47 protein-coding genes, 2 tRNA genes and 1 pseudogene (1 of these 50 only partly in view) are annotated in these 57671 nt (G+C 57.4%); 18 read left to right on the forward strand and 32 right to left on the reverse strand.

Annotated elements, in window-relative coordinates:
- The 15 genes from FJW00_RS20680 to FJW00_RS20750 all read right to left on the reverse strand — a co-directional run.
- Positions 1–102, reverse strand: partial view of a GNAT family N-acetyltransferase gene (locus FJW00_RS20680; protein WP_140925542.1) — the 5' portion only. Its footprint begins 741 nt before the window's first position; only the first 102 of its 843 coding nucleotides appear in the window; the start codon lies at positions 100–102; its stop codon lies beyond the left edge, outside the window.
- A gap of 10 nt (positions 103–112) precedes the next feature.
- Positions 113–1444, reverse strand: a complete 1332-nt coding sequence (locus tag FJW00_RS20685) for an NAD(P)/FAD-dependent oxidoreductase (protein WP_046102142.1) — start codon at positions 1442–1444, stop codon at positions 113–115.
- A 56-nt stretch (positions 1445–1500) separates the two neighbouring features.
- Positions 1501–3165: an ABC transporter ATP-binding protein gene (locus FJW00_RS20690; protein WP_009089411.1), complete on the reverse strand. Its 1665-nt coding sequence runs from the start codon at positions 3163–3165 to the stop codon at positions 1501–1503.
- The gene (locus FJW00_RS20695; protein WP_058958297.1) at positions 3162–4013 is read right to left on the reverse strand and encodes an ABC transporter permease; all 852 of its coding nucleotides are present in this window, start codon (positions 4011–4013) and stop codon (positions 3162–3164) included. The genes FJW00_RS20690 and FJW00_RS20695 overlap by 4 nt, the downstream gene beginning before the upstream one ends.
- Positions 4010–4966, reverse strand: coding sequence for an ABC transporter permease (locus tag FJW00_RS20700; RefSeq protein WP_046102143.1), 957 nt, complete (start codon positions 4964–4966; stop codon positions 4010–4012). The genes FJW00_RS20695 and FJW00_RS20700 overlap by 4 nt, the downstream gene beginning before the upstream one ends.
- A gap of 27 nt (positions 4967–4993) precedes the next feature.
- Positions 4994–6601: an ABC transporter substrate-binding protein gene (locus tag FJW00_RS20705; RefSeq protein WP_140925543.1), complete on the reverse strand. Its 1608-nt coding sequence runs from the start codon at positions 6599–6601 to the stop codon at positions 4994–4996.
- A gap of 81 nt (positions 6602–6682) precedes the next feature.
- Entirely contained in the window at positions 6683–7960 is a 1278-nt protein-coding gene (locus FJW00_RS20710; protein WP_140925544.1) for an NAD(P)/FAD-dependent oxidoreductase, read from the reverse strand.
- A 9-nt stretch (positions 7961–7969) separates the two neighbouring features.
- Positions 7970–8638: a haloacid dehalogenase type II gene (locus FJW00_RS20715; protein ID WP_046102145.1), complete on the reverse strand. Its 669-nt coding sequence runs from the start codon at positions 8636–8638 to the stop codon at positions 7970–7972.
- 28 nt (positions 8639–8666) lie between these two features.
- Complete coding sequence (locus tag FJW00_RS20720; RefSeq protein WP_140925545.1) at positions 8667–10136, reverse strand: aldehyde dehydrogenase family protein; 1470 nt, start codon at positions 10134–10136, stop codon at positions 8667–8669.
- A gap of 446 nt (positions 10137–10582) precedes the next feature.
- Positions 10583–12040, reverse strand: coding sequence for an NAD-dependent succinate-semialdehyde dehydrogenase (locus FJW00_RS20725; protein ID WP_140028943.1), 1458 nt, complete (start codon positions 12038–12040; stop codon positions 10583–10585).
- Between the two features lie 160 nt (positions 12041–12200).
- Positions 12201–13160 carry an HTH-type transcriptional regulator Cbl gene (gene cbl, locus FJW00_RS20730; protein WP_009089396.1) on the reverse strand — a complete coding sequence of 320 codons (960 nt, stop codon included), beginning with the start codon at positions 13158–13160 and terminating at the stop codon, positions 12201–12203.
- A 908-nt stretch (positions 13161–14068) separates the two neighbouring features.
- Positions 14069–14986: a nitrogen assimilation transcriptional regulator NAC gene (nac, locus tag FJW00_RS20735; protein WP_009089395.1), complete on the reverse strand. Its 918-nt coding sequence runs from the start codon at positions 14984–14986 to the stop codon at positions 14069–14071.
- Between the two features lie 452 nt (positions 14987–15438).
- Positions 15439–16464: an ABC transporter permease gene (locus FJW00_RS20740; protein WP_181161923.1), complete on the reverse strand. Its 1026-nt coding sequence runs from the start codon at positions 16462–16464 to the stop codon at positions 15439–15441.
- Positions 16465–16487: 23 nt separating this feature from the next.
- Positions 16488–17972, reverse strand: coding sequence for a sugar ABC transporter ATP-binding protein (locus FJW00_RS20745; RefSeq protein WP_046102148.1), 1485 nt, complete (start codon positions 17970–17972; stop codon positions 16488–16490).
- A 32-nt stretch (positions 17973–18004) separates the two neighbouring features.
- Positions 18005–18928, reverse strand: a complete 924-nt coding sequence (locus FJW00_RS20750; protein ID WP_009089392.1) for a sugar ABC transporter substrate-binding protein — start codon at positions 18926–18928, stop codon at positions 18005–18007.
- Between the two features lie 505 nt (positions 18929–19433).
- Here FJW00_RS20750 and FJW00_RS20755 point away from each other — a divergent pair.
- A tRNA-Asn gene (locus tag FJW00_RS20755) sits at positions 19434–19509 on the forward strand.
- An 88-nt stretch (positions 19510–19597) separates the two neighbouring features.
- Here FJW00_RS20755 and proR read toward each other — a convergent pair.
- From proR to FJW00_RS20780, 4 genes are all read right to left on the reverse strand, one after another.
- On the reverse strand, positions 19598–19900 hold the full coding sequence (gene proR / locus FJW00_RS20760; RefSeq protein ID WP_009089390.1) for a transcriptional regulator ProR: 303 nt from the start codon (positions 19898–19900) through the stop codon (positions 19598–19600).
- A 4-nt stretch (positions 19901–19904) separates the two neighbouring features.
- Positions 19905–20258 carry a type II toxin-antitoxin system RelE/ParE family toxin gene (locus FJW00_RS20765; RefSeq protein WP_140925546.1) on the reverse strand — a complete coding sequence of 118 codons (354 nt, stop codon included), beginning with the start codon at positions 20256–20258 and terminating at the stop codon, positions 19905–19907.
- Positions 20259–20882: 624 nt separating this feature from the next.
- Positions 20883–22184, reverse strand: coding sequence for an LLM class flavin-dependent oxidoreductase (locus tag FJW00_RS20775; protein ID WP_140925547.1), 1302 nt, complete (start codon positions 22182–22184; stop codon positions 20883–20885).
- A 47-nt stretch (positions 22185–22231) separates the two neighbouring features.
- Positions 22232–23302 (reverse strand): iron-containing alcohol dehydrogenase family protein, encoded by a 1071-nt coding sequence (locus tag FJW00_RS20780; RefSeq protein WP_140925548.1) that lies wholly within the window; start codon positions 23300–23302, stop codon positions 22232–22234.
- Positions 23303–23557: 255 nt separating this feature from the next.
- Between FJW00_RS20780 and FJW00_RS20785 the strand changes: the two genes are divergently transcribed.
- Genes FJW00_RS20785 through FJW00_RS20795 form a run of 3 tightly spaced genes read left to right on the forward strand, consistent with a single transcriptional unit; the run spans position 23558 to position 26555 of the window.
- Positions 23558–24088: a GNAT family N-acetyltransferase gene (locus FJW00_RS20785; RefSeq protein WP_009089386.1), complete on the forward strand. Its 531-nt coding sequence runs from the start codon at positions 23558–23560 to the stop codon at positions 24086–24088.
- Between the two features lie 11 nt (positions 24089–24099).
- Positions 24100–25254 carry an amidohydrolase gene (locus tag FJW00_RS20790; RefSeq protein ID WP_140925549.1) on the forward strand — a complete coding sequence of 385 codons (1155 nt, stop codon included), beginning with the start codon at positions 24100–24102 and terminating at the stop codon, positions 25252–25254.
- Entirely contained in the window at positions 25251–26555 is a 1305-nt protein-coding gene (locus tag FJW00_RS20795; protein WP_140925550.1) for an MmgE/PrpD family protein, read from the forward strand. Before FJW00_RS20790 ends, FJW00_RS20795 begins: the two co-directional genes overlap by 4 nt.
- Here FJW00_RS20795 and FJW00_RS20800 read toward each other — a convergent pair.
- The 4 genes from FJW00_RS20800 to FJW00_RS20815 are packed head-to-tail and all read right to left on the reverse strand — an operon-like array spanning position 26537 to position 31449.
- Complete coding sequence (locus FJW00_RS20800; RefSeq protein WP_140925551.1) at positions 26537–28846, reverse strand: molybdopterin-dependent oxidoreductase; 2310 nt, start codon at positions 28844–28846, stop codon at positions 26537–26539. The genes FJW00_RS20795 and FJW00_RS20800 overlap by 19 nt on opposite strands.
- A 32-nt stretch (positions 28847–28878) precedes the next feature.
- A complete protein-coding gene (locus FJW00_RS20805; RefSeq protein WP_140925552.1) occupies positions 28879–29640 on the reverse strand; it encodes an amino acid ABC transporter ATP-binding protein in 762 nt (253 codons plus the stop codon).
- Positions 29633–30556 (reverse strand): amino acid ABC transporter permease, encoded by a 924-nt coding sequence (locus FJW00_RS20810; RefSeq protein WP_140925553.1) that lies wholly within the window; start codon positions 30554–30556, stop codon positions 29633–29635. The genes FJW00_RS20805 and FJW00_RS20810 overlap by 8 nt, the downstream gene beginning before the upstream one ends.
- On the reverse strand, positions 30553–31449 hold the full coding sequence (locus FJW00_RS20815; RefSeq protein ID WP_140925554.1) for an ABC transporter substrate-binding protein: 897 nt from the start codon (positions 31447–31449) through the stop codon (positions 30553–30555). Before FJW00_RS20815 ends, FJW00_RS20810 begins: the two co-directional genes overlap by 4 nt.
- A 644-nt stretch (positions 31450–32093) precedes the next feature.
- Between FJW00_RS20815 and FJW00_RS20820 the strand changes: the two genes are divergently transcribed.
- On the forward strand, positions 32094–34016 hold the full coding sequence (locus tag FJW00_RS20820; RefSeq protein ID WP_140925555.1) for a methyl-accepting chemotaxis protein: 1923 nt from the start codon (positions 32094–32096) through the stop codon (positions 34014–34016).
- 210 nt (positions 34017–34226) lie between these two features.
- On the opposite strand, the gene FJW00_RS20825 is transcribed toward FJW00_RS20820, so the two are convergent.
- Positions 34227–34487 (reverse strand): hypothetical protein, encoded by a 261-nt coding sequence (locus FJW00_RS20825; RefSeq protein ID WP_009089378.1) that lies wholly within the window; start codon positions 34485–34487, stop codon positions 34227–34229.
- Positions 34488–34711: 224 nt separating this feature from the next.
- Here FJW00_RS20825 and FJW00_RS20830 point away from each other — a divergent pair, with 224 nt between their 5' ends.
- On the forward strand, positions 34712–35410 hold the full coding sequence (locus FJW00_RS20830) for an RluA family pseudouridine synthase (RefSeq protein ID WP_140925556.1): 699 nt from the start codon (positions 34712–34714) through the stop codon (positions 35408–35410).
- A 16-nt stretch (positions 35411–35426) separates the two neighbouring features.
- On the opposite strand, the gene FJW00_RS20835 is transcribed toward FJW00_RS20830, so the two are convergent.
- A complete protein-coding gene (locus tag FJW00_RS20835; protein WP_046102161.1) occupies positions 35427–35966 on the reverse strand; it encodes a DUF2058 domain-containing protein in 540 nt (179 codons plus the stop codon).
- Between the two features lie 139 nt (positions 35967–36105).
- On the opposite strand from FJW00_RS20835, the gene FJW00_RS20840 reads away from it, so the two are divergent.
- The 3 genes from FJW00_RS20840 to FJW00_RS20850 all read left to right on the forward strand — a co-directional run bounded on the left by FJW00_RS20840 (position 36106) and on the right by FJW00_RS20850 (position 39043).
- Positions 36106–36738, forward strand: coding sequence for a TetR/AcrR family transcriptional regulator (locus FJW00_RS20840; RefSeq protein ID WP_046102260.1), 633 nt, complete (start codon positions 36106–36108; stop codon positions 36736–36738).
- 83 nt (positions 36739–36821) lie between these two features.
- Positions 36822–38204, forward strand: coding sequence for a D-arabinono-1,4-lactone oxidase (locus FJW00_RS20845; protein ID WP_140925557.1), 1383 nt, complete (start codon positions 36822–36824; stop codon positions 38202–38204).
- Between the two features lie 8 nt (positions 38205–38212).
- A complete protein-coding gene (locus FJW00_RS20850; RefSeq protein WP_140925558.1) occupies positions 38213–39043 on the forward strand; it encodes a glycosyltransferase family 8 protein in 831 nt (276 codons plus the stop codon).
- A 68-nt stretch (positions 39044–39111) separates the two neighbouring features.
- Here the strand turns inward: FJW00_RS20850 and FJW00_RS20855 are convergent, their stop codons facing one another.
- Complete coding sequence (locus FJW00_RS20855) at positions 39112–40233, reverse strand: Gfo/Idh/MocA family protein (protein ID WP_046102163.1); 1122 nt, start codon at positions 40231–40233, stop codon at positions 39112–39114.
- 333 nt (positions 40234–40566) lie between these two features.
- On the opposite strand from FJW00_RS20855, the gene FJW00_RS20860 reads away from it, so the two are divergent.
- Positions 40567–40642, forward strand: a tRNA-Asn gene (locus tag FJW00_RS20860).
- A gap of 162 nt (positions 40643–40804) precedes the next feature.
- On the opposite strand, the pseudogene FJW00_RS20865 reads toward FJW00_RS20860, so the two are convergent.
- Positions 40805–41700, reverse strand: a pseudogene (locus FJW00_RS20865) (AraC family transcriptional regulator).
- Positions 41701–42383: 683 nt separating this feature from the next.
- Here FJW00_RS20865 and FJW00_RS20870 point away from each other — a divergent pair.
- The 5 genes from FJW00_RS20870 to FJW00_RS20890 are packed head-to-tail and all read left to right on the forward strand — an operon-like array spanning position 42384 to position 47890.
- Positions 42384–43991, forward strand: a complete 1608-nt coding sequence (locus FJW00_RS20870) for an ABC transporter substrate-binding protein (protein WP_258317058.1) — start codon at positions 42384–42386, stop codon at positions 43989–43991.
- A gap of 53 nt (positions 43992–44044) precedes the next feature.
- A complete protein-coding gene (locus FJW00_RS20875; protein WP_140925560.1) occupies positions 44045–45004 on the forward strand; it encodes an ABC transporter permease in 960 nt (319 codons plus the stop codon).
- Positions 45004–45951 carry an oligopeptide ABC transporter permease gene (gene opp4C, locus FJW00_RS20880; RefSeq protein ID WP_181405400.1) on the forward strand — a complete coding sequence of 316 codons (948 nt, stop codon included), beginning with the start codon at positions 45004–45006 and terminating at the stop codon, positions 45949–45951. Before FJW00_RS20875 ends, opp4C begins: the two co-directional genes overlap by 1 nt.
- Positions 45948–46928: an ABC transporter ATP-binding protein gene (locus tag FJW00_RS20885; protein WP_140925562.1), complete on the forward strand. Its 981-nt coding sequence runs from the start codon at positions 45948–45950 to the stop codon at positions 46926–46928. The genes opp4C and FJW00_RS20885 overlap by 4 nt, the downstream gene beginning before the upstream one ends.
- Positions 46925–47890, forward strand: coding sequence for an ABC transporter ATP-binding protein (locus FJW00_RS20890; protein WP_140925563.1), 966 nt, complete (start codon positions 46925–46927; stop codon positions 47888–47890). Before FJW00_RS20885 ends, FJW00_RS20890 begins: the two co-directional genes overlap by 4 nt.
- Before the next feature lie 18 nt (positions 47891–47908).
- On the opposite strand, the gene FJW00_RS20895 is transcribed toward FJW00_RS20890, so the two are convergent.
- From FJW00_RS20895 to FJW00_RS20910, 4 genes are all read right to left on the reverse strand, one after another.
- Positions 47909–49117 carry an MFS transporter gene (locus FJW00_RS20895; protein WP_140925564.1) on the reverse strand — a complete coding sequence of 403 codons (1209 nt, stop codon included), beginning with the start codon at positions 49115–49117 and terminating at the stop codon, positions 47909–47911.
- The gene (locus FJW00_RS20900) at positions 49114–49977 is read right to left on the reverse strand and encodes a hypothetical protein (protein ID WP_140925565.1); all 864 of its coding nucleotides are present in this window, start codon (positions 49975–49977) and stop codon (positions 49114–49116) included. Before FJW00_RS20900 ends, FJW00_RS20895 begins: the two co-directional genes overlap by 4 nt.
- Before the next feature lie 239 nt (positions 49978–50216).
- Positions 50217–52448 (reverse strand): catalase/peroxidase HPI, encoded by a 2232-nt coding sequence (gene katG, locus FJW00_RS20905; protein ID WP_111208604.1) that lies wholly within the window; start codon positions 52446–52448, stop codon positions 50217–50219.
- A gap of 413 nt (positions 52449–52861) precedes the next feature.
- The gene (locus FJW00_RS20910; RefSeq protein ID WP_046102167.1) at positions 52862–53884 is read right to left on the reverse strand and encodes an LLM class flavin-dependent oxidoreductase; all 1023 of its coding nucleotides are present in this window, start codon (positions 53882–53884) and stop codon (positions 52862–52864) included.
- 219 nt (positions 53885–54103) lie between these two features.
- On the opposite strand from FJW00_RS20910, the gene FJW00_RS20915 reads away from it, so the two are divergent.
- From FJW00_RS20915 to FJW00_RS20925, 3 genes are all read left to right on the forward strand, one after another.
- Entirely contained in the window at positions 54104–54877 is a 774-nt protein-coding gene (locus tag FJW00_RS20915) for a phosphate/phosphite/phosphonate ABC transporter substrate-binding protein (protein ID WP_140925566.1), read from the forward strand.
- A 153-nt stretch (positions 54878–55030) separates the two neighbouring features.
- Positions 55031–55945: a ketopantoate reductase family protein gene (locus tag FJW00_RS20920; protein ID WP_140925567.1), complete on the forward strand. Its 915-nt coding sequence runs from the start codon at positions 55031–55033 to the stop codon at positions 55943–55945.
- A 132-nt stretch (positions 55946–56077) separates the two neighbouring features.
- Positions 56078–57139 (forward strand): LacI family DNA-binding transcriptional regulator, encoded by a 1062-nt coding sequence (locus FJW00_RS20925; protein ID WP_140028958.1) that lies wholly within the window; start codon positions 56078–56080, stop codon positions 57137–57139.
- A gap of 96 nt (positions 57140–57235) precedes the next feature.
- Here FJW00_RS20925 and tmaR read toward each other — a convergent pair whose 3' ends face one another.
- Positions 57236–57562 (reverse strand): PTS system regulator TmaR, encoded by a 327-nt coding sequence (gene tmaR, locus FJW00_RS20930; protein WP_004571340.1) that lies wholly within the window; start codon positions 57560–57562, stop codon positions 57236–57238.
- Positions 57563–57671: the final 109 nt, after the last annotated feature.

Genomic DNA, 57671 nt, shown 5'->3' on the forward strand with positions numbered 1-57671 from the left:
CAGCTGCCAGTCTTCGCGTCGGTGGGGCCACTTCAGCGCCTGTGTCATGCGGTAGCACTGTTCAATATCATCTGGCGTCATTGCACGTAGTGTCAGGCTCATTGCGTTCTCCTTACATCATGCCTGGGGTGTCTAATCCGCTGCCGTCAACCAGACGGCTGTAGCGATAAGGGGCAGGGTCGACAATCGGGGTGGCCCCGGTTGCCAGATCGGCCGCCAGGCGTCCGGCACCCGGCCCGATGCCAAAACCGTGCGCGCTGTAGCCCGCCGAGAGCACCAGCCCCGGCAGTTTCGCCACGGTGGAGATCACCGGAATGGCGTCCGGCGTGCTGTCGATCATGCCGCCCCACGCCTGGGCCAGCCTGAGATTCGCCAGCGCCGGATATTCGCGGCGCATCGCGGCCAGCCCCTCTTCCACGATTCGGCTGTCTGCCGCCGGATCGAGAATGCGCACCCGCTCAAATGGCGACGGGCGATCAAAGGCCCAGCGCCCCATCGCTTCGGGGCCTTTGAAAAAGGGCGACAGGCCAAGGTTGAGGGTAAGATTCTTGCGGCGGCTTTTAAATGTCGGATAGAACTGGCGGGCATAACGCAGCCCCTGCGCACCCGGCTCCAGCCGTCCGCGCCCCGATACCGAGACGGTATAACTGCCGTCCATCTGCGGGCGGCAGGCGAAGCCCGGCGTATAGAGCGGCATCGCAATCGCCTGCTCTATCGGCTGCGTGCGGAAGGCCGTGCCGATGACATTGCCCAGCGGCAGATCGATGCCGTGACGACGGCAGAACATGGATGTCCAGGCCCCGGCGGCACAGATCACCCGGCTGGTTTTGATCAGCCCGCGTTCGGTCCAGACGCCGCTGACCTGACCCGCGGCGATATCCAGCCCGCGCACCGCACACTGCTGAAACAGCAGCGCACCTTTTTTCATCGCGCCCGCCACCAGGCCCGGCGCCGCCAGGCGGGGTTCCGCATGGCCATCCGTCGGCGCAGAGAGGCCGCCCCGCCAGGCGGTGGTACTGCCGGGCGTCATCGCTTTTGCCTGCTCAGCGGTAAGAATCGAGCTGTTGACGCCATACCCCTTAGCCATCTGGATCCACGCATCCCAGGCGGCGATGTCTGACTCTTCCCGCGTGGCGTAAACCAGCCCGCTGCGACGGAATCCCAGCTCTTCGCCGGTTTCCGCGTTCAGCTCCCCCCAGCGTTGCAGGGCATAGATGATCAGCGGCAGCTCCCGCTCATCGCGGTTCTGCTGACGACACCAGCCCCAGTTGCGGCTCGACTGCTCGGCCCCCACCAGGCCTTTTTCGATCAGCACAACCTTAACGCCCTGCTTCGCCAGTTCCCAGGTGGCGGCGGCCCCGGCAATACCGGCGCCAATCACCACCACATCGGCGGCGTCGGGAAAGTCCGTACTGTCCTGTACATAACGAATCGGTGCAGGCATAACAAAACGACCTCTGTTGTAAATGAAAAGGAGCACGCCATGACGCCAGCGGCCACCTACTCTGCTTTCAAAATCTCTTCATGCTCATCCAGCCAGCCCTGACGCAGCTCCGGCACAGCGCGTTTCAGCCGCTCAAAATAGAGCTCGCTGGTGGGCTTATCGTAGTCGCTGCGGGCCAGCTGGGTCACGATGCGCCCGCTTTTCATCACCACAATCTCGTCGCACACGGCGCGCACCGCGTGCATGTCGTGGCTGATGAAGATCACGGAGAGGCCCAGCTCCCGGCGCAGTTCACTGATGAGGTCGAGTACGGCGGCCGCCACCACGGTATCCAGCGCCGAGGTGACCTCATCACACAGAATCAGATCGGGCTCAGCCGCCAGCGCGCGCGCCAGATTAACGCGCTGCTTCTGGCCGCCCGACAGCGCCCAGGGACGCCGTCCCAGCACGCTGCGCGGCAGCTGCACCAGATCCAGCAGCTGATTGAGCCGCTGCTGACGGGCCGCACCGCTCAGACCATGAAACAGCGTCAGCGGACGCGACAGAATGCGCTCAACGCTGTGAGCCGGATTCAGGGCGGTATCCGCCATCTGGAACACATACTGAATGCGTCGCAGTTCGTTGTCAGGACGTTTCTGCATATCGCCCGCGATATAGTGACCGTTAAACAGGATGTGACCGTGACTCGGGGCGTTGAGCCCGGCGATGGCGTGCGCCAGCGTGGTTTTGCCCGAGCCGGACTCCCCGATAATGCCAATCGCCTGCCCTTTCCATAGCCTGAGGTTGACGTCTTCCAGGATGCGCACCTTCGGGTGGCCTTCCCTGTCGCGCGGGCCATAACCGGCGCAGAGATCGCGCACTTCCAGCAGCGGCTGAATATCGGCCGCCGCGGGACACCAGCTGCTGGGCCGCTCTTTCTGGCGCGCCGCATCCATCAGCAGGCGGGTGTACTCCGCCTGTGGCGCGCCAATCAGGTGTGCGGTGGTGCCATATTCCGCCATTTTGCCGCGCAGCAGCACCAGAATCCGATCGGCCATCTGCGCCACGACCGCCAGATCGTGACTGACGTAAATGGCGGTGACGCCGCGCTGCACCACCACCCGGCGAAAGGCTTTCAGCACCTCAACCTGGGTAGTCACATCCAGTGCGGTGGTGGGTTCATCCAGAATCACCACGTCCGGGTCGCCAATCAGCGCCATCGCCGTCATCAGACGCTGCAGCTGACCGCCTGACACCTGATGCGGATAGCGGTCACCGATGCTCTCCGGATTGGGCAGCGCCAGCTCACGGAACAGGCCAATCGCTTTTTCCCGCGCCGCTTTGCGGGTCAGGGTGCCGTGAATGACCACCGGCTCAATCACCTGATCGAGAATTTTCATGCCCGGATTAAACGACGCGGCGGCGCTCTGAGCGATATAAGCCACTTTATTACCGCGAAAGGCGCGCAGCTGGCCTGGCGTCAGGCTGCTGACGTCGGTGCCGGCGACGTGAATATTGCCCCCGGCAATCCGGCAGCCGCTGCGGGCGTAGCCCATCAGGGCCATCGCGATGGTGGTTTTACCCGAGCCGGACTCGCCAATCAGCGCCAGCACCTCGCCTTTCTGCACGGTAAAATGAATGTCGGAAACCAGGTCAATCTCTTCGCCGCGATCGGTCTGCGCGGTGACGCGCAGTTTATCGACCGAAATCACCGGCATGGCCGTATGGGGTGTCACGTTCATGCTCCCTCCTTCGCCAGCGTCAGCGGACGCATCGCCTGCAGGCTGTCGATAAACAGGTTGGCGCCAATGGTCAGGCTGGCAATGGCCAGCGCGGGCATCAGCACCGCCGGTGAGCCGTCAAACAGCCCCTGCATGTTTTCACGCACCAGCGTGCCCCAGTCGGCATAGGGTGGCTGCACGCCCAGGCCGAGAAAGCTCAGGCCGCTGAGCAGCAGCACGATGTAAACAAAGCGCAGGCCAAAGTCGGTCAGCATCGGGTGCACCATGTTAGGCAATATGTCGTGAATGGCGATATGCCAGCGACTTTCGCCCCGCAGCCGTGAGGCGCGGACGTAGTCCATGCTGCGCAGCGAGCTGGCCATGGCAAAGGCGATACGGAATGCGCCCGGCCAGTAGGTAAAGACCGCCGTCAGGATCAGCATCGGCAGCGACGAGCCAAAGACGGCGACGATCATCAGCGACAGCACTTTTCCCGGCAGCACCAGCAGTGCATCGTTGATACGGCCCAGTAACTCCTCCAGCCAGCGTCCCGTGACCGCCGCCAGCAGCGCCAGCAGCGTGCCGACCAGGCTGGCCAGCAGCGCCGCGCTCAGCGCCAGACCGATTGAGAACTTCGCGCCATAGAGAATGCGGCTCAGCATGTCGCGGCCAAGATAGTCGGTGCCCAGCAGGTTGTCCGCCGTCAGCCCGCCCATCAGCGGCCCGCCGCCAATATCATCGATGCTGTGCGGGGCCAGCGCGGTGCCGAACAGCGCCATCAGCAGCCAGAACAGGGAGATCAGCAGTCCCATCCGGCCAGACCAGGAGAGTGACTGTAAGAAACGCCAGGGCAGCAGAAGAGTATTCATGCGCTTCTCCATTTCGGGTTAAAGGCGATAGTCAGGATGTCGGCCAGCAGCAGCAGCACCAGATAGCAGGCGGCGAACAGCATGACGCAGAGCTGCACCACCGGCAGATCGCGGTTGCTGACGGCATCCACCAGCTGACTGGCCAGACCGGGATAGCTGAAGATGGTTTCGATGATGATCACCCCGCCAAACAGATAGGAGAGGCTGAGTGAAATCGCGTTGGCAATCGGGCCGACCGCGTTAGGCAGGGCGTGACGCAGCACGGCTCTGAGCGGTGACACCCCTTTCAGCCGCGCCATCTCCAGATAGGGGCTGTCGAGCTGATTGATGATCGCCGCCCGCGTCATCCGGGCCATCTGCGCCACCAGCACACAGCAGAGCGTCAGCACCGGCAGCGCATAGGCTTTGAGGTAACTCAGCAGGTCGCTGTCCGGGCTGCCGAACGACATCGCCGACACCCAGTGCAGCCTGACGGCAAAAATCAGCACCGCAACCGTCGCCACCAGAAACTCCGGGACGGCGACCGTCGCCATAGTGCCGATAACCAGCGCCCGATCGAGCCGTGACCCGCGATTCATCGCCGCGATGATGCCGATGAGCAGCGCCAGCGGCACGCAGATCAGCGTGGTAATACCCGCCAGTTCAAACGTCGCCGGAATGCGCTGGGCCACCAGCTGTGCGACCGGCAGATGGCTGGCAAACGAGGTGCCGAAATCGCCCTGCAGCATGCCTGTCAGCCAGTGGACGTAACGCATCAGCAAAGGCTGATCCAGCCCCAGCTGCTGCCGTAACGCCGCCACCGTCTCCGGCGTGGCGTTCTGCCCGAGGATCATCTGCGCCGCGTCACCTGGCAGCAGGCTGGTGATGAAAAACACCACCGCCGAGACGATAAGCAACGTCAGGATGCCGGCACCGGTTCGCCGGGCAATCAGGAACAGCATATATCGGTTCATCGGCGTTCTCCTTACTCAGGTTCCGGATCAGGCGGTCAGCCAGGCAAACTCATGGAAGCGATACCCCATCATCATGCCCGACGGCCAGGCTTCCACCCCTTTGACCTTTTTGCTGTAGCCATCGGTGGAGCTGATAAAGGTCGGGATGAGGGTGCCGCAGTGGTCATAGATCAGCGTCTGCATGTCGCCATACATCTGCTTGCGCTTCGCCTGATCGCGTTCCCCCCGTGCCGCCACCACCAGCTGGTCAAACTGCGGATTCTTCCAGCCCGATTCGTTGCTCGGCGCGGTAGAGAGATAAAACTGTGAGAAGAGCATGTCGAGCGTCGGACGCGGGTTTATCGAGCCATATCCCACGGGATCTTTAGTCCAGTGCGACGACCAGTAGCCGTCATACGGCACACGTCGCACTTTGATGTTGAGCCCGGCCCCGCGCGCAATCTGCTGGATCATCTGACCGCCTTCGGTTGCCCCTTCAATGTTGGGCGTGGTTACGATCTCCACCGTTGACCCGGCCATCCCGGCTTTTTTGATGTGGAATTTCGCCTTTTCCACATCCAGCGGGCGCGGTTTCAGGTCGGCATTGTAGAGCGGATGCCACGGTGGCACCGGGGTGTCATTACTGACGTCGCCGTAGCCCTGCAGGACCGTTTTCACCAGCATTTCGCGCGGCTGCAGATATTTCATCGCCAGCACAAAATCTTCGTTGCTTCCCGGCTTCACGTCGGTGCGAATAATCAGGTTGGTGTACATCCCCGATTTACTCTCCAGCACGCCGAAGTCGCTGCTGGCTTTGATGCGCTTGCAGTCGGCGGCGGTCATGGCCGCGACGATCTGCAGATCGCCCGACATCAGCGCATTAACGCGCGCGGCACCGTCGGTGACGCCTATCAGCTCCACTTCATCCAGGTGCGGCAGGCCCGGCTTGTAATAGTTGGGATTTTTCGTGCCGATGGCGCGCACGCCGGGCATAAAGGCTTTGCAGATGAACGGCCCGGTGCCGATCCCTTTGCTGAAATCTTTGGTGCCATCCTGCACGATTAAAAACGGCGGCGTGGCCAGCATGTAAGGGACATCGAAGTTGGCGCTGTTCAGCTCCAGCAGCACCTCATTGTCACTGACCGCGGTGAAGGTTTTGAACTGGTCGGCCAGCTTGAAAGCGATGGAGGCGATAGCCGGATCTTTGTGGCGGCTGAGTGAGTAGATGACATCTTTGGCGGTCAGCGGTTTGCCGTCATGGAAGGTCACGCCCTTGCGCAGCTTAATATGCCAGCTGACGCCATCGCCCGACTCCACCGATTCCGCCAGGGCCGGTTGCACCATCAGATTTTTATCCAGCTCGGTCAGGCCGCTGTAAAACATAAACTGGCGGGTATAGTCGGCGCTGTTGTTACTTTTGGCCGGGTCGAGCGTGTCGGTGGCCGACGCATTCGACATCGCCGCGCGCAGTTTACCGCCCTTCACGGGCTTATCGTCCGCCTGTGCTGCCCCGGAAAAACCGATCAGGCCGCTGCTCATCACCGCACCCGCGGAGAGGATTTTCATCAGGCTGCGGCGTGACAGTGTGCCTTCAGTGATCATGCGCGTCAGTGCCGGATTTACCGCATCAGCGTCGTTATTATCAAATTTACTCATCTCTGTACCCTCAATAGTCAGGCGAACCGGGGATCATTTTCTTACGGTGCTGGCAACCTGGCAGCCAGCCTCCGACGGGGGTTATGAAAGGCGATCCTTTGCTTTGTAATAGAGTCCTGCGAGCGGTAAAAACCATGGCTTACCGTGATAACCTGGCAGCGCGGGCCATGTCTCACGCTGCCAGGGATTGTCCGTCGCTTTTTCAGCCAGCAGGTCGGCCATGACCCGCCCCATCCAGACCGACATCTGGGTGCCGTGACCGCTGTAGCCCAGCGAGTAGAAAACGCCATCCTGTTCACCGGCGTGAGGCAGACGGTCGGCCGTCATATCGACCATGCCGCCCCAGCAGTAGTCCACCTGCGCCTGGCCGAGCTGGGGCAGCATCTGCGTCATCGCCCGGCGCAGGATCTCGCCACTGCGGGAGTCTGAGGTGGGATTGCTGACCGCAAACCGGGCGCGCCCGCCAAACACCAGCCGGCGATCGGCGGTGGTGCGGAAGTAGTTGCCGATATTCAGGGAGGTGACGTAGGTGCGGTCCTGCGGCAGCACCTGTTGCAGCAGCGCCGGGGCCAGCGCTTCCGTCACCACAATAAAGCTGCCGACCGGCACGATGCGGCGCTGAAACCAGGGAAAGGGACCGACGTTGGAGCAGCCGGTCGCCATCAGCACCTTATCTGCCAGCAGCGTGCCCTGCGCGGTGTGGACCCGGTGCTGATACCCCTTCAGCCGCTCTAATTTCGTCACGGCGTGATGGGGGAAAATTTTTGCGCCGCTGCGGGCGGCCGCTTCGGCCAGACCAACTCCAAACTTGCCCATGTGCATCTGACCGCCACGCTGCTGCAGCAGGCCACCGTGAAAGTCATCGCTGGCGATCTCGTCACGCACCGCCGTTTTGTCGAGCAGGGCGATCTCCGGGTCAACGGTGCGGCGCATCAGTTCATAAGCCTCCCGCAACCCGGCCATATGTGACGCTTTGCTGGCGAGCTTCAGCTTGCCGCACAGCCGGAAGTCGCAGTCGATCGCTTCGTCCTGGATCAGCTGCCGCACATAGCTCACGGCATCGTCAAACGCCCGGTAGAAGCGGCTGGCCTGCTCCAGGCCCTGACTGGCTACCAGCGCGGCGAAGTTCTGCGCCACACCGGTGTTGCAGTGGCCACCGTTGCGCGCCGACGCCTGGCTCATGACCTCGCCACTCTCCAGCAGCACAACGCTGATCCCGCTGCGCGCCAGGCTGAGCGCCGCCGAGACGCCGGTGAAGCCGCCGCCGATCACCACCACGTCAGCGTGGGCTGGCAGCGGTTCGCGGGCGGCACCGGTAAAGGCGGGAGCCGTGGCCTGCCAGAACGATTCCAGTTTCATGGGGGTTCCTCAGAGTCCGACGACGCCAGGCAGGCCGCCGATGTCGTTGATTTCGGTGTACCCGTAGTAGGGGTTTGCCGGCTCATGGCCGCGATTGACCCAGACTTTGTTTTTGATGCCGAGATCGTGTGCGGTCATCAGGTCATAGCGGAAACTGGAGGAGACGTGCAGGATCTCCTCCGGGCCGCAGCCGAGCTTATCCAGCATGTACTCGAAGCCCTTCATCTGCGGTTTGTAGGCACCCGCCTCTTCCGCCGTAATGGTCATGTGAATGGGCGCGCCCAGACGCGGGATATGATGCGGGATCAGATCTTTCATTGAGTTGGTAAGCAGCACGAGCGGAAACGCTTCGGCGACTTTCGCCAGACCGGCCGGCACGTCGGGATGCGGGCCCCAGCTCGCGCAGTCGGTGTAGATAAAGTCGCTGTCGGCTTTCTCCCAGCGAACACCCCATTTTTTACAGGTGCGCTGAATCGCATTGCTGACCACGTCGTAGTAGGGTTTCCATGCGCCCAGCACTTCATCCAGCCGGTAGGCTGAAAAGTCCCGGGTAAAGGCGTCCATGTCGGCCGGGTCGACGCGGTCGCTGAAACAGCGCTGCGCGGCGCCGGCCATATCGAAGCGAATCAGCGTGCCGTAACAGTCGAACGTGATAAATTTCGGTTTAAACAGAGCCATGTCACACCCTCATAGTCGTCAGTTGTGCTTAGAAATCGATAAGAACGCTCTTCTGGCGCTGGCAGGCCTGAAACGCCTGACGCCCTAAATCTTTACCAATGCCGGAGCCGAGAAAGCCGCCGGTGGGGATGATGAAGTCGCCGGAGCGGCCATAGCGGTTGATCCAGACGGTGCCGGCGTCAATGGCGCGCAAGGAGCGCAGCGCACGCGGCAGGCTCAGCGTGTGCACCCCGGCACAGAGGCCGTAGATCGCATGTGCCGCCATCGCCAGTCCCTGCTCTTCATCATCAAAGGTCTGCACCGTCAGCACCGGGCCAAAGATCTCCTGCTGCACCGCCGGGTTATCCTGGGTGACGTGGCTGAGCAGCGTAGGCTGCCAGAACCAGCCCTCGTCGGTGTCGGCAAAACGCGCACCGCCAACAATCACCTCGGCGCCCTGCGCTTTCGCCGCTTCAATGACCGAGCTGACTTTGTTGCCCTGGCGCGCATCAATCAGCGGCGCGTAGCGGCTGCTCTCCTGCCAGGTGACGCCCGGTTTCACTTCCCGGCAGAGCTGCGCCAGCCGCTCAACCAGCGGTTCGGCGATGTTGCGCTGCACAATCAGGCGGGTGCCCGCCACACAGGCCTGACCGCCGTTAGCGGTGAAGCCGCGCAGAATGCGCTGGGCCAGCACCTCAGTGTCGCCTGCATCATCAAAGACCAGCTGCGGACTTTTGCCTCCCAGCTCCAGCGTGACCGGTTTCATACCGAACTGTGCCGCGTCGCTCATGATGCGTGCACCGGTCTGCGTCGAGCCGGTAAACGACACTTTGCGCACCAGCGGGTGTTTCACCAGCGCACTGCCGGTGACCGCCCCACTGCCCTGCACGATGTTCAGCACCCCGGCCGGTAAGCCCGCCTGAATCGCCAGTTCGGCCATGCGCACGGTGGAGAACGGCGTCAGTTCAGACGGCTTCAGCACCACCGCATTGCCCGCCGCCAGCGCCGGACCGCATTTCCACGACGCCATCGACAACGGGAAATTCCACGGGGTAATCGCGCCAATCACGCCATAGGGTTCAGCGATCAGCATGCCGAGGCTGCTGTCGCGGGTGGGAAAGAGATCGCCGCTGTATTTGTCGGCGCATTCGGCATAGAAGCGAATCGCTTCGGCCGTGAAAGGGATTTCGTGCTGCACCACGTCGCTGATGGGTCGGGTCGACCCCAGCGCTTCCAGCTGGGCCAGCAGGGGATCCTGCTCTATCAGATCTGCCCAGCGACGCAGAACCCGGCCACGTTCCCGTGGCGCGCAGCCTGACCAGCCGCTGGTTTTCAGCGCCTGATGCGCCACGGTCACGGCGTGATCGACATCTTCTGGCGTGGCGTCCCGTAGCTGCGCATAGACCCGGCCGTCTGAGGGGCGTTTAACCTCAGACAGGGCACCCTGGCCTTGCACGTGCTGGCCGCCAATATAATGGCCAGCCGGAAGAGAAACGTTTTCAGGGTCGAAACTTAACATGGAATAATTCCTTATTTGTTACACCCATCAGTTGCTGGTTAATTTGTTTTTTCAGCCGCCGATTTCTGCGCGGGTAATAAGCTAATGCAGAAAGTATGCCAGCCGGGCAAAAAATAAAAATGCGTTTAAAACAGCGCAAAAAAATTTTCTGCCGTATTGCCGGATGATTTTTTGCGGAATTGCCGAACAATTAAACAGATGATTTACTTCACAAAAATCCTGCGCTCTGCTGGTGCAGCCTGCACGCAAATTGCACCAAAGCGGATATTCCGGGCAAGGCGGGTGATTAACTGAAGCCTGCCCCGCCGGTTTACTGACGCGCGTCACATCCCGAATCATTTCTTATGTTTTAAACCTGACACTTTGACGTCGAAAAAAATTATCCGGAATCGCCGCCAAAAAAAACGCCAGCCGGACAACCCGGCTGGCGTTTAATTACTCTTTATTCACAGACTGCCGATATGAAACGTTTTTTGTTCCAGATATTCGTCAATGCCGTAACGTGATCCTTCCCGGCCAATGCCGGAGAGTTTCACGCCGCCAAAGGGAGCCACTTCCAGTGAGATCGCACCGGTATTGAAGCCGACCATCCCGAACTCCAGCGCTTCCGCGACCCGCCACGCCCGCCGGATGTTTTCGGTAAAGAAGTAGGCCCCCAGACCATAGGGCGTGTTATTCGCCATGGCGATCGCCTCCTCTTCACTGTCAAAAATAAACAGCGGCGCGACCGGGCCAAAGGTCTCCTCATGTGCGATGCGCATCGAGGCGGTCACCTCACCCAGAACCGTAGGCTGAACAAAGGTGCCGTTGCCCTGGCTGATGCCGCCGGTCAGCAGGGTGGCGCCCTGGCTCAGCGCATCATCAATGTGACCATTCACTTTTTCCACCGCGCGGTCATTGATGAGCGGGCCGATGGTGCTGTCAGGCGCAAAACCATCGCCCACTTTCAGCGTGGCGACCGCCTCCAGCAGTCGTGCGGTAAAGCGTGCATAGATGCTGCGCTGCACCAGAATGCGGTTGGCGCAGACGCAGGTCTGTCCGGCGTTGCGAAATTTGCTGAGCATGACCCCGGCCACCGCAACCTCAATATCGGCATCCTCAAAGACAATCAGCGGTGCGTTTCCGCCCAGCTCCAGACTCAGGCGTTTGATGCTGTCGGCACTCTGCTGCATCAGTAACTGCCCGATCCGGGTAGAGCCGGTAAAGGAGATTTTGCGCACCGTGCGGCTCCCGGTCAGGGCCGCGCCAATCTCCGTGGGCAGGCCGGTTACTACCTGCAAAACCCCGGACGGGAAACCGGCGCGCTCTGCCAGCACGGCCAGCGCCAGCGCGGAGAGCGGCGTCAGTTCTGAAGGTTTGACGATGATCGGACAGCCAGCCGCCAGCGCAGGGGCCACCTTGCGGGTGATCATCGCAATCGGGAAATTCCACGGCGTAATCGCGGCGGCCACGCCGACCGGCTGTTTCAGCACCAGAATGCGGCGGTCCTCGCTGGGCGCGGGAATGGTATCGCCATAAATGCGGCGCGCCTCTTCGGCGAACCATTTCACGAAGCTGGCCCCGTACAGCACTTCCCCTCTGGCTTCTGCCAGCGGTTTACCCTGTTCGGCGGTCATGATGATTGCCAGGTCATCGGCATTCTCAATAATCAGCTGATGCCACTTCTCCAGCAGCGCGGCACGGCTGGCATTGGGCGTCCTGCCCCAGCTGATGCGTACCGTTTCCGCATAAGCAATGGCCTGCTCCGTTTCGGCGTATCCCAGCGCCGGGATCGTCGCCAGCGTTTCACCCGTGGCGGGATTGGTAACCGGCAGCGTGGCCCCCTGCTGCGCATCCTGCCAGCATCCGGCAAACAGCGCCTGCTGGCGCAGCAGATCGCTGTCGTTGAGTTGAAGTTGCGACATAACATCCCCCTGTAGTGAGCTGCTTCCACTTTATCGCGCCCGGTGAGTGCAGGATGTTGTTTCAGGGTGAGAGAGAGGCTGGCGAAGAGGTTTTAAGCAGGCTTTCGAAATTTTATGCCGTGGGGGAAACCCGGCGCATCCTGCCGGATGCGCGGAGTGATTAAATCTGGAAGTCGATAACCGGCTCGTCGTCGCTGCTGTACGAGAGCGCCTGACGCTTGATCTCCTCCAGTGACAGGTTAGCGTTGCAGAGTTCCAGGAACTGCCAGACATAGTTGCGTTGCAGCTGACCGCGCTTCAGGCCTAGCCAGACGGTACTGGCATCGAACAGATGGGTGGCATCAATGCGCACCAGCTCTTCACTCTCTTCGGTTTCACACGCCTGGTCGGCCAGAATCCCGACGCCTAATCCGAGCTTAACGTAAGTTTTCACCACGTCGGAGTCCTGAGCGCTGAGTACGATGTCCGGTTTCAGACCGGCGCTCTGGAAGGCGCGATCCACCCGGGAACGGCCGGTAATGCCCTGCCGGTAGGTAATAAGGGGATGGCGGCTGAGGGTGCTCAGCGAAACGGGCTGGTTCTGCACCAGCTCATGCCCTTTCGGCACCAGTAAGGCGTGGTGCCAGCTGAACCAGGGAAAGGCCGCCAGGCTGCTGTTGTTAACCAGCATCTCACTGGCGATGCCGACATCTGCCTCTCCCGCCAGCAGCATCGATACAATCTCCTGCGGGGAGCCCTGATTGAGTTCCAGCCGGACATTCGGATAGAGCTGGCGAAACGCTTTGATGATCTTCGGCAGGCTGTAGCGCGCCTGAGTATGGGTGGTGGCGATCGTGAGGATACCGCTGGTTTCATTGGTAAACACATCGGCCAGGCGGCGGACTTTACCCGCCTCATCCAGGATGCGTTCGGCAATGGTCAGCAGCGCCTTACCCGGCTCGGTCATCCCCAGCAGACGTTTACCGCGGCGGATAAAGATCTCCACGCCAAGTTCATCTTCCAGATCCCGGATGTGCCGACTCACACCCGACTGGGAGGTAAAGAGCGTGTTAGCGACTTCCGTTAAATTAAATTCACAGCGGGCCGCCTCGCGGATAATTTTAAGCTGCTGGAAATTCACGGTATTTACCTCCCTTTACATAATCTGATTCTGTGATGGTAAGAACTATTATTGATAACGGGAAATACTAAAAAATTTGGGTTTATGACTTTAGGGAATAAAGGGGTGGGGTTGTTCGTTGCGTGAATGCGGTGAGAAGATTGGCCTGGCAGGCCGGGCTTTAAGGGGGTTCGTTGCGCGAGCGGGCGCTGGGAGGGCTTGCAGCAAACGGGCTATGAGAGGGTTTCGTTCGCCGGGTAAACCGGGCAGTTTCAGTTTCGCCTCTGCAGGCGACCGACAAGGGGGCGCCAGTCGCCGCGCCCCCTTGACCCCGCGCTCCGGCCTGCCTCACCGCCGCTTCGCGGTCCCTTCGCTTCTTCCGGATTTCTCACGGACCGGCAGGACGCGCCATCCCTGGCGCGAACCCGCCTCTTCGCGACATCCCTGTCGCTCGTCCTGAAATCCCTCATCCGCTCAGCGGCTCAGACGGCCTCCCTCCCCGCTGTTAACTTTTCTATCTATCTGGCTCTCATATCGCGATGCGTTTAGGAGACTGCTTTAGCCTTCAGGCCAGCAGACAATGCTTCACATCAGAAAATAGAAGATTTCAAAGGCGGGGGAGAGGCATCCGGCGCGCTGAGGAGCAACCGGAGGCGAGGATGAGCCGACAGGACGTCAGCGAAAGGACGGCACGAGCCAGGGATGGCGAGTCCGGACGGTCCGTCGGCCGCAGGGCGTGACGAAGGTACCCCGCAACGCGGGGCGCGGAGGCTGCCGGACGCCGGGATTGTTAAGGGGCGGGCGTCCGCCCCTTGACGCGTCCGCCTGCACGGGCAGGCTGAAACTCCCTCACGCCTGGCAGGCGAAACCCTCTCAGAGCCGGCCCACCGCCAGGTGAAAACGCCCCGCGCCTGGCAGGCCCCCCAGTATTAACTCACTAACATCAGCTCCCGCTCCTCGTTCAGCGGCGTGTTCAGCAGCGACAGCAGGATGTTTTTCACCGCCTGTGCGGAAGGCGACAGCGGCAACCGCGCGGAGATGTTCAGCGACAGCGGCAGGCTGAGTGAGGGACTGTTGATGCGCGCCATCCAGGCATCCGTCGACCCCACCAGCGAACGGGCGGCGGATTCCGGTAATACGGTTACGCCCATGCCGCTGGAAATGGCGGCGGTCAGGGTAGAAATCGATTCAATCTCGCCGATAATGCGGGCGCTCAGGCGACGCAGGGAAAACGCCTCATCAACCCGCTTACGCACCGCACTGTAGTCGCGCGGCAGGAACAGGCTCATCTGCGCCACATCCGCCAGATCGACACTGGCACCCGGGCAGTCGGTGGCGCCCACCAGATAGAGATCCTCTTTCATCAGCGGCATGCTGTTGATCCCGGCTGTGGGCGCGCGGTCGTAGAGCACCGCCATATCCAGCTGACCGGACATCACTTTCTCATTCAGTACGCTGCCGCTGTTTTCGTGCAGGTAGACCAGGACTTCAGGAAACTGATCGCGAACGGTCTGCAGCAGCGGCATCGTCAGCGAAGAGGCTGCTGTGCCTGGTGCCAGACCAATTGAAACCTGACCACTGAGGATCTGACCGGCATTGATGACCGCCGTCTGGGCCTGCTCACACTGGCGCAGAATGGTGCGCGCATGACCGTAGAGAATCTTACCGGCCTCTGTCGGCGTGACGCCCCGCTTGGTGCGGATCAGTAACTGCTGATCCAGTTCATTCTCCAGCGTGGCGACCTGCTGACTGAGTGCAGGCTGGGCGATATGCAGCACTTCCGCTGCCTGCGTCAGACTGCCGATATCGACGATTTTCACAAAGTATTTCAGTCGTCTTAAATTCATCTTGCCTCCGTCACTAGCCCTGAATAGCGAATAGGATCTGCGTCCTTCGCCTGATGAGAGGGATTTTGCAAGATGCAGGCCAGGTTTAAATCTCGCTCCCTGACCAGGCTCGGGATTTTTCCTAACGGCCCGGAAAATAAGCGTTTCTGATTACCTCTTAGGGGTTAATAAGGATCGGGAATGGCTGAGCCGGGAAGCCAGACCGCCCGGACGCACTGTGACAGTGCATTTGCTGCGAGGCGGGTGTGCAGAAAAGTGATGACGGGTTGTACAGTTTTAGTGCAGTGAAAGGGCATGACATCGGCTGAAGGCCTGTCTGGCCTGCATCGCGGCTTAACCGGTCTGAAAACGATGTAACCGCTATCAGCGGGATTTCTTATCACAAAGCGCCGTGATGAATAAACAGCAGGTGCTGCCCTCTCCCTGTCGCTGAAGAGGGCAACGGTTGCCGGTCAGCGTTTTTTGCGGTTCCGATGCATATCGATAGAGACGGCTGCCACGATAATGATCCCTTTAATAATGTCCTGAATGTAGGCATCGACACCTACGAAGGTAAATCCGCTTTTAATCAGGCCGAGGATCACCGCACCAATCAATGTACCTGTGATACGCCCGACGCCGCCCATCAGACTGCTGCCACCGATAACGGCTGCGGCAATGGCGTCCAGCTCGTAGGACATCCCCATGCTTGACTGACCGCTGCTGACGCGCGCCGCCAGAACCACACCAGCCAGACCCGACAGGGCACCCGCAATGGTGTAGACAATGATCAGATACTTATTAACGTTGATCCCGGAGACTTTCGCCGAGGTCATGTTGCCGCCGATGGCATACACATATTTGCCGTAGCGGGTATGTTTCAGAGCGATATGGAACAGCAGCGCGACCGCCAGGAAAATCACGACCGGCATAGCGCCCTGGCCTATGGCGGTAAAGCCGTCAGAGAGGAAGCTGATCGGATTGCCCTGAGTGTAGTACTGCGCCAGGCCGCGAGCCGACACCATCATACCCAGCGTGGCGATAAAGGGCGGAATACCGGTGCGGGTAATCAGCACCCCGTTGACCAGCCCTGCCAGCAGCCCGACCCCAATACCGGCAGCAACCGGGATGACCGCGGGCATATTGACCAGTGACGGAAACATCGGTGAGAGACTGTCGGAGGTCTGCGCCAGACTTGCAGCCACCACCGCCGCCAGGGCGATCACGGAACCGGAGGAGAGATCGATACCGGTCGTAATGATGACCTGGGTCACGCCGACGGCAATAATCCCGATAATCGCCACCTGCAGCACAATCAGGATCAGGCGGTTGGTGTTGAGCAGGAAAGACTGGTCACGCACATACCAGCCGAACATTTCAAAAATCAGTGCAATCCCCACCATCACCACAAAAATGCCGGTATCTTTCGGCAGCTTATGACGCAGACTGGCAAAAAAAGAGGGTTGCTGCGGGGCTGCCGGGGTGGCAGTAACTTTCATATTGCTCATAGTGGTTTCGCGCCTCATTCGGATGCCAACGACAGAATGGTTTCCTGATCGGCTTCTTCTTTATCGAGGATGCCGGTTATACGCCCGCCGTGCATGACCATCACCCGGTCGCTCATGCCAAGGATTTCCGGCAGTTCAGAGGAGACCATGATGATCGCCACGCCACGGTTGGCGAGTTCACTGATTAAGCGGTAAATCTCCGCTTTTGCGCCGACGTCAATGCCACGGGTCGGCTCGTCCAGAATCAGAATCTTCGGCTGAGCCAGCAGCCAGCGGGCAATCAGGACTTTCTGCTGATTCCCGCCGCTGAGGTTATTGATGATCTGATCCATGGTCGGGGTTTTGATATTGAGACGGCGGATTTGGTCCATGCAGTCCTGCGCCATCTTCACATGGCTGACAAAGCCGCTCTTACCGCTGTACTCCGGCATATTGACGATGCTCATGTTCTCCATCACCGAAAGCACCAGAAAGAGTCCGGATTTCTTACGGTCTTCGGTCAGGAACGCCATGCCCTTTTCGATCGCGGTGGACGGCGAGTCGATCGTAACCGGTACGCCATCAATTAAGATCTCGCCGCTGTCAAAGCTCTCCATGCCAAACAGACTCTCCATCACCTCGCTGCGACCGGCGCCCACCAGCCCGGCGACGCCGAGGATCTCCCCGCGCCGCACGCTGAAGCTGACATCGGTGAAACGATCTTTGCAGGTGAGGTTTCGCACCGTCAGCACCTCTTCGCCAATGGCGCTGTTAAATTTCGGAAACAGCTGGGTCAGTTCACGCCCGACCATCTGGGTGATCAACGACTGGCGGGTATACTTCTCCGTCTGGTCGCTGGCGATCCAGCTGCCATCGCGGAAAATGCTGACCTCATCGGTGATGGTGAAGATTTCATCCATCTTGTGACTGATGTAGATGATCGCTTTGCCCTGCTCGCGCAGGTCGCGAATGATGGTGAAGAGATGCGCCACTTCGGTTTCCGTGAGCGCGGAGGTGGGCTCGTCCATAATGACGACGTCCGAGTCCCAGGAGACCGCTCTGGCAATCTCGACCATCTGCTGTGAGGCGATGCTCAGTTCGCCCACCATCCGATCGGCTTTGAGGCGGATATTCAGGCGGTTGAGCAGCTCCTGTGTCACCTGATTGAGCCGGGCGTGATCGACAAAACCAAATTTCATCGGCTCGCGGCCCAGCCAGATATTCTCAGCGACGGTCATGTAGGGCACCAGGTTAAGCTCCTGGTGAATCATCGAAATGCCGGAACGCAACGCGTCCATGGTGTCGTGAAACTGCACCGGCTCCCCTTTAATTTTGATGGTGCCCTTATCGGGACGATAGATCCCGATAAGGCACTTCATTAAAGTGGATTTGCCCGCGCCATTTTCGCCCATCAAGGCATGTACCGTTCCCGGACGCACCCGCAACGAGACGTTGTCGAGGGCTTTGACGCCGGGGAAGAACTTGCTGATGCCTTCGGCTTCAAGCGCAAACGCGTTCATACATCACCTCCGTCAGGCTGAGTCGGGAACGATTATTTCAGGTTACGCTGGGTAAACTGTTCCATGTTCTCTTTGGTAATCAGCTGGTAAGGGATGTTGATAATTTTCTGAACCTGTTCGCCTTTCACCAGTTTGATCGCCGTCTGCACCGAGCCTTCGCCCTGCCCCTTCGCATCCTGGAAGACGGTGGCGACCATCTTGCCCTGCTTCAGCATCTGCAGTGCATCCGGTGTGCCATCGACGCCAGCAATCAGGATTTTGTTCGGGTTTTTACCCAGTGCCTGCAGCGCACCGATTGCCATTTCATCGTTGTTCGACGCGATAGCATTGATTTCATCACCGGCCGTCATCCAGTTACTGACCACATCCACCGCGTCGTTACGGGTAAATTTGGCGGTCTGCTTCTGAACAATTTTGATGCCAGGATATTTAGCGGCCACTTCTTCCACACCTTTGGTACGGTCGCGGGTCGATTCATTCGCCAGGTCACCCATCAGAATGGCGACGTTGCCTTTGCCGTTCATTGCTTTAGCCAGCGCTTCCATCTGTAACCGGCCGGCCAGTTCTGAATCGGACCCCACATAGGCCATTTTGCCGGTGAGTTCAGCCCCTGGACGGCGGTTAACAAAGATCAGCGGGATGCCCGCTTTTGACGCCTGATCCATAATCGGTTTTACCGCATTGGTGTCGACCGGGTTGACGATCAGGGCATCGACACCCTGACCGATAAAGTTCTGCACCTGCTGCAGCTGCTGTGAAACGTCGCCTTTTGCATCCTCAACCTGCCCTTTAACGCCATCTTTCTGCATCTCTTTCTGCATAGCCGTGCGCAGAATGGTGAGGAAGTTGTCATCAAACAGCGCCATTGAGACGCCGACCGAAATATCTTTTGCCATAACCGCGGCAGGTAACATGCAGGCTAACAGTGAGGCGACAATCGTTTTTTTGATGTTCATAGGGACCCTTCTTATTTGTTAACTTGCTCAGCGGCTGTGACCGCGAATGAAAAATATCTTTTACATTCACCCAGCCTGTCTGGCGTCTGTTTCGGGAATTTTGAGGTTAGACTTCGGCTTCTGGCTATTTTTGTGATCGACCACTCCTTTTCACAATCACTTGATCTGCAAACAGTTACTTCCGACCTGCCGTTTCAGTTTCCGGGAAAAGTGGCGACCGTAACGCTAAGCAGTTTATTTATTCCATAAAATCTCGTTTTGAAATTTTTATCATAAAAGCACTGAAACGGCTGTTTTGACATCGGCAAAGAACAAAACTTTGACATGCCTCTAACATCTGTAGAGAAATGCCCGCAAAGTGAGATCCTGTTGGCAGTTTGAAAAGCCAGCAGATTCGGGAAAAATTCACCAATCCGCTGCTTTTACGAGCATCCGAACGCATTTCGTTAAACAGGGCTTTGACAAGCGGGATCGGCGCCGCTAATATTCGCCCCGTTCAAGCGATTCCTCTGTAGTTCAGTCGGTAGAACGGCGGACTGTTAATCCGTATGTCACTGGTTCGAGTCCAGTCAGAGGAGCCAGAATTAGAAAAGCCCGCTCAGGGAAACCTGAGCGGGCTTTTTGCTTTCTCTCCCCTGGCAATTCGGGAGGTCATCCAGGGCGGGAGGATTACACCTCAAACCCGTAGTGTGAGCCGTCCGGCAGTTCCACAACCAGGCGCAGTTTACCGCCTGCCGCATCAACATAGCGTTTCAGGGTTGAGAGCTTCAGGTCACGGCCTGGTTTCTCCATTCCGGCAACGGTAGGTTGTCTGATGCCCAGCGCTTCCGCCATTTCAACCTGCGTTTTCTGCACTTTTTCGCGCAGTTCAGCAAGGTGTATGTTAAGAAGGATATCCGTTGCCTTCCCCTCAGCGTCAGCAACGACGTCCGGTTTTTCATCCGCAATAAGCTGTTCCAGCGTTCTGCCCATCACGTTACTCCCTATATTTGAAGGTGTTCAGCCAGTGTGTGAATTCCCGATCGGCAATCGGAAGCATCTCCCGATAAAAGCGTTTGTCGCTGCCGGCCTTATTTCCGGCACAGAGCACGACCGCAGTACGATTCGGGTCAAATGCAAAAAATGCCCTGATTGGATCACCCCGGCTCTGAATACGCAGCTCCTTCATATTGATATAGGCTGAACCTCTGAGCGTATCTGCATAAGGTCTTCCCAGGCCCGGCCCTTTCTCCCGCAATACCATTAATGCAGCCAGCACACAGGCACGGTCGGTGTCATTAAGTAAGCTAAACCAGCGATCAAACCTGTCGGTCGTTTTAACCAGCCACACAAGATATCCTTATCAATATAGTTCAGGAGCTATATAGGTGTAAAGCGATAATCGAGTGTGATGAAGAATCAGCCGGAATGCATGCGTCCCTGGCGCGAACAGCGAGAGGTATTCCGCCTTAGCAGTGAAGAACACATAGTAATTTCACTATTTTGCGACCCACCCCGGATCGGATAAGGGTGCGGCTCAGGGGATGGCTACACTAAATGAAAAAGCCCGCTCGGGCTGACTGAGCGGGCTTATAAATCGGGAGGGTGTGAAACGGGATGGTAAGCGGTTGCAGAATATGCGCCTTCTTACTGACGCTATGCTCTCTCTTTGTCCGGCTTCTGCAAAATGAAGCCGGTTCACTTCAGCGCTTTTTTCGCCAGAACAGAAAAGTTGCCAGCGCGGTCAGTACACCGATCAATGGCATCGTCGCCGCACCGGCGAGGAAGTTGTGCTGATCGATTCACTGCAACCGTGTGTCTGCCCCTGGTGTAAAAGTTATAGTCTGACATTCATGTAAGCTCGCGTGCGTAAAGGTGAGTTTAAAAAATATCGTATATGAGCAAATACGGGTAAGGCTTTTAGACAGAGAGGCGGCAGAAACAACAGGCCGCCTGCGGTGATGAATCCTCTTCCTTATAGCCCCGCCAGTCCCAGATTCTCCCGCAGTGTGGCAAACTCATACTCCTCGCGAAACAGCCCGCGACGACGCAGTTCAGGGATGACCAGCGCCACAAACAGATCCAGCTGCTCTGGCATGATGGCGGGCATGATGTTGAAACCGTCTGCGCCGCCCTGCTCCAGCCACAGCTGAAAATCGTCGGCGATATCTTCAGCCGTACCGACAATCACGCGGTGCCCGCGCGAACCGGCAGCAATGGCGGCCAGCTCACGCAGCGTCAGGTTCTCGCGTTTCGCCATATCGGTCATGAGTTTGACGCGGCTCTGATTCCCCTCGCCCAGCGGCACCTCCGGCACTGGCCCGTCCAGCGGATAGTGACTGAGATCCATGCTGAACCGCAGTGAGAGCTGACGCAGCCCATTCTCAATATCCACCAGCGCATTCAGCTTTTTCCACAGCGCTCTGGCTTCCTCGCGCGTGCGGCCAATAATGGGCATCACGCCAGGCATAATAACCACCTGGTCTGCGTGACGACCGGCAGCCACCACCTGCGCCTTCTGTGACCGATAAAAGGATTGCGCCTCTTCCAGGGTAGCTGAGGCGGTAAAAATCACTTCTGCGGTCTCTGCCGCCAGCTTCTGACCATCCGCAGAAGAACCCGCTTCAATAATGACCGGACGTCCCTGCGGCGAACGGGTAATGTTTAACGGGCCCTGCACCTGAAAATGCTCACCCTGGTGATTAATTGACCTGATTTTCTCATCGACAAAATAGCTTCCGGTCGTTTTGTCAGGCTGAACGGCGTCCGCTTCCCACCCTTCCCAGAGTTTGTAAGCCACCTCAAGAAATTCCCGCGCCCGGGCGTAGCGCGAAGCATGATCGGGCATATCGCTGCGGCTGAAGTTACGGGCAACGTCAGTGGAGAACGAGGTCACCACGTTCCACGCGGCACGCCCCCGGCTGATGTGATCCAGCGATGAGAAGCTGCGTGCCAGCGTAAAGGGATCGCTGAAAGTGGTGGATGCGGTCGCCGCCAGACCAATACGTTTCGTGTTAACCGCCAGCGCTGCCAGCATCGTCAGCGGTTCAAGACGGGCCATCGTCGACGGCAGACGATACATGCTGGTCGCCAGCGCATCACCCACAAAGAAGAGATCGAACTTACCCGCTTCGGCTTTTTGAGCAAGCGTGATCAGCCAGTCAATGTCGGTGGGATCGCCGAGCTGATCCGTCAGCCGCCAGCCGCTGACGTGCTGACCCACCGGCTGAACAAACAGACCGAGCCGCAGGCGACGCACAGACGCTACATCATTCATAAACGGTTCCTGGTTTTTAGGGTGAAAAGGCGCGCCGCAGCACGCACTTAAAAAAGGGTATCGGTTGCCCGGAGCGCCTGTTCCAGCGCACAAGCAGAAACGTTAAACGGCAGGCGCTCTGCAGAAGCAACGGGAAACGTTACCTGTTGGGCAAGGGTGCGCAGAGCAGTCTGACGATCGCCTGCTAAGGCTGGCAGACGCAAGGGCATATCGTAGTGGCGTAGCAGAGCCAGCAACTCCGCATCCGCTTCGCCTTCATTTTCCATCAGTGACTGCACCAGCAGGCTGAAACCCACCTTTTCGCCATGCAGCCAGTGATGCAGCTCAGGCTGGTGCGTCAGGCGGTTATGGATGGCATGTGCGAAACCCGGCGTCGGCAGGTCATCGCGCACGCTGTTCGACAGCCCGGCGAGCACAATAGTGGCATCAATGACCTTCACCAGCTCAGGTGCCACCCGCTGCTGCTGGCAATGCGCAAGTGCGGCATCGCCCTGCTGCAGAAAAATGTCCAGAGCCTGCCGCGCACTCATCATCTTCAGATCCAGCGCCAGATCATCCGGGTTGTGCTGCTGATAGGGGCGAAACTCATAATATTTTGCCAGCGCATCGACGATCCCCGCTTTCAGGTAGCGTACGTCGCTACGGGCAATCACCTCACTGTCCACCAGCACCTGCTCAGGCATTTTTGCCAGAGGCTGGCTGCGCAGATGCCCGCCTGCCTCGTTGTAAATGATCGCTACCGGTGACCAGGCGGCACAGGTGGCGGCCTGGGTGGCGAAGTTGATTAGCGTCAGCCCCGGTAGCTGGCTGGCCGCGGCTTTCGCTGCATCCAGTACCCGCCCCCCCCCAATCGCGAGTAAAAGTTCTGCTCCCTGCTGTTCGATAGCTTGCTTTACGCTGGCGATGGCCTGTTCAGTACATTCGCCGGGTAAATAGTTCAGCTGGAAGCGAATTCCTTCCGCTTCCAGACTCTGACTTAATTCCGGATTAACGGCCTGCCAGGCATGGGGTGAAGTCAGAATATGAATCTGCGTGGCGAAAGGTTTAATTAACTGACCGACGCGGTTGCGCAGGCCCGCCTCATGCAAATAAGCACGCGGAGAAATAATGGCTAACACAGCGGCATCCTGAGTCAAAGATATAAGAATAAACGTATTATTTACAGCGAGTTAATCAGAAAATTTTATTCATATTTTCTTTTTTAAATAGTACGGTAAATAACAATTTAATCAATCAAAAACCGGTGAATTCATATTCACAAATCTGCATGAGATTAGTTATTTTTCACATATAGAGACCCGGCATTTTACTGTTACTCTCTCATTCTGGCTGAATTAATTAGCCGTCCACTGGGCGGTTTTCCGGTAAAGATTATGCAACTCAATTTTCGTCAGGTCAGAGAGGATGAAGTGGACGTGTATCTGGCGCTGATGCATGCCGCGTACGCGCCCGTAAAAGCTATGGGTATTAACTTTGATGCCGCCACTGCCGACCGCAGCATGGCACAGCAGCATCTCCGGTCTCACGGCGTCTATGCGCTCTATGCCAGCCAGGAGATGGTTGCTTCTGTCACCGTTCGCTATCCCTGGGGGCCGCTGCCGGGTCCCTTTGGGCTGCCGCATATCGGCTGGTTTGGCGCCCACCCCGACCATTCCGGTCACCACTATGGCCGCCAGATTCAGGACTGGCTTGAGCGGGAGATTCTGACAGGTCAGCTGCGCGCGCCTGCGGTCTCCCTCGGTACCGCCGTCCAGCATCCCTGGCTGAAAGAGATGTACCTGAAGCGAGGCTTTCAGCCGATCCATACCCGCGATCTTGGCAAAGGCCACCTCACCCTCTATATGAAAAAAATTCTGGACCCGGCGGCACATGATATCTGGCTTCGCCGCCAGACAGCCGCATAAGGAAAGCCGTTATGAGTCGTGATATCTCTGCAACCCTGGGCGAACAGCTGATCGCTCTTCGCCATGAACTGCACCGTTTTCCGGAGTTGTCGAATCAGGAGTTTGAAACCACAGCCCGTCTGCGTAAACAACTTGAGCAACATCAGATACGTATTGTTAACCTGCCGCTGAAAACCGGGCTGGTCGCAGAGATTGGTCAATCGCCAGGACCGTTAATCGTGCTGCGGGCCGATATCGATGCGCTGCCGATCGAAGAGCAATCAGGCGTCAGCTATCAATCCGAACGTCCCGGCGTAATGCACGCCTGCGGTCACGATTTTCACAGCGCGGCGGCGCTGGGCGCGGCGATCCTGTTAAAACAGCAGGAATCCGCGCTGCCGGGCCGGGTACGGATTCTTTTTCAGCCTGCAGAGGAGACTGGTCAGGGCGCACCTGAAGTGATTGCCAGCGGCGCACTGCACAATGCCGTCGCAATTTTTGGTCTTCACAACGATCCCTCACTGCCGGCGGGTGTAGTCGGCACCCGACCCGGACCGCTGACCGCTGCGGTGGATCGTTTTGACATCGCCATTACCGGGACGGGCAGCCATGCCGCTAAACCCGACCAGGGTAACGATCCGATTGTTATCGCTGCGCAGATCATCTCAGCCGCGCAGACCCTGATCAGCCGCAATGCCCCCTCTGCCGATAACGCTGTGGTCTCCATTACCCAGATACACAGCGGCAGTACCTGGAATGTCATTCCGGAGAGTGCCTGGCTGGAGGGCACGGTGCGTACATTCTCACAACAGACGCGTGAGCAGCTTGAGCAGCGCTTCAGGCGTATTGTAGCGGGTATCGCTTCGGCCTTTGATGCTCAGGTCCGCTTTAACTGGCATGCCGGGCCACCCTCAGTGGTGAATGATGCCCACTGGGCGGCATTTGCATTACGGCAGGCGGAGGAAAGCGGACTCAGCGCACGCGTGGTGGAAGCCAGTCCGATCGGCGAAGACTTTGCCTTTTATCAGCAGCAACTGCCGGGCGCCTTTATCATGGTGGGCACCGGTGAACCTTATGCACTGCATCATCCCGCTTTTCGCGTCAATGATGCGGTATTGCTGCCGACAGCACATTATCTCGCCGACCTGGCAGTGGCAGCACTGATCTCCCCGGAGCGATCACAATGAATCTGAGTGCGGCACTGGCGGACCAACTGCTTAACAGCCAGCCTGATGCGACTGCGCGCAGGCACGCACGTGAAGGCGTGCAGGATTTTCTGGCGGTAAGCTGGCCGGTATTACAGGGTGACGTGCCGGATAGCGGCCTGCCAGCCCTGCGCGCCCTGTATCATGACGGAAGCGTGCGCTCCCAGGCGCTGCTGCTGGGCTATGCCGGGCATGCGCTGGACTACGATGATTTTCATGCCGATTTTCGCGGTCATCCCAGCGTAGTGATCCTGCCAGCCCTTTTCGCCTGGCAGCACGACCAGCCGACAAGCCTGAACGCGTTTCTGGATGCTTATGTCAGCGGCGTGGAGATGGCGGGCCGTCTCGGACTGGCTGTCAGCCAGCAGCACTATGCGCTGGGCTACCACAATACAGCGACACTGGGCACCGTGGCCGCGGCAGCGGCACTGGCTCGTTTGCTGGCGCTGGATAGTGTTGCCACCACGACTCTGCTGGGCATTGCCACGACGCAGGCGAGTGGCTTACGTGCGCAGTTTGGCTCCGCGGTTAAACCGCTGCACGCTGGCTTCGCGGCAGAGCGCGCAGTGGTAGCGGCTCAGCTGACGCTGGCCGGCATCGATGGCCGTAAAGAGGGAGTGCTGGAGGCCTTTCTGACCGCCACCAGTGCCGGTCAGGCACAACCGGAGAAACTGCTGGAGAACTGGGGTATGCCCTGGCGGATTAGCTTGCCCGGCCTGGAATTTAAACCTTTTCCGACCTGCGCGGGAACGCACAGCGCGGCAGAGGCCGCACGGATACTGCGTCAGCAGTGGCTGGAAGCCGGAAACCCGCTCGATAGCCTGCTGAATCAGATTGAAGCGATCACCGTTGCCTTTCCCCCGGGAGGTGATATCGCCGCGTCGATTCAGCATCCCCTTAACGGCCTTGAAGCGCGGTTCAGCCTGGAATATGTGATTGCCGCTATGCTGATCTATGGCGATCTGCGTCTGTCAGATTTTGCCGAAGGCGCGCTCAATCATCAGATTATGCCACTGGCCGCCCGGGTCCGCCGCGCCCCGGATGACAATGCGCCGCCCGATGCGATCAATCCTGCTCTGCGCTTTCATGACGTCACACTAACACTCAGGGATGGCACCCGGCTTCATCAGCGCCGCACGCGCCAGCAGTCACTGGCGGAGGGCGTCGATGTTAACCGTAAACTGCAACGGGCATTAAAAAGGCGCTCGCCTGACCTGCTGGCCGCCAGTGAACTGCGTTCAACGGCAGATCTGCAGCAACTGGCTCAGGCACTGACTCGCTGAACCGACCCGTGTGGTGGGATGAAAGCCTGCACCGGTGTCACCTCTCCGGCATATTTACGCACCTGAACCACCGTAATCTGCCCGCTGCACCCCTGCGCGAGTGATGATGTCCCGACATCCAGGGTGAGGACATTAGGATTACCATGACGACAAAGCGGACGGGCCGCCGTGGGATCGATCGGATCGTACCAGGCGCCGGTAGGCAGCTGAACTACGCCGGTCAGGAGGCCATCCGTGAGGCGTGCGCTGGCCAGCACATGGCCCCGTTCGTTGTAGAGTTCAATGATGTCATCCTCCGCGATGCCCAGCGCGGCGGCATCCTGGCGATTCAGGCTGCAGACCTCCCGCCCGCCCCGTTTGGCCCCCTGACTGTAATCGCCAAAGTCGAGCTGGCTGTGCAGGCGTGTCGCAGGCTGATTGGCTATCAGCCAGAAGGGATAGTCGGTACTGGGTTTTTGCTGCGGTTCGCGCCACACCGGATGGCCAAGGCAGTTTTCATAACCAAAGCTGGCGATCTTCGCCGAAAAAATCTCAATTTTACCGCTGGGTGTTGGCAACGGCGCGCCGTCGGGATTGGCGCGAAACGCATTGATCATTCGTCCCCCGTCTTTGAGCTGAGGTAACGTCAGCATGCCCTGCTGCCAGAACTCACTGAATTCAGGGGTCTGCACCTGGTGAGCAGCCAGTTTCTCCCGGAGCTGTTGATAAAGATGCTGCAGCCAGCCACGCGCATCCCGTCCTTCGCTGAACGCCTCTTCCCTGCCGAGTTGCCGGGCCAGCTCACGAAAAATTGTGTAATCATCGCGCGCTTCACCATAAGGCTCAGCAACCGGATGCATGGCGATTAAATGGCGATCGGTGGGGGCGCCGCCAATATCCTCGCGCTCCAGCGTCATGGTAGCGGGCAGAACGATATCCGCGTGACGCGCACTGGCGGTCCAGGCACTTTCATGCACGATCAGCGTATCCAGCTGGCAAAATGCCTGACGCAGCCGGGCCAGATCCTGATGATGATGAAAAGGATTGCCACCCGCCCAGTAAGCCAGACGGATATGTGGATAGGTCAGCCGCTGGCCATTGTAATCAAACGATGCGCCGGGATTGAGCAGCATATCGGCGATACGGGCCACCGGAATAAAGAGGTCGATGCCATTTTTTCCCTGTGGCAGGGCCGGGAAACTGACCAGGTTATGGTGTTTGCCATAGTGACCCAGCGCCCCCAGTGCATAGGTAAAGCCACCACCAGGCAGTCCAGGCTGCCCCAGCGCCGCTGCCAGCACCAGACCCAGCCAGACCGGCTGTTCGCCATGCTCGGCGCGTTGCAAGGCATGGGCCACCGTCACCAGAACGCGCTTACCTGCTAGCTGTCGCGCGAACTGCGCTATCCGGTCACTGCTGATGCCACAGATGCTGGCTGCCCACTGCGCGTCACGCACCACGCCATCCTCTCTGCCGCAGAGGTAAGCCACCATCTGCGGCCAGCCGACACAGTAGCGAGCCAGGAAAGCCTCATCGGTTAATCCCCCGGCGATCAGCACCGACAGCACACCGAGCATAAATGCGGCATCCGTGCCAGGCCGTAGTGCCAGCCACTCGCCCTGCGCCTCCTCAGGCAGATCGCTTTGCAATGGGCTGACTGAGATAAACCGTGTGCCGCGCCGGGCCGCCTGCTGCATAAACCCACGCTCGGTATGTTCACTCAGACCGCCGCTGGCCACCTGCGCATTTTTCAGCGCCAGCCCGCCAAATGCCACGACCACCTCGCTGTGATGCGCAATTTCCTCCCAGCTTACGCCACGTCGCGCGATTTCATTCATGTCGCCGACAATGTGGGGTAACAGTACCGAGGCCGCTCCGGAACTGTAGCTATTCACCGAGCGCACATAGCCGCCCAGTGTTGTGTTCAGAAAACGATGCACCTGACTTTGCGCATGATGAAAGCGCCCTGCACTTGACCAGCCGTAGGAGCCGCCAAAAATCCCTGCAGGCCCATACGCATTTCCGACCCGTTTAAGTTCCTGTGCTACACGTTGCGTCGCCTCTTCCCAGCTGACCGTCACATACTCGTCTGCCCCACGTCGCCGATCCGGGCCGGGTCCGTTTTCCAGCCAGCCGCGTCGAATCATCGGCCGGGCCACCCGTGCCGGGTGGTTCAGCGCACGATGAAAGTTTTGCAACAGCGGACTCGGATCGGGATCGCTCCGGAACGGCTCAATCAGCAGATGTTCGCCACTGCGCTTTGCCTGAAAAGCCCCCCAGTGGGCGCTGTGCATAACCGATTTCTGCGTCATCCTGATTTCTGCCTTTGTAAAAGAAACGGTGCTCAGAGCACCGTTGCAATAAAGTTTCTGACACGTCCATTGTCCGGATCGTCGAGTACCTGCTGCGTCGGGCCAGCCGCCACAATTTTGCCGCCCTCCATAAAGACAATATTGTCTGCAACCTCCCGGGCAAAGCCGATTTCATGCGTGACCACGACCATGGTGATCCCGGAATGCGCCAGCTGCTTAATCACCTGCAGGACCTCTCCCACCAGTTCAGGATCAAGCGCGGATGTCGGTTCATCAAATAACATCACGCCCGGATCCATCGCCAGCGCACGGGCAATCGCCACACGCTGCTGCTGACCGCCAGAGAGATTCTGCGGCCACTCCGCTTCGCGCCCCGCCAACCCTACCTGCTTCAGCAGCGCCAGTGCTTTACTGGTCGCCTGCTGGCGGGACTGCTTTTTCACCCGCATCGGTGCATCAATGATGTTCTGCAATACGGTGCGATGCGGGAAGAGATTGAACTGCTGGAACACCATGCCAATCCCGGCACGCTGGCGCGCAATCGCACGGCTGCTGAGTTCATGCAGCGCCTGGTCTTTCTGTCGGTAACCCACCATCTCGCCATCAATGCGGATAGTGCCGCCATCCAGTCTTTCAAGATGATTAATGCAGCGCAGCAGGGTGGATTTACCGGAGCCGGAAGGTCCCAGAATCACCGTGACCGATCCGGCAGGAATATCCAGATTTACATCGTCGAGGATGGTCACACCGGAGAAACGCTTGGTGACCCTGCGCAGGGCGATTGCTTCAGCCATTGCTTACGCTCCTTTGCGTTTTCGGCAGTGAAAAGCGCGGCATAGCCAGCCACACACGGCGCTTTTCACGCCGCGTGACGCTACGCCCAAAGTAACGCTCCACATAGTACTGGCCCACCGACAGCACCGAAGTCATCAGCAGATACCACAGCGTCGCGACCAGCAGGAGCGGAATCACTTCATAGGTGCGCTGATAGATAATCTGCGCTGAAAACAGCACATCCTGCAGAGAGATAACGGACACCACTGCGGTGGTTTTCAGCTGGCCGATGATTTCGTTGCCCGCGGGGGGCAGAATGGCACGCATCGCCTGCGGTAACACGGTGTGACGAAAAATCTGTGCCGGGCGATAGCCCAGCGCGCGCGCAGCTTCAATCTGGCCATTGCCTACGCTCTGGATACCGGCACGCACAATTTCTGCGGCATAAGCGGATTGATGCATCACCAGGGCGATGACCGCCGCACTGAAGGGGCTGACCAGCGCGTTAGACTGCGCGCTCCAGATCTCTCCCAGCCCCGGAATGGCGAGTGCGATTCGGGGGTAGAGTGCGGCAATGTTGTACCAGAGAAACAGCTGCACCAGCATCGGAACGCCGCGGAAAAACCAGGTGTAAGCCCAGCTCACTGCGACCAGCACCGGATTGGATGAGAGGCGCATCAGCGCCAGCAGCGTGCCAAATGCAAATCCCAGCACCACCGAAATTGCGGTAAGCTGCAGTGTCATCAGCACCCCCTGCAGAATAGAGGGAGCCGTAAAGTTTTCTGCTATCACGCCCCACTCAAAACGGGGATTGTTCACCATAGAATGCGCCATCGCCGCCAGGCATAACAGCACGACCAGCGCACTCAGCCAGCGTCCGTAGTAGCGTTTACCGACGATTTTCAGTTCGTTGGTATGGTCCTGAATTTCACTCATTTAAAAATCTCTTCGTTGCGACGGGCTTCGGTCACGGCACCAAAACCGATGCCCCACTTATCGAGGATTTTCCGGTAGCTGCCATCTTTAATTAAGGAGTTCAGTGCGGCCTGCACGGCGGGTTCCAGCGGCGAAGCTTTTGGAAACGCGACAGAGACCGGGGCATCGCTGACGGAGATTTCTCCGCTCATGGTCAGCGGTTTGATGACGTTAACCTGCCACAGCAGTCCTTCATAAGGCCCCAGGAACATCGGAACACGCCCGCTGACTACGGCCTGCACGCCCGCCGGGCGATCCGGGAAAATCGCTACTTTGATCGGCTGTTTACCGGCCGCCTCGCAGGCCTTGCTGGCTTCCTCCAGCCGCGTGACCTGCGTGGTGCCGGATCCCGCCCCCACCTCTTTCCCGCAGACATCGCTGAGCGATTTGAAAGGCGTAATGCCGGCATCTTTTCGCGCAATAATGCCGAGCAGGCTGGCGTTGTAATAACCGACAAAATCGATCTGTTTCAGACGGGTTGGCGTGGCGTTGATGTTTGACAGTGCCACGTCGTATCGTCCGGTTTTCAGACCGGGAATAATATTGTCAAACCCACCAGTGTCACGCCACTGCACGGCAATGCCCAGACGCTCCCCTACCGCATTCATGATGTCAATTTCGCGACCGGCGAGGGTTTTGTTGTCTTCTTTGTAAAATGTTGTCGGCGGTGTATTGGGGTTAGTGCCTGCGATGATGTAGCCACGTTTAAGGAAATCATCAGGTATCAGGCTTTTCAACGCCGGATCGGCGCTGACATGCAGACTGATTTCGGTCGGAACCGAAGGTTCGGCAGCAAAGCTGGTGTGTGCACCGATCGCGAACGCGAAAAGGGTTATGCCTTTTGTAATTTTCACTGGAACCTTTCTCCTGATAATTAAAATGTTCCCCCAGAGGGAAAAATCATCGTGATTTATTGTCAGTCCTGAAGAGCGGATTAACTCTGCTCTTCAGCACTATTATCATCCTCTTAACCTTCTGTTCTCATTCTCAGTGAAGACAGACAGCGATCACAAATGCTTAAAACGGCAATATTTTGCTGAAATCCGGCAATGCAGAGAGTCGGGTGGGTGTGCAGAAAGTGACAGGCAAGGAATAATGGCCAACCGTGAATACCGTAGTGAGTCAGACAGTCAAAAGAGTGAGCATGAATAGCATTGCATTGATCACTGCTGTGCAACAGATTCACCTCTGCTGGTGACTGATACTTTTTAAGGTTTAAATAAATTGATCTTAATCAATAAAGTCTTCTTCAGTTAACGTAAAGAAGTTTTGCTCAAACAATTCTGTTTTTAATAATAAAATCAATATTTTTTACAAGCAACCCCAAATTAGCAGGCTTATTATTCCCTTTAAAAACAATGGAACTCTAATTAAGAAGATAAACTGAAATATATAATTTTTATTAAAGCTTCACCCTACCCTGACGATAAGAAGAAGATGACAGAGATTATTTAATCGCCTCTCTCCCGCTTCAGAAACCTCATTAAAGGTGAAACTTATGGGCCTTGCTCAACACATCTCCGGTATTAAAATTGGGAAAAAACTGGGTGCCGGTTTTATCATCGTCATCGCCGCCTCTCTGGCTATTACCTGGCTCGCTTTCGATTGCTTCAGTCGTATCAAAGATAACTCGGCACGACGCACCATCACCGTTCAGATGGTAAACACCTTAAGTAATGCGCGCCTTAACCGCACGCTCTACCAGTACACTAAAGATCCTGAATTTGCCGCCCGTAACGTACAGGCGCTGAAGGAGTTAGATACGCTGTATCAACGCCTCAGTGGCTTTCAGTGGGACGAACTCGGTCAGCAGAAAGTCGCGCTGATGGGGCAGTTGCTTAACGATTATCAGAAGCAGCGAGAGAAATTTGTCACCGCCGCACAGACCACATCTCACGTCTTTGATGCCATTAAACCGGACGCCCTGATTGCCCTTGCGCATCAGTCGGAGTCGCTGGATCTGGCACTGACCCCTGATGCCGGATTACCGGTCATGCGTCTGGCCGCCGCGCTGTTTGATGCCGCAAACATTGAACAGGCGTTCCTGGAAAAACCGTCTGAGGCCAGCAGAGCGTCGGTTGTTGAGGAGTTCATGGCGATCACCACGCTGAGTGAGCAGCTGGACAGCTTTGCACAGCCTGCAATTAACGAGGTGTCCCGCACGGTCCTCAGCACCCTGGCGCAGCAGCGCGAGGCGTTAACGCGCTATGTCGATGCTGCAGAGAAAGAGAAAAGTGAGTCGGCGGGTCTGACCACCAGCGCTGAGCGTCTTAATGCGGCGGTTTCCGATACATTCGCTTTCCAGTCACAGCTCTCTGCGGAATTTATTAAACAGGCAGAGTGGCGCATTGCCTTTGCCGCACTGATTTGTGTGGTACTAAGTCTGCTGATCGCCTGGCGGATCACCCGCAGCATTACCCAGCCTCTGAAAGAGACGCTGAGCGCCGCGCAGCGTATTGCCGGGGGAGATTTAACCACCTCGCTGACCACAACACGTGGCGATGAATTCGGTCAGCTGATGCTGGCGGTCGATGCCATGAACAGCAGCCTGCAGAACATCATCACCAAAGTGCGTGACGGCGTCAGCAGCGTGGCACGTGCCTCAGCGGAAATCGCAGCAGGCAATACCGATCTCTCCTCCCGTACAGAACAGCAGTCTGCGGCCGTGGTCCAGACCGCAGCCAGTATGGAAGAGCTGTCGTCGACGGTTAAACAGAATGCGGAAAATGCGCATCATGCGAGTCAGCTGGCGACAGAGGCGTCAGTGAATGCCGGTCGTGGTGGCGAGATCATCCGTGATGTGACGGTGACAATGAACAACATCAGCCAGAGTTCGGGCAAAATTGGTGAAATCATTCACGTCATCAACAGCATCTCCTTCCAGACCAATATCCTGGCGCTCAACGCCGCGGTCGAAGCCGCACGTGCCGGTGAACAGGGACGCGGGTTTGCGGTGGTCGCGGGTGAAGTGAGGAATCTGGCACAGCGCAGCGCGCTGGCGGCCAAAGAGATTGAGACGCTGATCCGTGAGTCACTGGACCGGGTCAGTGAAGGGTCCGGATTTGTAGAACGCGCAGGGTCCACCATGGATGATATCGTCCGCTCCGTCAGTCAGGTGAAAGATATCATGGGCGAAATCGCTGCGGCCTCGGACGAGCAGAACCGGGGGATCTCCCAGATCGCCGTGGCGATGGCAGAGATGGACACGACGACCCAGCAGAACGCCGCACTGGTTGAGGAGTCCTCGGCCGCAGCGAGTTCACTGGAAGCACAGGCAGAGGAGCTGGAAAAAACGGTGGCGGTCTTCCGCCTCTCTGGTGCTCAGCACGCCGTCAGCCGCCCCGCGCCAGCTTCAGCGCCTCGCCTTGTTCCGGCCGTGCCGCTTAAGGCTTCTGCAGAGAGCAGCTGGGAAAGTTTTTAACAGGGTATCGTCTGGCCAGTCCTGATCAACAGGGCTGGCTGCGCGAGGATCGTTCAGGCTGAGGGGAGACCAAAAGGGTCTGGCGAGAGTAGTGTCGTCCATGACAGTTTCTCCGGCCGGTATACGCTTTCGCGCAACCTGTGAGGTTATTCGCTTCGTCGTTTTCCGGCCGGAGCCGGACTACGTCCACTGGTGTCAGTTCAGTTACAGCTAGTTCAGTTCGTCGTTCAGGCCTGTAAGTGTCTGCAGATACGGCACCTGTTGCTGGGCAATCGCCGGAGACGTAAAACTGCTCAGCCAGCTTCTGGCCTCGGAGATTTGCGTCAGCCGGTCGGGGTTGCTCTCGGATTTCGCCATGTATCCCAGTTGAGTAAAGAGTGATGCGATACTGATTTCTTTCTCACCCAGGGCAAGGCTCAGTGCCGCTTCGCCAATAATTACGTGGCCTTTCTCGTCGTTTTGAATTAACACAGAAAATCCTCCATTGGTACGAATTGAAAACAACCTCACCAGAGACTGTAGTCGTAAAAGGGAGAACTGCCCGAATTTATCACTAAAAATCGCGCAAGTTGCTGAACAAAATACTAAATGTTTTTTTGGCATCCCTTCAGTTTGTCTCTGCCCTGACAGGCCGGGAGTCGTCACTCAACACGCAATCGGTTATGATCCTCTGCCCTTCATCGTCCGGTTTCACTATGTCTGCCATTATCGATACGTTTATTGCTCCGCCCTGCCATGACGAGATCACCTTTCTGTTTCAGGATGATCATCTGCTGGTGGTGAATAAACCCAGCGGGCTGCTCAGCCTTTCCGGTAAGAATCCGCAAAACCTCGATTCAGTGCATCACCGGCTGGTCAGACTGTTTCCGGGCTGTACGCTGGTGCACCGGCTCGATTTTGGCACCTCGGGACTGATGGTCGTCGCGCTGAATAAAGCGATCAACGCGGCGCTCAGTCGGCAGTTCAGCCAGCGCAGCGTGAGCAAAACGTATCAGGCGCTGCTGTGCGGCCATCTGGCTGAGGATGAAGGTGTGATTGATGCCGCCATCGCGAAAGATCCGGCGCAGTTTCCCCGCATGACAGTCTGCCCGCTTCAGGGAAAGCCTGCGCGATCGCGCTTCCGGGTTATCGGGCGCAGCCACTGGCAGGGACAAGAAGGAATGGAGGTGGCGGTTACGCGGGTTGAGCTGACGCCGGAAACGGGGCGTACCCATCAGCTGCGCATTCACTGTCAGCAGCTGGGGCACCCGATTCTGGGCTGTGATCTCTATGGCGGGCAGGTGCTGCCGGGCGCTAAGCAGGCGGAGAGGCTGATGCTGCACGCCAGTGGATTAGCGTTTACACATCCGGTCAGCGGTGAGCCTCTACACGTCTCAGCCGCCAGCCCCTTCTGACTGCCTCAGTCCGCGGTTACCACATCAAGTCGTCCGGCACTTTGAAATCGGCATAGGGATCATCTTCGTCCTGCACGTCTTCGCTCAGTGCGCTGTTCAGGACGATAGCACTGGCATCACGCTGGGCAATTTTATCCGCCACGCTGGCCGGGATAATGGCGTACTGGCTCTCACCATTTTTGTCAGCAGTCAGGCGGGCAATCGCGAGACGGCCATTAATCAGCTGGGTCTGCGTCAGCTTATCCACCACGATTTTTTTAATCAGATTGTTGTCAGTAAAGTTAAAGCTGATGTCGCCTTTTGCCACCTCGATTTTATTCATTTCGATCAGCTGTTTGACCTGTGCTTTGTACTCTTTCGACAGGACGGCCAGTTTCTGCTGCTCGTTAAGTTGCTTATCGCGCTCAAGCTGCGCTTTTTTGTTGTCTTCGACCGCCGCTCTGGCTTCACGCGCCTGAACCCGGGATTTCTTCGCTGTGCGCTGAACCTTATCCATTTTTTTGCTGGATACCAGGCCTGCTTTCAGCATCTGCTCTTGTAAGGTGAGTTTTGTCATTGTCGTCTCTGAATCTGTTAAATATTGTCCGGGATTATACCTGTAATCTTTCGGGCTGTGCCAGGCTGACGCCGCGATTGCGGGCTACGCCTCAACACTGTGCTACCATTCCCCGGTCAGAATCACCTTATTGAGCACCATGTCCGAAATTACGAAACGCAAAAATGACCCGGAAGGGCTGAAAAAACGCATCATCGCAGGCGCACTGAAAACCTTCGCAGAGTTTGGTATGCAGGGTGCCAGACTGGAGCAGATCGCCGAACACGCTCAGACCACTAAACGCATGGTGGTCTATCACTTCGGCAGCAAGGAGCAGCTCTACATCGAAGTGCTGGAGCAGGTCTATCAGCAGATACGTGCGCATGAAACCGACCTGAACCTGGCCGCACTGACGCCGGAGCTGGCCATGACCCGCCTGGTGGAAGCGAGCTTCGATTACCACGTTGCCCATCCCGACTTTATGCGGCTGGTCTGCAGTGAGAACCTGCTGCGCGGTCGCTACATCACGCAGTCACCGCAGATTAAAGCGCTTAACCGCAGCGCACTGGATCTGCTGGATGACATCCTGGCCCGCGGTCAGCAGGAGGGCGTGTTTATCGCCGATGTGCAGACCATCGACGTTCATCGTCTGATCAGCAGTATCTGTGTTCATCACGTCTCAAACCGCTACACCTTCAATGCCCTCTTCAGTCCGGATAACAGCGAAGAAGAGAGTATCCGGCGCAATCGTCAGCTCGCTGTCACCGCCACACTGCGCTATATCCGCAAATAATTGCTCACCGCTCTGGCTCCGCTTACTCATGGTCTACGCTTAGTAAACATTCGTCATTAAATTGCTATAAAAGGAACGCTGTTGTGAGCAGAGACGCACGCCTCTATCCGCTTCGCCAGACTCATGTTGAACCCGATGATGATGCGCTCTGGAACTGGGCGCAGAACGCTAAAATCGGCAGCCGTCATCAGGTTCAGCGCCCCGCCAGCGAAGCGGAATTACAGACGCTTATCCGGGAGTCACGCGGCCAGATTCGGGTCATCGGCAGCAAGCTCTCCCCCGGACGGATGCTGCACGTCAGTGAAGATGATTTACTGCTCGACCTCAGCGCGCTCAGCGGTCAGCTCGCCAGCGATGAGGATAGCGTGACCTTCGGGGGTGCCACCCCGCTGGAACAGGTTTATCGCACCCTGACCCGCATGAACCGCATGCTGGCGTCGTCGCCGGGTGTGATTGCCATTCAGACCCTGGCAGGGGCGATGGCCACCGGCACGCACGGCCAGGGATTGCAGCAGAGTTCGATTGCCGATGAAGCACTGGCCATCCGCATGGTGCTGGCCGACGGCAGCGTGCGCGAGTTTGTCCGGGGAGACGCGGATTTCCCGGCAGCTCAGGTCTCTCTGGGGGCGCTGGGTATTGTCACCGCCGTGACGCTGCGCACCGGGCCATACCGCATCTTCACCTGCCATAAGAACGCGGTCTCTGCCGATACGCTGGAAGAGGATCTGCTGCGCTGGAACAACGACTACCCTCTCAGCAAAGCCTGGTGGTTCGTTGACGACAATCTGATGCACGTCTGGAACGCCCATGAAGCCAGCGAGGAGGAGCGCCAGCGCTATGAGCAGCAGGGGCGCAAAGTGGTGGAACATGAGGGCGAAGCGGATGACAGTCTGAACGAGACGATCGATCAGACCCTGGCGCACATGCACCGCGATACCCAGATTCAGGGTAAAGGCGGCAAGCAGTTTCGCACCGTGACCCGTTTTCGCGACTTCACGGATGTTACCGGTGACATCTATCAGCTCTTCTGCCGGGGCATTGCGGTGCCACAGATCAACGTAGAGATCGGCGTCCCGCTGGCAAAAACGCCAGCCATCATCCGCCGGATAAAGCAGTGGTATGCAGAGAACCGGCCGCATATGCACTACCCGATTATCCTGCGCTGCACCGGCGCCTCCTCGGCCTGGCTCAGTCCGGCCGCCGATCAGCCCACCTGCTTTTTCGGCTTTGTCGTCTATTACGCCGACGATGGTTCGCTGTCGCAGGAGGGACTGCACTTCCTGACGGAAGTGGAGAAACTGCTGGCCGAAGAGGGAGGACGCCCGCACTGGGGCAAATATTACGATGAAGAACGCTACAACTGGCGTGAGATCTATCCGCAATGGGACGCCTTCCGCGCCCTGCGCAGCCAGCTCGATCCACAGGGACGACTGGGTAACGACTACATCACGCCACTTTTTGACTGAGGAAAGCCATGTTTGCCTGGGTAACGCTGTTAACACAACCCGATTATCTGGTGGGCGTACAAGCGCTGCACCGTTCGCTGCAACAGAGCCACAGCCAGTGGCCACTGGTGGTGATGACGACCCCCGCCATTTCTGAGGCGGACTGTCAGCGTCTGCAGGATGCAGGCTGCGTGATTGAGCCGGTTGAGCCACTCTATCCGCGTGAAGATCTGGATCAGCACTACGCCTCGGCGCAGTTCGGCGAGGTCTGGACCAAGCTGCGCGCCTGGCAACTGACGGACTATGAGCGCGTCGTTTTTCTGGATGCGGACATGCTCGTGCTGCAGAACATGGATGAGCTGTTTACCCTGGATCTGGGTGATAATCTGCTGGCGGCCTGCCACGCCTGCCGCTGCAATCCCAACCAGATCGCCTCCTATCCGCCGGAATGGCAGCCGGAGCAGTGCCACTACACCTGGCAGGCCCGCGGTGAGACAGCACCACAGAGCGTGGATCTCTACCTCAACGGCGGTTTTCTGGTGCTGAAGCCCGATAATGGGGTGTTTGAGGCGATGGAAAAACGTATCGCCGCCATTGATGACCTGAGCGCCTATCCTTTCTCGGAGCAGGACCTGCTGAATGAAATCTTTGCCGACCGCTGGAAGCCGCTCTCTTATATCTACAATGCGCTGAAAACGCTGCCGTTTCAGCACCGCGGGCTCTGGCAGGACGATGAGGTGAAAAACCTGCACTACATACTGGCCAAGCCGTGGAAGCGCGATCTTAACCAGCCTGAGAGCCAGCGCGATCGCTTCTATGCGCTGGATAAGCTGTGGTGGGAGAAAAGCGGCCTGATCTGATCTTAAAGGGCGGGAAGCTCTCTTCCCGCCCTGCCCCCTTCTTATCTGACACTCTTCCTGATCTGCCGTTACACTTCCACCCAGCGCCGCTGCTCAGCAGAGTGCGCGATCGCTTCCAGCACCTTCTGCACCTGTAACCCTTCGGCAAAATCGGGCCACATGCGGTCGTCCGCCGCGATACCGTTAATCAGATCGCGGACCTCCACCGTTTTCTGGTCGTTAAAGCCGATGCCATGTCCGGCTGAAACACAGAAGTTCGCATAGTCAGGATGGGCGGGTCCCGTCAGGATCGTTTTAAATCCCTGTCGCCCGGCGGGCTCGTCATGCAGATAAAGCTCAAGTTCAGCCATGCGCTCCTGGGTGTAACGCAGCGTGCCTTTGGTTCCGGTCACAACATAGGTCAGGCCCATTTTCGCGCCGCAGGCGATACGCGAGGTTTCAATGACGCCGTGCGCGCCATTGCGGAAGCGCAGCAGTGCACTGGCCTGATCTTCGTTTTCCACCGGTAACTGACGTCCGGGCGCTTTCGGGTCGGGTCGTGCGGTGATGACCGTCATCATGTCACCGCTGACTTCCGCAATATCACCGACCAGATAGTGCGCCATGTTGACGATATGCGCCGCCAGATCGCCCAGCGCACCCAGCCCTGCCAGTGCTTTCTGGCAGTGCCAGTCGAGCGGTGTCTCCGGTCTGGCAAGATAATCCTCGTTATGCGTGCCGTAAAAATGGACCACCTCGCCAATTTCTCCGCGGGCAATGATCTCTTTCGCCAGCTGGCTGGTCGGGTTCTTCATATAGTTAAAGCCGACCAGCGTTTTCACCCCTGCCGCCTGCGCAGCGCTTACCATCTCCTGCGCATCCGCCACGCTTAAGGACAGCGGTTTTTCTGAGTAGACATGCTTGCCGTGGCGTATCGCCGCCAGCGCCATCTCTTTGTGCAGAAAATTGGGCGCACAGATATCCACCACATCAATGGCGGGATCGCTGACCAGCTCGCGCCAGTCTCCCGTGGAACGCGCAAAGCCAAAGGTGGCTGCCTGACGGGCCGCCAGCTCTGGATTTACCTCGGCCAGCATCTCCCGCACGATCTCACCTTTCAGCGCAAACACGGTCGGGGCCTGAGCATAAGCAATCGCGTGGCAGCGCCCGATATAACCACTGCCGATCATGCCGATTCGGACTTGTTTCATTTCAGCTCCGGATATTCATTTCAGGGTTGAAATGAAATCTACGTTTCGTTTTAACTGCTGACAAAGGCGTAATGAAAACTTTGTGACGGCAGTAAAAAACTATCCGGGCAAACCACGCCTCGTGCCGCCTGGCAAGGGAGGCAGAACGGTAAAACACCTCATAAATACCTCAGTCTGCCGCACGGGCTGTGACACCCCTGTTCAGCGTCTGACGGACTTCTTCTGGTGTATTAAACGCCGTACTGGCGACTATTTCAGCAGTCGCGCAGATTTATGAAAAAGAGCTTTGACATGGCTCAGCGTGGCCGTTACTATGCGCCCCGTTCAAACGATTCCTCTGTAGTTCAGTCGGTAGAACGGCGGACTGTTAATCCGTATGTCACTGGTTCGAGTCCAGTCAGAGGAGCCAGATTTAAGAAGCCTGCTTACGAGCAGGCTTTTTGCTTTTCAGCATTCAGAGATCATCAGCACCGGGTTGCCCCGACACAATGCATTAACCTGCCTGGATGCGCAGCGGCGCGGTGGCGGCAATCAGCCAGATGCTGCGCCAGAGTGGCGTTGAGATAACGCATCACAAACTTTGCTTTACCTTTGCCAGCAGGGAGCGAGGTGAGACGCCAAAGGCTTTGCGGAAGGCGTGGCTGAAATGAGAGAAATCAGAGAAGCCGAAATCCAGTGCCGCCTGTGACACACTTTTTACCTTTCCACGTTCGATAGCCTCGCGGCTTGCCCGCAGTCTCTCCTGCCAAATCACTGCCATCGGCGTTTTTTTATGGCGGGCGAAAGCGCGCGTGACGGTACGAACGGAAACGTGGTGTGCCCGTGCCAGACTTTCGATGTTCAAATCAGGCTCGACAAGTTGCCGCCTGATGTAATTCATCATGCGGGCATAGAGATCGCGCTCAGCACTGACGTTGTCAGGATCCTGCAATTCCAGACTCAACACCAGTAGATCCAGCAGCGTCTGGGAGAAACGACCAGAAATTTCCGGGTTGTCCAGATAGCTGGGCATTACCGTCGCCTGACGCAGCATTTCACGCAGCGGGATCACGCCGGGGCGGCGGTCATCCAACACCACAGCAGTGAGGTTTTCAATCCCCGGCAAACGACCACTCAGCAGATGTCGTGGGACCCGCACCAGATGGTTATCGTGTCCACCCAGACTGAAACGGAAAGTCTGTGCGGCGTCGTAGAGCACCAGACTATCGCCACCAGCGCCGCCTTGCGTCCACCCTGCTCAAGCTGGCCGTATCCTCCCTGCATATAGCCCAGCCACAGATCATCATCGGGGCCTTGTCTCAGATATCGGGCGGTGCGATCCCAGCGGTGCAAAGGTGAGGACAACGAACAGATATCCACCATGCCCACGCCACGCACCGCAAGCCGGGCGTCAAAGTCGACCCCTGCCATCCTGTTGCTGGTAGCGTCGGAGAGCGTAAGCCTGACTCCAGGCATGTGCATTTGCACTAAGACGGAGCACCATGTCAGGGGCCTTTTCAGGCTGCGCGCCCGTTGTCCCTGCCAGTCAAGGCCTTCTGATTTAGATTGATTATCAGCCAGTTATGGCAAAGTCGATACTGGTCTGGCATCCGCACAAATTTCCCACAACCCATATTCAACAAGTTTTTGTAAGAGTCTTTTCTGTGAATGATATTAAATCCCTTTGTCTGACACCTTTCACTTAAGCATTCTGATTTTCCAAATCTCCTGGTCTCTATCTTTTGATCAATCCCGAAGATCTACGTCTCTGGGAGCTCAGAACTCACACATCTCACGCATGTTGGGGCCGTATGACATCCACGAAGAAAGCCAGCGGCAAATTGCGGTATCGCGGCTTTCCAGCCTGACGCATTAAATCAGCATGGACGACTGAACTTTTCCACGTACCGTAACATTGATCTGAGTCGCATCCTGATAATAAAGAGAATTACTCCCAAGCTTATCCATAAATAACATAAGGACATTTTGTTATTTGTTATAGCGTTTGATTGTTAGACACCGGATCAGGGTGAGATTAATTTTCAGTTTTTGTAAATGCACATTGCCATTATATTGTTGAGGGATCTCTTTTGGTCAGTTTAATAAACAAACAAAATATTCAGTTCAGACTTAAAATAGCACTCTTCAGCAGCCTGACAGCCTTCAGCGCGATGACGTTTGCCGAAGACGCCCTTAAAGAAGGCATTACCCCGGCCACCGATTCCAGCCAGATTCCGGCAGCGGCGAAACTGCGCAAAGATACGGTGGTGGCAGGCATTTCTGAACCTCAGGGGATTTTTAACCCTTACTTTTTTGTCAACGGCTGGGATGAAAATGTCACCAACGTTATTTTTTCACGCCTGATTGACTGGGACAGCCACGGCAATCTGGTGCCGGGTCTGGCAAAAAGCTGGACGGTAAGCCCGGATAACAAAGTCTATACCATCAAGCTGCGTCCTGATTTGACGTTCAGCGACGGTTCCCCACTCACTGCCAAAGACGTCGCCTTTACCCTTACCGTCCTGTACGATCCGAAATATGATGGCGACACCGACATCACCCTCGCGAATATAGCCGGGGGCGCGGAATATAAAGCAGGAAAAGCCGACAGTGTCAGTGGCCTGAAAGTCATTGATCCTCTCACGCTACAGATCACCACCACCCAACCTGGCGCAACCACACTGGCAAAAATTGGCGGGCCGGTGCTGTCGGAAGCTTATTACGGCAAAGGCTATCAGCGCGGCAATCTTGACTATCTGCGTACCCTGCATGGCAAACCGCTGGGCAATGGTCCCTATGTCTATGATAAATATATCCCCGGGCAGGAAATTCGCTTTCATGCCAATAGCCACTTTTATCGTGGCACACCGCCGACGCCTCGTTTTATTTATCGCGTCACAAACCCATCAACCAATTTCCAGTTGTTCCAGACCGGTGAAACGGATTACGACGCCTTTACGTCACGACCGGATGATATTGAACAGCTGAAACTGCTCGGCTTTGCCAATATCAACCTCTACGGGTCCAGTGATTACAGCAAGGTCGAGTTCAATGTTCGTCGCCCGGCGTTGCAGGATGTGAAGGTGCGTCAGGCACTGATTTATGGGCTGGATCGTCAGAAGCTGATCGATGTGGTGTACCAGGGGTATGGCAAGGTTGCCGTGGAACCTATCGCACCCATCTCCTGGGCGTATAACCCGGATGGCGTGAATCCCTACAAATACGATCCGGCACAGGCGAAAAAGTTGCTTGATGAGGCGGGCTGGAAACCCGGAGCCGATGGTATTCGTGTGAAGGACGGAAAACGTCTTGAACTGATCTTACTGGCGAGCAAAAAGGTGCTGAACGACGCGCTCATCCCGATCGCTAAAGAGAACTGGAAACAGATTGGTGTGCTGCTGAAACCCCAGGTGGTGGACTTCAACGCCCTGATGGCCCAGCGCAAGGCGGGCAATTACGACCTGGCATCCTTTAGTACCAGCACGCTCAACGATCCGCATGACGGGGTATGGGATTACTACAGCATCGAGGCGAAGGAGTCCGGCTATAACAATCCGCAGGTGGATAAACTGATTAATGAAGGCAACGCGGTGCTGGATGTGGCCCAGCGCAAGCCGATTTACCATCAGCTGTACAAAGTGCTGGCAGATGACCCACCGGTAATTCTGCTCGGCTATCGCCAGATCCTCTCCGCCAGTAGCGCCCGCGTGACCGGCTTTAAACCGGATATTTATAACGGCCTCACCGGCAGTCTGCCGGACGTCAGAATCGTTAAATAACCTTGCCAGCTGTTCAGCCGTCAGGACTGCCTGACGGCTGATATGAGAATACCATGCGAAATTTTATCCTGAGGCGGCTGCTGAACACCCTGCCCATGCTGCTGTTTGCTTCCTTTATCATCTTTATGTTATTTGCAAAGACACCCGGTGACTTTATCGATGGCAACGTGACGCTGACTGCAGCGCGCGCGGCCGAACTGAAAGCGATTTATGGCCTTGACCAGCCCCTGTTCACCCGCTATCTGCACTGGCTTGGCCAGCTGTTAAGGGGTGATTTAGGGTTTTCTCTGCAATACCAGATCCCTGTGACTCAACTGCTCAATCAGTATGTCTGGAATTCATTTCTGCTCGCCAGTGTCGCCCTGGTGTTTTACTGGGGGATCGGCCTGGCCGCCGGTATCGCGTCTGCACTCAGACCCAACGCGTGGTTTGATCATCTGGTCAGCGTGCTGGTGTTTGCCGCGATGTCTTTTCCGACCTTTTTTCTCTGCCTGCTGTTAATCAAATGGTTCGCGGTAGATCTGCACTGGTTGCCGGTCGGCGGCATGACCAATACCGGAAGTGATGACAGCGGCTGGGCCTATATTGTCCAGGTGGCGGCCCACCTGATGTTGCCGGTGCTGGCACTGGTGATGCTGCAGGCGGGCAGCCTGACGCGTTATTTTCGTGCCAGCATGCTCGACGTCATCAAAATGGATTTTATTCGTACTGCCCGGGCAAAAGGTTTGCGCGAACGTAAAGTGATCATGAAACATGCATTACGCAATGCGCTGCTCCCCATCATTACCCTGCTTGGTTTTGAGCTGCCGGGCCTGTTCTCAGGTGCCATTATCACCGAAAAGGTCTTCAACTGGCCGGGTGCGGGGCATATTCACATCGATTCGCTCGCTGCCCGAGACTATCCGGTGCTGATGGGCTTTACGCTGTTTCTGGCAGTGTTAACTATCCTTGGCAATCTGCTCGCCGACGTGCTTTACGCGTGGGCTGACCCACGTATTCGGGTGAAGTCATGATGGTCCGTTCACTTTTTTCCACGCAACGCCGCCTGCGCAACGCGGTGATCCCGGCGCTGGCGCAGGCCACACCCTCACCCTGGCGCCAGGCCTGGCGGGTATTACGGCGCAACCCTCTGGCGATGGTGTGCCTGGTTTTACTGATTATCATGGCGTTCTGGTGCGTGCTGGGGCCGATCTGGTCGCCGTGGCAGGATGACACCACAGATGCGCTGATGATCAACAAACCGCCAGGGGCGCAGCACTGGCTGGGAACTGATTTTCTCGGGCGGGATGTCTACACCCGTCTGCTCCTTGCCGGGCGCATTTCACTGACCATTGGCCTGCTGACGATGTTGCTGTCGGTGACGCTGGGTTATCTGCTTGGTGCCGTGTCGGGCTACGCGGGTGGCCTGACCGACAAGCTGATCATGCGTCTGGCCGATCTGGTCATGACCATTCCCAGCCTGCCGCTGCTGATTGTCGCTGGCGCCATGCTGTCAGAGCTCGATTTCTCCGCGGATGCGCGCATCTATATGGTGGTTATCATGCTGAGTCTGCTGGAGTGGCCCAAACTGGCGCGGCTGGTGCGCGGACAAATCCTTTCGCTGCGCGAGCGTGATTTTATGCTGGCAACGCATGTGCTGGGCCTGTCCTCACGTCGCCGTTTGTTTGGTCACCTGCTGCCGAATACCATCCCGATTCTGGTGGTCATGGCGACAATGGCGGTGGCAAACGCCATTCTGAGCGAGTCTGCGCTGAGCTACCTTGGTCTTGGCGTCGTCCCGCCAACCCCCTCATGGGGCAACATGATGGATGCCGCTAATAGCCTGATCGACTTCCAGCGTCGCCCGTGGCTGTGGATGCCACCGGGCATCGCCATCTTTGTCACCGTGGTTGCCATTAACGTACTGGGGGATGGTTTGCGTGATGCGCTCGATCCCCGCATGAAACGGAGCCTGAAATGAGCCAGCCGCTAATTACCTTTGAGCAGTTATCCGTCTCCTTTGCCTCGGAACATGGCCGTGTGCAGGCCGTGCAGGAGGTCTCTTTTACCCTCTATGCAGGACAGACACTGGGTATCGTGGGCGAATCCGGCTGCGGCAAAAGTGTTACCGCCATGTCGTTGATGGGACTGTTGCCGCCGCAGGCTGCGCGCATTGATGGCGGAGCCATCCGCTTCCAGGGGCAGGATCTGCTCACACTCAATCCTGCCAGGATGGCCGACCTGCGCGGCAATCAGCTGGCAATGATTTTTCAGGAACCGATGAGTGCCCTGAATCCGGTGCTGACTATTGGCGAGCAGCTGTGCGAGCCGTTGATTCGCCATCGGGGGGAATCGCCTGAAGCCGCCTGGCAGCAAGCGATCGCGCTGATTAGCCAGGTCGGACTGGCGCGCGCCGGAAGTCTGATGACCAGCTATCCGCACCAGCTTTCCGGCGGCATGCTGCAACGCATTATGATTGCGATGGCACTCAGCTGCCAGCCGAAATTGCTGATCGCTGATGAGCCAACTACCGCGCTGGATGTCACCGTTCAGGCCCAGATTCTGCGTCTGCTGCGCGATCAGGCCCGTGCCAGCCAGATGGCACTGATGCTGATCACCCACGATCTGGGCGTCATTGCCCGTATGGCTGAGCTGGTAGCAGTGATGTACGCCGGGCGGATTGTTGAATATGGCCCCACCGCAGAGGTATTGCGTGATCCGCTGCATCCTTATACCCGGGGGCTGATCGCGTCCCGACCGGTTCCCGGCGAGCGGCGACGTCGGCTCTACTCCATCCCCGGTCAGGTGCCGGACCTTGCCGCGCTGCCCGCATTCTGCGCTTTTTTTGATCGCTGCGAACGCGCCAGCGAAATTTGCCAGACAGGCATACCGCCGCTGGTGGGGCAAACGCGGCAGGCCGCCTGTTTTCATCGTGAAAAAGTGGAATCTTTCGCATGAGTGATGAGTACATGATTGAAGTGGATGCACTGAAAAAGTACTTCCCGATACGTGATGGCCTGTTTGGTCAGGAAACCGGACAGCTGCGCGCCGTTGACGGTGTCAGCTTTCACATCCGCCCGGGCACCATCTTCGGTCTGGTCGGCGAATCCGGCAGCGGCAAAACCACCGTAGGTCGGACATTGCTGGGGTTATATGATAAAACCGCTGGTACGATTAAGTACCACGGACAGGACCTGTCGACGCTGACGGCGCGGCAAATGCAGGCGCTGCGCCCCAAAATCCAGCTGGTGTTTCAGGACCCCTACAGCTCACTCAATCCACGTAAGCGTATCGGCGATGCCATTGGTGAGGCGCTACTGGCACACAAACTCTGCACCAGAGCGGAGTTATATGACAGAGTGATCGCGGTGATGAAGATTTGCGGACTGGCTCCGCAACATTACCCGCGTTTCCCACACGAGTTCTCGGGGGGGCAACGCCAGCGCATTGGCATTGCCCGGGCACTGATTCTCAACCCGGACTTTATTATCGCCGACGAGCCAATTTCAGCGCTGGATGTCTCCATTCAGGCTCAGATTATCAACCTGTTTTCCGATCTGCGTGATAACCACGGCGTTACTTTCCTGTTTATTTCACATGACCTCGGTGTAGTGGAACATCTTTGCGATGACGTAGCGGTGATGTATCTCGGGCAACTGGTGGAAACCGCCAGCCGCGATGCCCTGTTCAGTCAGCCGCTGCATCCTTACACGCAGGCGCTACTGGCCGCCGTACCAACGCTCGACCCGCAAAATGAACCCCCCGAGGTGATTAAGGGGGAGATTCCGGATCCGTCACGGCCTCCCTCCGGCTGCCGCTTCTCGTCACGTTGCCCGCGGGCGGAAGCACAGTGCCGCGAGGCAGTGCCTGAGTTACGAGAAGTGTTACCCGGGCACCAGGTGGCGTGTCATTTAATTTAACAACATCAGACGCGGGATTCAGGAGCCTCTGGCTGTTACCACCCTGTTTTTCTGGCGAATGCCGGTAAGGTATAAAGCACATCCCAGCAGGGCGAACAGAATCAGTAAATAGAAGATGGCGGATGGCGGGATAAGATGACTATTGAGCAGGTAGCCGAACAGAATCGCGTTAGCTCCGCCCCCTAGCATTGCAATATTTTGCACACCGAAATAGGCCCCTTTCATATCGTCTCTGGCAATAGAGTCGATAAAAAGAAACTCCGACGGCACAAGCACCACCTCGCCTAATGAAAAAAGTACGGTACCGACAATCCAGAACAGGGTCAGCTCAGAGACGTGATAGAAATATAACCCCATCACCAGTAACCCGGTTCCGATCATCACGCTAAATACCATATTTTTTCGGGTAATCTTTTTGCCAATAACGTACTGCAACAGAATGACCGTTGCTGCGTTGATACTGACAATCAGCGTAATTAACCTCAGCGCTTCTGCCTCGCTGACCACATAGCCCAGATACTGCGATAAATACGTCGCAAAACGGGCATAGACCAGTGCACTGAACAGCCCCCCCAGGGTAAAAAGCTGCAACCGATAATCGCTGATTAACACGCTGACTGTCTCCCTGAGGCTGGTTTTCGGCCCGTTAACGGGAGAGGTGATGTGCAGATGCGCATCGTAACGTCGGTAATAGAAGCTGAGTATGCAGAGCGAAATAAAACTCAACCCTGCGGACAGCCACATCGGCGCATGTACGGCATAGTGACTGGCAAGAATACCGAGAACCGGCGCACTGCAAAAAGCGATATTGATCAGGGTATAGGTAACAGAAAAGGCGGCGCCCCGTTGGCTCTCAGGCAATAAACCTGACAGAAGCGATTTCACTGCGAGGTGCATGGTCGTGAAGGCGACCTCAATCATGACCAGTAAAATAAAAACCTGAATGAAATGTTGGGCCCGCGTTAATAAGCCATAGACAATAACCGAGATGAGCGTCGCCAGAAAAAGCGACCGCTGAGGAGTGAAGCGATCAACCAGCATGCCGCACCAGACACCCGCCACCGTGGCGATCACCAGACTGCCTCCCAGTGCATAGCCTGTCATCAGCGGATTAAACTGCAGCGTCTGTGAGAGATAAATAGGGAAAAACGTGAAGGTGAGTGCTCTGCTGAAATGTAATATGAAATCCAGAATAAAGAGCGGCCATAAAAAGGCAGTCCTGATCATAGTGGCATTGCTCCTTCAGATAATAAGGTAAGACTTTCCAGCGCGGCAACACGGTCAACGGGCTGACCCAGCGTTTCAAGTGTGAGCGCTAATGCATTCACCAGGCGAAAAACATTTTCTGCACGACACTGTTCACCCATCTGACCAATACGTAACAGCGGTGAACCAAATGACGCTGAGATCTCAATCTTATGCTCTACAAGAAGATGTTCAATCAGATCTGGAGAGGCTATCCCGGCAGGAAGAAAAAATCCGACTACCGCATTTAATCTGGTCACTTCCGGAGCTGCCAGAGCCAAGCCCAGCTGAAGCAAAGCGTGTTGCAGGCCTCGTGAACTGTTGCGATGACGAATGATGCGAACAGAAAGAGTTTCGGCGTTTAACAGGCGCAATGCTTCATGCAGGGCAAAGATGGATTCCCCAGCCTGTAGCTGGACTATTCGGGTTAGCGCCACCCAGGCGGTAAGCCCTGTTCCCCCCAAAACACTCAGCCAGGCCCGTAAAGGCACGCCCTCAATGGGTTGGATTACTCTGACCTCATCAGGTTTTACCTGAGCATAGGTGCGCCAGCCCTCTCGATGAAAAACCCAGTCACCCGGCACAAGACGCGGGGTAGCAGACTGGACCACCTGCCCGATCGTTCTGCCTTCCAGCGGCGTATTCAGTTCCCAGTCTCCATCCATGCACTCTCTCATATAAGGGTCGACTGAAAAATGCACATTTTTGACCCAGGCAGCCCCCTCCTCCAGCGGTTCCAGAGGTTGCTCAACAAAGCGAAAATGCTCAGCTAACGGCTCGCCATTCGGGCGAGAAACCTGATAGACAAAGGTGTTCGTTGCTTCATACCGATCCTTACTCATAACCGCACATCCATCAGATTTGTTAATAATAATGTCACTCTATTCCCTTAAATCTCCTTTTCCAAAATACCGATTAAGCAATAACATTTATGTTTTTTGTTCAACTCTGTTTCATCGCTGGCAGGCTGGTGAAAGATAATGTCCGACAGAAGCTTTGGAATTGCTGTCTCGCAGCTGTTTTCAGACAAAAAAAAACCCGCTGACATCAGCGGGTTCAGATTTCACAACATCAACAGCTATCAGAGTTCAAAGCGATCCAGATTCATCACTTTGGTCCAGGCGGCCACAAAGTCTTTGACGAATTTTTCACGGGCGTCGCTGCTGGCGTAAACTTCCGCCGAGGCGCGTAACACCGCGTTGGAGCCGAACACCAGATCGGCGCGGGTCGCGGTGTAGCGGGTTTCACCGCTGACGCGATCGCGTCCGATAAAGGACTCGTTGCTCGCATCGGCAGCCTTCCACTCGGTGCGCATATCCAGCAGATTGACAAAGAAGTCCGTGTTCAGCGAACCCACCTTGTCCGTGAAGATGCCGTGCTGGCTGCCATCGAAATTAGCGCCCAGAGCACGCATCCCGCCCACCAGTACCGTTAACTCCGGCACGGTCAGGGTCAGCTGCTGCGCCTTGTCGATCAGCAGGTTTTCGGTGGTGGTTTTGCCGAAGCCGGTGCCGTAGTTACGGAAACCATCGGCACGCGGTTTAAGCAGGTTGAACGACTCAATGTCGGTCTGATCCTGACGCGCATCGACACGTCCTGGCGTAAAGGGCACGTCGACGGTCACGCCTGCCGCTTTCGCCGCCTGCTCAACCCCGACAACACCGGCCAGCACAATCACATCCGCCAGCGAAGCCTTGTTCACTTCACGCTGAACCGCTTCCAGCGTCGGCAGCACGCGCGCCGCAACGGCGTTAACGTCCCACTCGCGCTGCGGCAGCAGTGCCAGTCGGGCACCGTTGGCACCACCCCGTTTGTCGCCACCGCGGAAGGTTGACGCCGAGGCCCAGGCAACGGAAACCAGCTCGCTGACGCTGAGACCGGATGCGGCAATCTTCTCTTTCAGCTGCGCAATATCCGCGACGGTCGGATGATAAACCGGTGCAGGCAGCGGATCCTGCCAGATCAGATCTTCCTGTGGTACTTCAGGTCCGATGTAGCGCGCTTTCGGCCCCATATCACGGTGCGTCAGCTTAAACCATGCACGGGCAAACGCTTCGTTGAACGCCTGCGGGTCGTTGAGGAAGCGACGCGAAATTTTTTCAAATTCCGGATCAAAACGCAGCGTCAGGTCGGTCACCAGCATGGTCGGCTTATGTTTTTTCGCCGTGTCAAAGGCATCCGGGATAATTTCCGGCGCATTGACCGCTTCAAACTGGATAGCGCCTGCCGGGCTGCGCGTCTGCACCCACTCATATTTGAACAGGTTCTCGAAGAAATAGTTGCTCCACTGGGTAGGCGTCTGCGACCAGATCACTTCCAGGCCAGAGGTAATCGCATCGGCACCTACGCCGCTGCCGTGGCTGTTGACCCAGCCCAGACCCTGCGCTTCAATCGGGGCGGTTTCCGGGTCGACACCGACATGGCTGGCCGGAGCGGCACCGTGGGTTTTACCCAGCGTGTGGCCACCCGCAATCAGTGCCACGATCTCTTCGTCGTTCATGCCCATATTGCCAAAGGTGGCACGAATAGCCGGGGCGGCAGAAGCGGGATCGCCACTGTGTTCCGGGCCTTCCGGGTTAACGTAAATCAGACCCATCTCGGTCGCGCCAAGCGGTGACTGCGCCAGCGATTCCGGATGACGGTGTTCCAGCCAGGTCGCTTCTTCGCCCCAGTTCACATCCATATCCGGTTCCCAGACATCTTCACGTCCGGCACCAAAGCCAAAGGTGCGGAAGCCGGAATTTTCCAGCGCGACGTTACCCGCCAGGATGTAGAGGTCGGCCCAGGAGATCTTCTGACCATACTTCTGTTTTACCGGCCACAGCAGGCGGCGGGCTTTATCCAGGCTGACGTTGTCCGGCCAGGAGTTTAACGGAGCGAAACGTTGCTGACCACGACCTGAACCACCACGTCCGTCCACGGAGCGATAGGTTCCGGCGCTGTGCCAGGCCATACGAATAAAGAGACCGATATAGCTGCCCCAGTCAGCGGGCCACCAGGCCTGTGACTCCGTGAGCAACCCTTTGATGTCCGCTTTCAGCGCTGAGTAGTCTAATTTTGCAAATTCTTTGCGGTAATCGAAGGATTCATCAAGGGGGTTTGAACGGGATGAGTGCTGATTCAGCAGGTCAACGCGCAGCTGATTAGGCCACCAGTCACGGTTCGTTGTTCCGCCGCCCGGCGCCTGATTTGGCTGCGCTGACTTCCCTGCATGAAAGGGGCATTTGCCCGCTGGTGCTTCGCGGTCAGCTTCACGGTCGGCTTCGACGATTGGCTTTGCATCTTTTGCATCTTCATCAATGGAATTGCTCATGGTCACACCTCTTTTTGTATTTTCATCGCTACTCTATAGAGGATTTTCAGGCAGGCACACCTGTCTTATCCTATATGATTGATAGCCTACCCCTTTGAATAAGGTCTTATTTAACAGCTCCCAACGATGGCAAACGGCTGTTATCCGCGTCAGCTTCAGCGAAACGACACCGTTCTTCATCAGACTATTCTGACAAAACGCGTTTAACAACCGGCTGATGAAAGAGTTGCTGACCGGTGACGCAATCCGGTGCATTAAGCGCGCATGCTCTGTTGCCAGAACAGTCTGGAAAAGGCGTGGGGATACAGAGAAAAAAGAACAGGCAGAGCGGAAGAGAAAAGAGGTGGGGCTGACGAGGGGATCGGATCAGGAATAAAACCGCAGCGCCCTCCGCAGGAGAGCGCTGCCGGTCATTAACGCCAGCCCAGCTCCGGGGCTACGTACTTCAGAATCGCTTCAATCACATGGGCGTTATAAGCCACACCCAGCTGATTTGGCACGGTAAGCAGCAGCGTATCGGCTTCAGCAATCGCCTCATCCTGCGCCAGTTGCTTAATCAATACCTCTGGCTCAGCGGCATAGCTGCGGCCAAAGATGGCGCGGGTTTTCTCATCGAGAAAACCGACAGAGTCACGGTCGTTGCCACTGCGGCCAAAGTAAGCGCGGTCCATGTCGTTGACCAGCGCAAAGATGCTGCGGCTGACAGAGACACGAGGGGTATGCTGATGCCCCGCCGCTTTCCAGGCTTCACGGTAGGCGCGGATCTGCTTCGCCTGCTGAATGTGGAACGGCTCGCCCGTTTCATCATCTTTCAGCGTCGAACTCTGCAGGTTCATGCCCATTTTCGCCGCCCACTCCGCCGTTGCGTTGGAGCCGGAGCCCCACCAGATACGGTCGCGTAACCCTTCAGACAGCGGCTCCGGGCGCAGCAGACCTGGCGGGTTCGGGAACATCGGCTGAGGGTTCGGCTTAGCAAAGCCTTCTCCACGCAGCACCTCCAGAAACTCCTCGGTGTGACGACGGCCCATATCGGCATCGCTTTCCCCTGGTTTAGGTTCAAAACCAAAGTAGCGCCAGCCATCAATCACCTGCTCCGGTGAGCCGCGGCTCAGACCAAGCTGCAGACGACCGTTGGAGATCAGATCGGCCGCGCTGGCATCTTCCACCATATAGAGCGGGTTTTCGTAACGCATGTCGATTACGCCAGTGCCGATCTCAATCCGGCTGGTGCGTGCCGCGACCGCCGCCAGCAGCGGAAACGGTGAGCTGAGCTGACGGGCAAAGTGGTGGACACGGAAGTAAGCGCCATCGGCACCCAGCTCTTCCGCGGCAACCGCTAAGTCGATCGACTGCAGTAATACATCCTGCGCCGTGCGGGTGGCAGACTGTGAAGAGGGGGTCCAGTGACCAAAAGATAAGAAGCCGATATTTTTCATCTGTCATTCTCCTGACGGGATAAACGCCCGTGGATGTAAAGCAATTTCTGATAGGCAAAGGTTACGCCCTCCGCGCCACAACTGATAGTCAATATCTTTCAGCGCTATATTCAGGAATTTCGACATAGCCAGGCTGATTATCTGCTTTGCTTATTTATCCCCTGATGCAGCCCGATCTTCGCGCGGGGGGACTACCCTATCCTGACCGGGAGAAACCTGATGACTAACCGGCTCGCGCTGCCCATGTACGCGATTCACCCGCCTGCCACCCGGGCGCTGATACAGGCCATTAAGACGCTGCTGGCCCGGCGTGGCATAGAAGCGCAGCCGGTCTGGCCTGACGACCTGCAGGCACACTGGCAGGATGCGCATCTGCTGCTGAGTCAGACCTGTGGCTATCCACTGGTCACCCGGCTTACCGCGGTCCATCCTGTCGGCACCTTTCACTATCGGGCGCCCGGCTGCAGCGGTCGCGACTATCGTAGCTGGCTGGTGGCGCGGGATGAACAGGCGACGCTGGCCGATTTCACTGACCAGCGGGCGGTGGCGAACAGCCTGGACTCTCACTCCGGCTATAACGCACTGCGGTTTGTCGCGGCGCGTCAGGGCGTCACCTTTTCTCAGCTCATCCTGAGCGGGGGGCATCGCCGGTCGCTGGCTGCGTTGCAGCAAGGCGATGCCGATATTGCTGCGATCGACTGCGTCAGCTGGGCGCTGCTGGCGCGTTATGAACCGGAAGCACTGGATGGCCTGCATATAATCGGTGAAACACCCCGGGCACCCGGACTGCCGCTGATCACGGCAGCGTCAACCTCCTCCACCCGGCTGGCACATCTCCGGCTGGCGCTGCATCAACTGGTGCAGGAGACGGCCTGGCGTGGCGTCTGCAACGACAATCTGATCGGCGGATTCAGCCCGGCAGAGCGGGACGATTATCAGATTGTGCTGGACTGGGAGCATGACGCGGCTGCGCAGGGCCTCCCCCGGCTTTAACGTTTTACGCCCTTCCGGCCCGCCGCTCCGTCAACGAAAGCCCTGCTCTGCCCGTCGGTGACGACCCGCATCGATCCTTTTCTGCTGACGTCAGCACTGGTAAGCCCGCTCACACCGCTTTAAGGTAGAGGTTTTCAGCAACGGGAGATGCAGATGCGCATTCTGATGGCAGGAGCCGGCGCGACCGGCGGATATTTTGGTGCCCGACTGGCTCAGGCGGGTCAGGACGTCACGTTTCTGGTGCGCGAACGCCGTTTTCAGCAGCTGCAGACGAATGGACTGGTGTTACAGACGCCGCAGGGAACGGAAAAGCTGGAGCCGCAGCTGATCCAGGCCCGCTCGCTGAGCGACCACTATGACCTGATCATAATTACCGTAAAGAGTTTTGCGCTTGAACAGCTCATGGAGGATATCGCGCCTGCGGTCGGCCCTGACACGCTGATCATGCCGATTCTCAACGGGATGCGACACATCGCGACACTGCAGCAGCGTTTCGGTGACAATAAGGTGATAGGCGGCCTGTGCAAAATCAACGCCACGCTGGGTGACAGCGGTGAAGTGATCCAGATGACACCGCTGCATCAGCTTTATTACGGTGCGCTGGATGGCAATAACGATGCGCGCCTGCAGCGGGTTGACGCCGCCCTGCGCACCAGTCAGGTCGATAACCGCTTCAGCGATAACATTATGGATGAGCTGTGGGAGAAGTGGCTGCTGCTGAGTACGCTCGGGGCGGTCTGCTGCCTGGCGCGTGGCGATACGCAGCAGATACTGACCACCCGCGGGGGCGAAGCGCTGCTGCAGGGGATCTTCAGCGAGATTCTGGCGGTGATTTCCGCCGAGGGGTATCAGCCGCGTCCGGCCGTCACCGCCCGCATTTTTGAACTGCTGAATAACCCGGAGACCCCGATGACCTCCTCGATGTATCGTGACCTGACTCAGGGATTTGATATCGAAGCCGATCAGGTGATCGGTGACCTGCTGCTGCGGGCAAAACGAAAAGGTCTGATGACTCCGCTGCTTAACGCGGTCGATGTGAATCTGCAGGTCTATCTGCAGCAGCGCTAAGCCGGATAGCGATAATCCGTTCTGACCGGGGCCGCATGGGTCCCGGCTGGCAAAAGAGTGAATGTGTAATGAGCAGCAGCAGTGTGGCAGGAAATTTTGTTACACTCGGCGCTTCATCTTTTGGAGAGTGCAATGACTTCCCGCTCCGTGACCCTTGATGATGTCGCGCAACTGGCCGGCGTCTCATACCAAACCGTTTCACGTGTTTTAAACCGTTCTGAACAGGTGTCAGCCCGCACGCGGGAAAGGGTTGAGGCGGCGATGCAGCAGCTCAATTATGTGCCTAATCGCGTGGCACAGCAGCTGGCAGGCAAGGCGACGCGCACGCTGGGTCTGGCTACCAGCGACCTGGCGCTGATGGCACCGGCTCAGATCGCCTCGGCGATCCAGCAACGGGCCGCCGCCGCGGGGTATCATCTGGTGATTGCGATGGAGAGCGGTCATGATGCGGCCGCTACCGTGAATGAACTGCTGGCGCAGCGGGTTGACGGACTGCTGATCAACCTGCCGCTGGCGGCAGATGAGGCGCAGCAGATTCAGCTGTTGTGTGGCAGTAAGCCGGTGCTGTTTCTGGATGTCGAACCGCGTGCCGCGGTGGCGCAGTGTCAGTATCCGAACGCCTCCGGCGCGCGCGCCGCGGTTGAACATCTGGTGGCGCTGGGTCATCGCCGGATTGGCCTGCTCAACGGGCCGCTGCGGTCGGTCTCGGCGCGTCAGCGTGAAGCGGCCTGGCTTCAGGCGCTGGCCGATCATCAGCTTACGCCGCACTGTTCTCTGCGCGGCGACTGGAGCGCGCAGTCGGGCTATCAGGCGCTGATGTCGCAGCTGCCGGACGCCCTGCCCCAGGCGCTGCTGGTGGCGAACGATCAGATGGCGCTGGGTGCGATGCGGGCGCTGCATCAGTATGGGGTGGCGATTCCGGGCGAGATCTCAGTGATTGGTTATGATGACACTGCGGAAAGCGCCTGGTATCAGCCGCCGCTGACCACGGTGCGCCAGGATTTGCATTATCTGGGCGCGCAGAGCGTTGAGCGGATGCTGGCCCGGCTGCGCGGCGAAGAGGTTTCTGACGCTGCGCTGGAAACCACGCTGGTTATCCGGGAAACCACCGCCCCGCCAGCCGATAACTCGCTCGATTTAGCTGCGCTGTCCCAGCAGCTTCAGGCGATCGCCCGTCGGCTGTCCGGCCAGTAGCACCAGCTCTGCCAGCCGCCATAAAAAAACCCGCGCCACCGGGGTGGATGCGGGTCATCTTCAGTAACCGGAGCCGCTGCGCTCCGTTATCGGCTATCAGGCTTTCGGATGTTCACCCACGCCCATAGCTTTGATCTTTTTCGACAGCTCGCGACGCTCTTTTGAGAGGTCGGCGTTTTTGATGATGTACTCATCCACGCGATCTTCATAATCCACGCGCATGCTGGCAATGATCTCCTGAATAGCCTCAACGCTCATGCCCGGCTTGATGTATTCGCTCAGGTTGTCGAGCAGCAGAACGCGCTTCTGGTTGTCACGAATTTTCTTCTCGTTGTCGACAATTTCACGCTGCAGTTTGTTTTTGCGGCGGAACATACGCACGAACTCCAGTACGTCCTGAAATGACTGCTTGGCATTTTCCATGATGGCACCTTTCTTTAAGCCTGCTGACGCAGGGATAGAGTCAAAACGATCAGCTTAGCGGCTAGCCCGCCAGGTAAGCAATTTTCACAGCTAAATTCAGACTGGCTCT

The organism is Pantoea anthophila (genome assembly GCF_006494375.1).
Taxonomy (GTDB): Bacteria; Pseudomonadota; Gammaproteobacteria; order Enterobacterales; family Enterobacteriaceae; genus Pantoea; species Pantoea anthophila.

Bases quoted from the DNA above. Each gene is read 5' to 3' on its own strand.
- FJW00_RS20725 (WP_140028943.1), bottom strand. From the start codon at position 12,040: ATGTCGCAACTTCAACTCAACGACAGCGATCTGCTGCGCCAGCAGGCG.
- FJW00_RS20830 (WP_140925556.1), top strand. From the start codon at position 34,712: ATGTCTGCCATTATCGATACGTTTATTGCTCCGCCCTGCCATGACGAG.
- FJW00_RS20895 (WP_140925564.1), bottom strand. From the start codon at position 49,117: ATGATCAGGACTGCCTTTTTATGGCCGCTCTTTATTCTGGATTTCATA.
- FJW00_RS20875 (WP_140925560.1), top strand. From the start codon at position 44,045: ATGCGAAATTTTATCCTGAGGCGGCTGCTGAACACCCTGCCCATGCTG.
- FJW00_RS20925 (WP_140028958.1), top strand. From the start codon at position 56,078: ATGACTTCCCGCTCCGTGACCCTTGATGATGTCGCGCAACTGGCCGGC.
- FJW00_RS20800 (WP_140925551.1), bottom strand. From the start codon at position 28,846: ATGACGCAGAAATCGGTTATGCACAGCGCCCACTGGGGGGCTTTTCAG.
- nac (WP_009089395.1), bottom strand. From the start codon at position 14,986: ATGAATTTAAGACGACTGAAATACTTTGTGAAAATCGTCGATATCGGC.
- FJW00_RS20850 (WP_140925558.1), top strand. From the start codon at position 38,213: ATGTTTGCCTGGGTAACGCTGTTAACACAACCCGATTATCTGGTGGGC.
- FJW00_RS20705 (WP_140925543.1), bottom strand. From the start codon at position 6,601: ATGAGTAAATTTGATAATAACGACGCTGATGCGGTAAATCCGGCACTG.
- FJW00_RS20820 (WP_140925555.1), top strand. From the start codon at position 32,094: ATGGGCCTTGCTCAACACATCTCCGGTATTAAAATTGGGAAAAAACTG.
- FJW00_RS20685 (WP_046102142.1), bottom strand. From the start codon at position 1,444: ATGCCTGCACCGATTCGTTATGTACAGGACAGTACGGACTTTCCCGAC.
- FJW00_RS20745 (WP_046102148.1), bottom strand. From the start codon at position 17,972: ATGAACGCGTTTGCGCTTGAAGCCGAAGGCATCAGCAAGTTCTTCCCC.
- FJW00_RS20690 (WP_009089411.1), bottom strand. From the start codon at position 3,165: ATGAACGTGACACCCCATACGGCCATGCCGGTGATTTCGGTCGATAAA.
- FJW00_RS20890 (WP_140925563.1), top strand. From the start codon at position 46,925: ATGAGTGATGAGTACATGATTGAAGTGGATGCACTGAAAAAGTACTTC.
- FJW00_RS20695 (WP_058958297.1), bottom strand. From the start codon at position 4,013: ATGAATACTCTTCTGCTGCCCTGGCGTTTCTTACAGTCACTCTCCTGG.
- FJW00_RS20920 (WP_140925567.1), top strand. From the start codon at position 55,031: ATGCGCATTCTGATGGCAGGAGCCGGCGCGACCGGCGGATATTTTGGT.
- tmaR (WP_004571340.1), bottom strand. From the start codon at position 57,562: ATGGAAAATGCCAAGCAGTCATTTCAGGACGTACTGGAGTTCGTGCGT.
- FJW00_RS20785 (WP_009089386.1), top strand. From the start codon at position 23,558: ATGCAACTCAATTTTCGTCAGGTCAGAGAGGATGAAGTGGACGTGTAT.
- FJW00_RS20910 (WP_046102167.1), bottom strand. From the start codon at position 53,884: ATGAAAAATATCGGCTTCTTATCTTTTGGTCACTGGACCCCCTCTTCA.
- FJW00_RS20870 (WP_258317058.1), top strand. From the start codon at position 42,384: ATGACGTTTGCCGAAGACGCCCTTAAAGAAGGCATTACCCCGGCCACC.
- FJW00_RS20885 (WP_140925562.1), top strand. From the start codon at position 45,948: ATGAGCCAGCCGCTAATTACCTTTGAGCAGTTATCCGTCTCCTTTGCC.
- FJW00_RS20700 (WP_046102143.1), bottom strand. From the start codon at position 4,966: ATGAACCGATATATGCTGTTCCTGATTGCCCGGCGAACCGGTGCCGGC.
- FJW00_RS20855 (WP_046102163.1), bottom strand. From the start codon at position 40,233: ATGAAACAAGTCCGAATCGGCATGATCGGCAGTGGTTATATCGGGCGC.
- katG (WP_111208604.1), bottom strand. From the start codon at position 52,448: ATGAGCAATTCCATTGATGAAGATGCAAAAGATGCAAAGCCAATCGTC.
- FJW00_RS20900 (WP_140925565.1), bottom strand. From the start codon at position 49,977: ATGAGTAAGGATCGGTATGAAGCAACGAACACCTTTGTCTATCAGGTT.
- FJW00_RS20795 (WP_140925550.1), top strand. From the start codon at position 25,251: ATGAATCTGAGTGCGGCACTGGCGGACCAACTGCTTAACAGCCAGCCT.
- FJW00_RS20840 (WP_046102260.1), top strand. From the start codon at position 36,106: ATGTCCGAAATTACGAAACGCAAAAATGACCCGGAAGGGCTGAAAAAA.
- FJW00_RS20805 (WP_140925552.1), bottom strand. From the start codon at position 29,640: ATGGCTGAAGCAATCGCCCTGCGCAGGGTCACCAAGCGTTTCTCCGGT.
- opp4C (WP_181405400.1), top strand. From the start codon at position 45,004: ATGGTCCGTTCACTTTTTTCCACGCAACGCCGCCTGCGCAACGCGGTG.
- FJW00_RS20835 (WP_046102161.1), bottom strand. From the start codon at position 35,966: ATGACAAAACTCACCTTACAAGAGCAGATGCTGAAAGCAGGCCTGGTA.
- FJW00_RS20740 (WP_181161923.1), bottom strand. From the start codon at position 16,464: ATGAAAGTTACTGCCACCCCGGCAGCCCCGCAGCAACCCTCTTTTTTT.
- FJW00_RS20750 (WP_009089392.1), bottom strand. From the start codon at position 18,928: ATGAACATCAAAAAAACGATTGTCGCCTCACTGTTAGCCTGCATGTTA.
- FJW00_RS20710 (WP_140925544.1), bottom strand. From the start codon at position 7,960: ATGAAACTGGAATCGTTCTGGCAGGCCACGGCTCCCGCCTTTACCGGT.
- FJW00_RS20775 (WP_140925547.1), bottom strand. From the start codon at position 22,184: ATGAATGATGTAGCGTCTGTGCGTCGCCTGCGGCTCGGTCTGTTTGTT.
- FJW00_RS20790 (WP_140925549.1), top strand. From the start codon at position 24,100: ATGAGTCGTGATATCTCTGCAACCCTGGGCGAACAGCTGATCGCTCTT.
- FJW00_RS20715 (WP_046102145.1), bottom strand. From the start codon at position 8,638: ATGGCTCTGTTTAAACCGAAATTTATCACGTTCGACTGTTACGGCACG.
- FJW00_RS20810 (WP_140925553.1), bottom strand. From the start codon at position 30,556: ATGAGTGAAATTCAGGACCATACCAACGAACTGAAAATCGTCGGTAAA.
- FJW00_RS20720 (WP_140925545.1), bottom strand. From the start codon at position 10,136: ATGTTAAGTTTCGACCCTGAAAACGTTTCTCTTCCGGCTGGCCATTAT.
- FJW00_RS20915 (WP_140925566.1), top strand. From the start codon at position 54,104: ATGACTAACCGGCTCGCGCTGCCCATGTACGCGATTCACCCGCCTGCC.
- proR (WP_009089390.1), bottom strand. From the start codon at position 19,900: ATGGGCAGAACGCTGGAACAGCTTATTGCGGATGAAAAACCGGACGTC.